Origin of the sequence: Streptomyces tyrfis (assembly GCF_037034285.1) — a bacterium.
Lineage (GTDB): Bacteria > Actinomycetota > Actinomycetes > Streptomycetales > Streptomycetaceae > Streptomyces.
Genome location: NZ_JBAGJZ010000032.1, coordinates 56,571 through 101,514 on the forward strand (window position 1 = coordinate 56,571; position 44,944 = coordinate 101,514).

Genomic DNA, 44,944 nt, shown 5'->3' on the forward strand with positions numbered 1-44,944 from the left:
CCAACGGCAGCCGGTACGACTATGCCTACGACGAGCGCGACCGGTGCGTGGCCGAAGGCGGCGCCGCAGGACACATGGCCCTGCGCCTGGATTACGACGGCACCGATCCCGAGACCGGGATGCGTGTCACCACGGTCACCGGCAGCAGCGGAGCCGTCCACCGCTACATCGTCAATGACAGCCACCAGGTGGTGGCCGAGATCGATCCGCTGGGTGCGACCACCCGTTTCGAACGAGACCGCTACAACCGCCTGCTGTCCCGCACCGACCCGCTCGGCCGCACCATCCGCTTCGTGTACGACGAGTCAGGACGGCTGACCTCTGCAGTCCGCCCGGACGGCCGGGAAATGTCCGCACAGTACAACGATCTGCACCTGCCGGTCCGCGTCACCAACCCAGACCGGACCGTGGTCCGCCAGGAGTACGACGAGCGCGGCAACCGTCTAGCTGTCACCGACCCGTCCGGCGCCGTGACTCGTATCACATACAACGAGGCCGGCCACCCGACCTCGGTGACGGATGCGCTCGGCAACACGACCAGCATCCACAGCAACGCGGCTGGGCTGCCGCTCGAGGTGACCGATCCGCTTGGGGCCAAGTCCCGTCTCATCCGCGACGCGTTCGGCCGCCCGGTCACCCTTACCGACCCGCTCGGTGCGATCACCCACCTCGAATGGACCGTGGAGGGCAGGCTGTCCCGGCGCACCGACGCGGACGGCACGACACAGTCCTGGACCTATGACGGCGAGGGTAACTGCCTCGCCCACACCGATGCTCTGGGCGCCGTCTCCCACTTCGAGTACACGCACTTCGACCTCATGTCGGCCCGCACAGGCCCCGACGGAGAGCGCCACGAATTCGCGTACGACGATGAACTACGTCTCATCCAGGTCCTCAGCCCCCAAGGACTGACCTGGAACTACACCTACGACGCAGCCGGGCACCTCGTGTCCGATACAGACTTCGATAACCGCACGCTCACCTACCAACGCGATGCGGCAGGCCGTCTGACCGCCCGTACCGACGCCCTCGGCCAGACCATCCGCTACGAGTGGGATGAACTGGACCGCATCGTCTCCAAGAACGCGGCAGGAACCGTCACCAGCTTTGCCTACGACTTTTCCGACCAACTCGCCGAGGCCACCAACGCGGACGCCACCATCACGTACCTGCATGACCGCTACGGCCGCCTCCAATCCGAAACCGTCAACGGCCGGAAAATGACGTACCAGTACGACCGGCTCGGACGCCGCACCAGCCGAACCACCCCCAGCGGCGCCGTCAGCACCTGGGCGTACGATTCGGCAGGACGGCGTACTTCACTTGCCGCCTCGGGCCGCGTCCTTACATTCGAGCACGACGCGGCGGGTCGGGAGATTGCCCGGCATGTCGGTGCCCACGTGAGCCTGACCTACCAGTACGACACGATGGGCCGCCTCACCACCCAGCAGGTCACCGGTGCGGGCCGCAGCATCCAACGCCGTGACTACACTTACCGCGCCGACGGCAACTTGGTGGCACTCGCCGACCAGCTCACCGGCTCCCATGCCTTCGACCTCGACGCGGCCGGCCGCGTCACCGGCGTCCACGCGCCCGACTGGACCGAGCGCTACGCCTACGACAAGGCAGGCAACCAGACAGAAGCCTTCTGGCCGACACCACATCCTGGCCAGGAAGCGACTGGTTCTCGTACTTACTCCGGTACCACAATCACCGGCGCGGGCAACGTCCGGTACGAACACGATGCACTCGGTCGCATCACTCTCCGCCAGAAGACCCGCCTCTCCAGGAAACCGGACACTTGGCGCTACGAATGGGACGCCGAGGATCGTATGCGCTCGGTCACCACGCCCGACGGGGTGGTGTGGCGCTACCAGTACGACGCCCTCGGACGACGCACGGCGAAGATCCGCTTCGCGGAGGATGGTGAATCGGTCGTTGAGCGGGTGCACTTCACATGGGACGGTACGACTCTGTGCGAACAGACGACGGGGGGACGTACGCTACCCAACCCAGTGACCCTCACCTGGGACCACGATGGCCTGCGACCCATCTGCCAGACGGAACGCATTGCCGCGGACGAGATTTCGCAGCGCGAGATCAACTCCCGCTTCTTCGCCATCGTTACCGACCTCGTCGGTGCGCCCAGCCAACTCGTCGACGAAAGAGGTGACGTCACGTGGCACAGCCGTAGCACACTATGGGGCACAACGGCATGGACAGCGGCAAGCTCGACGTACACACCCCTGCGCTTTCCCGGTCAGTATTTCGACTCCGAAACAGGACTCCACTACAACTACTTCCGCCACTACGACCCCGAAACCGCCCGTTACCTCACCGCTGACCCCCTGGGACTGACGCCTTCACCGAACCCCTCGGCCTACGTAAGCAACCCCCATGGGTGGAGCGATCCGCTGGGTCTCGCACCACGTTGCCTGAACGAAACCGGCAAGGAGGGCAGGCAGGCAAATGAGAACTTCATAGCTGGTTCAGCCGAAGCAGAACGGCTCGCTGATCGGTTGCGCGGTGAATCAGCGAGGTCCATGTTCAATGAGGACGGATGGCTCACCCCGCAGGCAAGAGCAGAGTCTCGGCGCGTCATCGCAGGAGAGGACATCGGGAATCCTGCCGTGCGTGAGCTCATGACCTCCGACGGCAGCAACCTCAGCGATTGGGGAAAGTACACCACCAAGACCCACCAGTCGCCTTACGGGGACTTCCAGGTCCATTATTACTACAATCCCGAGACCGGTAGGCTTCTCAACTATGACTACAAGGTCATCATGAATAGAAGGTGATATAATTGCGCGCTCGATTCAAATTTCCACAGACCTCGAACCCTCGGATTCTTCAGGGCCTTGACTCCCTCAAGGAGGGCCTGGAATACGTAGTCCTCGAGGTGTTCGCGCCATACGAAAAAGGGGTGCAGTTCCGCGTCGAAGTACCCGGGGAGGACAGCGCACTTTTCGACAGCAGGGCGTTCGAGGTGACATCGAGCTCCCTACCGCCGACCTGGAAATACTTTCAGTTCGAAACAGGATCCTTCGTCTTGCGTCCGGAGCCATGGAACCGACTGGGCTTCTGGGAGTCATATTACGATCGCGAACCACATGCAGTTGAGATTTACGAGACAGAGAAGCGGAAGATTTTGACTGCTTCGTAATACTCTCCCGCTCGTGGCGCCACGGGCCCTGTGTCACGAACTCGTCAGCCCGTCTCCTCTCACGTCCCCGGCTTCAGCTCCTTCAGGAACAGCGCATCGAGCACCACCCGCCCTATCGCCCGGTTCGCCACATCCACCGAACGCCCGCCCAGGACGGGCGAGGTCTCGGGATTTCCTTGGGACAAGAAGCCACAGGCCCTGCGGCGTCGGCGGGGCGCCCGGCGGCGTTCTGCAGGGCGACCAGCAACTCCCGTCGCGCCATCTCCCAGTAGGGGGCAGCCGACCCGGTCCGGTGAGCGAGAAGCACCATGCGTGGGCCGAAAGCCATCGTCGGCTCCGTGACACGGACACGGCCCGCTCCAACGCAAGCCGTGCATGGGGGCGAGGCCCACGCCGATGCTCCCCGAGGAGGCGGACTGCGGCATCCGTCTTCAGCAGCACCTGCGGGCGCCTGGTGCTCCTGAGCCGGCTCCCGCAGCGTCGCGAGGAGGAGCTTGTCCATGGCGAGCGGCGCCACATCGAAGCGGTCCGCCGACTGTTCGGCCACGCTGGGAAGTTCAGGCCCCTTGACCGTAAGAGCGACGAATCCGCCCCGCCGACGAGCCACTTGGAGGCGGGCGGCCCGGACCCGCCGGAGTTCGCGGCCGATCGCCAGTTCGCTCTGCGCGTCCTCGATCAGCGCCCGCTTACTGGCCGGCGCGGATATCGTCTGCTCGGTGTGCCAGGTGACAATTTCCCGGGCGCGTGGCGGGAAACGCTTGCGCTGCTGAGTGCACTGCGCACCCTGCCAGCCGGCCCCACCGCGAAGCCTTCAAAGCTGCCGCTCGGCGAACGCCCCAAGTGTGGACGCCAGTCCTCCGTCACCGTGCGGGCGCACTACATGCCCCGCACTCGGCAGGAACTGCCCTGACAGACACTTCCTGGGCCTTGGCCTACCAGACGTTGCGTGCCCACACCCAAGGTGGCGACAGGCGGCTGACGTATGTCGACCCCGCCCGGCATGCCCGCGAGAGACGTCAGCGCCGTGGCCGCGTCGCCCGAGCTCTCCTGTCCGCCATCACCGTCATGGTCCAAAACATCGAGGAACTCGGGCAATATCTGGCCGTCAGTGAGAAGAGCACGATCAACGGCCTCAAGCCGAACGACGCCCTTCTGCCCTACCGGGCGCTCAGGATCCAACGACGAGATCCCGGTCAGATGGTGACCATCTGACCGGGATCTCGTGAACCATTCCGGGGTGAACCCGCGAACGGTCTGTTGTGTGGACCTGAGGGGATTTGAACCCCTGACCCCCTCGATGCGAACGAGGTGCGCTACCAGACTGCGCCACAGGCCCTTGCAACGAGTGAAACTCTAGCATCCCTACGGCGGTGCTTGGAAATCCGTTCCTCGCTGGTCAGCCGGGGCGGCCTCGCGGCGGGGCCGGAGGGGGTCACTCGTTGGCGGCGCGGGGGCGGTCGGCGTCCTCGTACTGGTCGAAGAGCGGGGTCCGGCCGCGGTCGCGGGTGCGGCGGGGCTGGTGGGTACGCGGGCGGGGCGCCGGGTCGGGCGGGGGCGTCGCGGGGTGCGAGGTTCCGGTCCGGGAGGGCTCGGCGGCGCTGGAGCGGGCCGCGCTCCAGGTCTCCGGGTCGCCCACCTCGACGCCGCCCGTGGCGCGCGGGGCGACCGGGGCGGTGACGTACGTGGGCAGCGGGACCGGGACGGGCTCCCAGCTGTCGCCCTGGGCCGGGCCGCGCTGGCGCTGCTGGTCGACCCATTCCGCGTGGTCCGTCTGCTCGACGAGGGCGCGGCGGCCCGCCTCCTGCGGGGAGACCGCGGGGACGGGCTCGGGGTCGGGGTGGCGTGCCTCGGGCTCCTCGTCGGACCCGGCGGGGGCCGCCTCGGCCGGCTGCTGCCTGCGCGGGCGGTTCTCCCGCAGCTGCCGCGCCGCCGCCTCGGCCCGCTGCCGGTCCATGGTGAAGGCGAACCGGCGCCGCTCCTGGGTGCGCAGATGCACGATGTACGTGCTCAGCAGCACCGCGGGGACCGCGGGCGCCCAGAGGAAGCCGAGGCCGCCGACCGCCGCGACGACCGCGCCCAGGGTGAAGGCGAGGAACAGGACGACGGTGGTACGCCGACGGCGCGCGAGGACCTGGAGGCGCCGGGCACGCCGGGCGCGCTCGGCTTCCGTACGGCCGGAGTCCGGGCGGGCGCGCCGCGCGGGGCCGGGGCGCTGCCGGTCCGCGTGCCCCGGCGCCCGCGCCGGGTCGTGCGCCCCGGCTCCGGTGTGCGCCTCGGGCGCGGCGAAGGCCCGGACGTCCACGGAACTCAATCGGTCCGTGGCGGCGTCCGGGTCGGCGTCGAGGTCGGCCTCCTCCTCGGCGATGCGCCCCCGCAGGTCCTTGGCGTACCGGCGCTCCATGGCCGCCCGTCCGGACAGCAGCCGGATGGCGGTGCTGAAGCGTTCCGTCGGACGAGCCTCGTTGAGTTCGTCCTGCCTGCGGAGCCACATCGGCACCAAGTAGGCGGCCCAGGCCCCGACGATGACTGCGTAGATGAGGCCGCTGCTGCTCACATCTCACACCGTAGAGGGGTTCGCGCGGGCGCATCCGCCAATTGGCTCGGTGTGTCGCACAATCCCGCTGATACCAAGTGCCTTTTTTGTGATTGTTTTGATCGACTGCCGATGCTTGTGTGCTCGTTTGCGGCACGATACTGATCGATATCGAACACTTATTTCATTTCTCGGGCCGCTTGAGGGTCCCTGCCGCCTCTGGCGTCTCAGGGACTCCGGGTATCTCGGGGTCGTCCGTCCCCCCGGGGTCCCCCGGGCCGTCCGACGCGCCCGATGCCCCGGGCGCCCCGGGCGTCCCAGGCGTCCCGGACGCACCAGGCGCTCCGGACGCACCGGGGGCTCCCGGCCGCTTCCGGTGCCAGCGGCTGAGCAGCCCGTCGGGGACCTCCTCGGCGGTCAGCGCGTAGATCAGGTGGTCCCGCCAGGCGCCGTCGATGTGGAGGTAGCGCGGGCGCAGCCCCTCCTCGCGGAATCCCAGCTTCTCGACGACTCTTCTGCTGGGGCGGTTTTCCGGCCGGATGCACACCTCGATGCGGTGCAGCCCGACCCCGCCGAAGCAGTGGTCGACGGCGAGGGCGACCGCGGTCGGCATCACGCCGCGTCCGGCCACGTCCCGGTCGACCCAGTAGCCGATGTGGCCCGAGCACATCGAGCCCCAGGTGATCCCGGCGACGGTGAGCTGACCGACCAGCCGGCCCCGGTACTCGATGACGAAGGGCAGCATCCGGCCGGCGTTGGCCTCGGCGCGCAGGTGACGCACCATCTGACGGTATGTGGGGCGCTGGGCCACCGGTCCGCCCGGGGCGGGCGGGGGCACGGTCGCCTCCCAGGGGCGCAGCCAGTCCCGGTTGCGCAGGTTGACCTCGCGCCACATGCGCTGGTCACGCATCCTCACCGGGCGCAGGGTGATCTCGCCGTCGGTGAGGACCACCGGCCAGGTCGGAACGTTCAGTTCGGGCTCCCGGGTCGGGGGTGATCGCCGCCGCGCAGCTGGTCGACGGCGTGCACCAGAAGGCGTTCGAGCACGGCGAGGCCGTCGCGCACCCCGCCGGTGGAACCGGGCAGGTTCACGATGAGCGTGCCGCCCGCGACACCGGCCAGCCCCCGGGAGAGCGCGGCGGTCGGCACCTTGTCGCGGCCCTCGGCGCGGATGGCCTCGGCGATGCCGGGGATCTCGTGGTCGAGGACGCGGCGGGTGACGTCGGGGGTGCGGTCGGTGGGCGAGATGCCCGTGCCGCCGGTGGTGACGATCACGTCGTACCCGGCGGCCACGCCGTCGCGCAGCGCCCGTTCGACCGGGTCGCCGTCCGGCACGACCCGCGGGCCGTCGGCGGCGAAGCCGAGCCGGGTGAGCGCCTCGACGACGAGCGGGCCGCCCCGGTCGGCGTAGACCCCGGCCGCGGCGCGGTTGGAGGCGGTGACGACGAGGGCGCGGTACGCCGTCGGCGCCCCGGCGCCGCCGGACGCGACTTCGTCCGAGGACCGTTCGCGGCCGGCCGGGGCCCCGTCGCCGTCCGGGGACCGGTCGTCGGGCGGGGACGTGGCTTCGGGGGCCGTCACGCGTCCGCTCCGTCCGCGTCGGCGCGCCGGTAGTCGCCGGACGCGCCGCCCGACTTCTCCTCGACCCGTACGTCCGTGATGACCGCTGACTTGTCGACCGCCTTGATCATGTCGATCAGGGTCAGCGCGGCGACGGAGACGGCGGTCAGGGCCTCCATCTCGACGCCGGTGCGGTCGGTGGTCCGCACGGTGGCGGTGATCTCCACCGCGTCGTCGGCGACCGCCAGGTCCACCCGGACCCCGGAGACGGCCAGCGGATGGCAGAGCGGGATGAGCTCGGGGGTGCGCTTGGCTCCCATGATCCCGGCGATGCGGGCGGTCGCCAGGGCGTCGCCCTTGGGCACGCCCTCGCCGCGGAGCAGTTCGACGACGCGCGGCGAGACGAGGACCCGGCCGCCGGCACGGGCCGACCGCGCGGTGACGTCCTTCCCGGAGACGTCGACCATGCGGGCCGCGCCCGTCTCGTCGATGTGCGTCAGCCTGTTCTGCGTACTCAACTCACTCCGCCTCGCGGTAGGGCGCCGGTTGCCCGCTCGGCCCGCACCGGGGTGCGGGCCCGGGGCCCGGGGGTGTCCCCGGGAAGGCACAGCGGCAGATACCGTACCGCCACCGCGGGGGGATCAGCGGAGCAGGACCGCCTCGACCTCGGCGCCGGGCTCGGCGGAGGTGACGTCCTCGGGCAGCACGATCAGCGCGTCGGCCCGGGCGAGGGCGCCCACCAGATGCGACCCGGCGCCGCCGACCGGGGTGACGGTGCCGGCCTCCGCGTCGTACGCGCCGCGCAGGAACTGGCGGCGGCCGGCCGGCGAGGACAGCGCCTCGTCGGTCTTCAGCGCGGCCCGGACGGTGGGGCGGTGCAGGTCCGTGAGCCCCATCAGGGCACGGATCGCGGGCCGCACGAACAGCTCGAAGGAGACGTACGCCGAGACGGGGTTGCCCGGGAGCGCCAGCAGCGGCGTGCGGTCCGGGCCGATCGAGCCGAAGCCCTGCGGTTTGCCCGGCTGCATGGCGACCGTGCGGAAGTCGACGCCGCGCGGCCCTTCCGCCTCGTCCCCTTCCGGGCCGTCCGCGCCGCCCGCGTCGTCCGGGCCGTCCCCCGAGGGCCCGCCCGCGCCGCTCCCGGCGGGCTCGTCGGCGGCGGCCGGCGACGACAGGGCCTCCTTGACGACGTCGTACGCGCCGACGCTGACCCCGCCGGTGGTGACGACGAGGTCGGCGCGGATCAGCTGGTCCTCGATCGTGGCGCGCAGCGTGTCCGCGTCGTCGGTGACGGCGCCGACCCGGTAGGCGATCGCTCCGGCGTCCCGGGCGGCGGCCGTCAGGGCGAAGCTGTTGGAGTCGTAGATCCGGCCGCCGGTCAGCTCCTCGCCGGGCTGCGCCAGTTCGGCGCCGGTCGAGATGACGACGACGCGCGGCCGGGGCCGCACCTTCACGGTCGAGCGGCCGATCGCGGCGAGCAGACCGATCTGCGCCGGGCCGATCACCGCCCCCGCGGCGAGGGCCAGTTCGCCCGGGGTGACGTCGCTGCCGCGGGCCCGGACGTGGGCGCGGGCCTCGACGGGGCGGTGGATCCGGACCTCGCCGCCCGCGGCCTCGGGCGCCTCGCGGTGGGAGCGCATGGCGGCGGCGGGGCCGCCGCCCGTGCCGCCGTCGGTCCACTCGACCGGGACCACCGCCTCGGCGCCGGCCGGCAGCGGGGCGCCGGTCATGATGCGGGCGGCCTCCCCGGGGCCCAGGCTCCGGCCCCCGGGCAGCCCGTCGCCGCCCGCCGCGACGTCGCCGACGACGGTGAGCACCGCGGGGCTCTTCTCGTCGGCGCCCTCGACATCGGCGACCCGGACCGCGTACCCGTCCATCGAGCTGTTGTCGAACGGCGGCAGGGCGATGTCCACGAAGACGTCCTCGACGAGGACGCAGCCCTGGGCGTCGTGCAGTTGCAGCTCGATGGGTTCGAGCGGCCGGACCGCGTCGAGAATGTCGCCCAGGTGCTCGTCCACCGACCACATCGCGCTGCTCACGTACTACATCTCCTCGGTCACGTAGCTGCGGAGCCAGGTCCGGAAGTCCGGGCCCAGGTCCTCACGTTCGCACGCGAGTCTGACAATGGCACGGAGGTAGTCGCTCCGGTCGCCGGTGTCATAGCGGCGACCCTTGAAGACGACGCCGTGCACCGGGCCGCCGGCCTTCTCGTCCTCGGCGAGGAGCTGGAGGGCGTCGGTGAGCTGGATCTCGCCGCCGCGGCCCGGCTCCGTCCTGCGCAGTATCCCGAAGACGGCGGGGTCGAGGACGTAACGGCCGATGATAGCGAGGTTGCTGGGCGCCTCGCCCGGCTCCGGCTTCTCGACCAGGCCCGTGACGCGCACCACCTCGCCGTCGGGGCCGGGTTCGACGGCCGCGCAGCCGTACATGTGGATCTGCTCCGGCGCGACCTCCATCAGCGCGACGACGCTGCCGCCCTCGCGCTCCTGGACCTCGACCATGCGGGAGAGCAGCGGGTCGCGCGGGTCGATCAGGTCGTCGCCGAGGAGGACCGCGAACGGCTGGTCGCCGACGTGCGGCGCCGCGCACAGCACGGCGTGGCCGAGACCGCGCGGGTCGCCCTGCCGGACGTAGTGCATGGTGGCCAGATCGCTCGACTCCTGGACCTTCCGGAGCCGGTCGGCATCCCCCTTGCGGGTGAGGGCGGACTCCAGTTCGTAATTGCGGTCGAAGTGGTCCTCGAGCGGGCGCTTGTTCCGGCCGGTGATCATCAGCACGTCGGAGAGACCGGCGGCCACCGCCTCCTCGACGACGTACTGGATCGCGGGCTTGTCGACGACAGGCAGCATTTCCTTGGGAGTGGCCTTGGTGGCCGGCAGAAAGCGGGTACCGAGCCCTGCGGCCGGGATGACGGCCTTGCTGATCCTGCGGTGCGACATAGTCATGCGCAGAACGATAACCGGCGCCCGAGGGCGGAAGATGAGGGTCCGGTTAACTTTGTACGCCTATATGTGCATACGAGAGGTTCAGGGTACCCGTTGAACAGCGAGATGTCCGAAAAGGCCCTGCTCAGGCGGGAACTGCTGACTGCTCGACGTCTTCTGACCGGGGAAGACGTGGAAAACGCCGCGTCGGTTCTGTCCCGGCGCGCTCTGGGTCTTCCCGAGCTGTCGAAGGCCCGTACCGTCGCCGCGTACGTCTCGGTCGGGAGCGAGCCGGGCACCCGCGTCCTGCTGGACGCGCTGCGCGCCCGGGGCGTGCGGGTGCTGCTGCCGGTGCTGCTGCCGGACAACGACCTGGACTGGGCGGCGTACGAGGGGGCCGACCGGCTGGCGCGGGCCGGCCGCGGGCTGCTGGAGCCCGCCGGGGAGCGGCTGGGCCGGGAGGCGGTCCTGGCGGCCGACGCGGTCCTGCTGCCGGGGCTGGCGGTGGACGCGCGCGGGATGCGGCTGGGCCGGGGCGGTGGCAGCTACGACCGGGTGCTGGCCCGGCTCACGGCGGCGGGGGCGTGCCCGGCGCTGGTGGTGCTGCTGTACGACGAGGAGGTGGTGGAACGGGTTCCGGTGGAGCCGCACGACCACCCCGTGGACGTGGCGGTGACGCCGACCGCGATCCACCGCACGCGCCGGGCGGAGCCCGGTGCGGCCCGTACGCCCTGAACCGGGGGGCGCGGGAGCCCCGCCCCCCGGAGCCCGAGGGGACGCGGCCCGGCCCGCCGTCGGCGGGGCCGCGTGCGACGCCCGCGCACCGGTGAGGCCCGCGCACGGGTGAGGCCCGCGCACGGGTGAGGCCCGCGCACGGGTGAGGCCCGGCTCCTCGCGGGGAGCCGGGCCTCACCTGGTTCCGGGCCCGCAGGGGGCCGGGCGGAGCCTCTACGGCTTGAGCGTCAGCGTGTCCGCCGTCGTCGCGGCGACGGCGTCGGTCCCGAAGGACCAGTCGAGCAGTTCGCCCTTGACCCACTTGTCGGTCTGGTCGGTGTAGTGCGCCGCGAACGCGTGCCCGGAGGCGCCGGTCAGGTTGATCCATCGCGACTTGTCCCAGTCACCCACGTTGACCACCATCCGCATCGACGGCACCCAGACGACGTCGTAGCCGCCCGCCGCGTTCCAGCCGGTGGCGTTCACCGCGGCCTCGCCGCCGCCGAGGTTCCAGGGGCCGCGGTTGAGGAGCCGCTTGAGCGGGCCGGGGCCCTCGGTGCCGAGGGTCTGGTTCTTCAGGTTCAGCTGGTGCAGCCGGCCCCAGCTCCAGGTGTTGATGTCCTTGCCGAGCTTGGCGGTCAACTCCCAGCGGGCGTCCTTCAGGGCCCGGGCGAAGAGCTCGTCGCGGGTCTCGGTCGCCTCGTCGCGGCCGCTCCTCGGCGACTTCCACCAGTCGCTCTTCTGGTCGTCCATCAGGTTCCTGACCACCTGGTACCAGCGGTCGCCGCCGTCCGGCTGGGCCGACGTCGCGTCACGCCGGCCGCACTCGCGCACCAGCTTGTGCCGCTCGTCGATCGGGCCCGAGCTGTCGGCCCGGCGCACGTTGAGGCACTCGCCCTCGACCCGCAGCTCCTTGGGCAGCTTGTCGCCGAAGGCCAGCTTGAGGATGTTGCGCCAGACCGCGTTGAAGTACGCGGCGGCTGCCGAGTCGGGCTCCTGGGTGTAGTCCCAGCCCTCCAGCAGCTTCTGGGCCTCGCGGACGCTCTTGTCCGAGATGTTGATCTTCATCAGCTCGGGCACCAGCAGCGCGGCGATCTCGCTGGTGTTGTCCATCTGCATCTTCTGCATGTCTTCGGTCGAGATCTTCCCGCCGCCCTTGATCTTCGACTCGATGAGGTCGTTGATCCGCTGGCTGCGGGAGCCGTAGCCCCAGTCCTTGGTGAGCAGGTGGGGGTACTTCTTGTCGTCGACGACGGCCTGATTGGCGGTGACGATGTAGCCGCGCTTCGGGTTGTACTCGTAGGGCAGTTCCTCGAACGGGATCGGGTCCTTCTTCCAGCCGTACTCCGAGGACCAGCCGGGGCTGGGCATCGTGCCGTCGCCGTTCTTGCGGACCGGGATCTTGCCGGGTGCCTGGTAGCCGATGTTGCCCTTGGTGTCGGCGTAGATCAGGTTCTGCGAGGGCACCTCGAAATGCTCGGCCGCCTTGCGGAAGGACGGGAAGTCCTTCGCCCGGTTGAGCTCGAAGACGGCGTCCATGGAACGGCCCGGATCCAGCGCGGTCCACTTCAGGGCGACCGCGTAGCCGTCGGCCCGGTCCGGGACGGCGGTGCCCGTGACGGGGGCCTTCTGGCCGACCTTCTCCATCTCGCTGTTGCGGTCGGAGACCAGCGGTCCGTTGTTGGTCTCGCGGATGGTGATCTTCCGGCTCTTGCCGCCCGCGACCTTGATGGTCTCGTCGCGGACGGTGAAGGGCTTGACCTTGCCGTCGTACAGGTAGCCGTCGTCGGAGACCTTCTCCAGGAAGAGGTCGCTGACGTCCGCGCCGAGGTTGGTGAAGCCCCAGGCGATGTCCTGGTTGTGACCGATGATCACACCGGGCATGCCGGAGAAGGTGTAACCGGCGGTGTCGTACTGGCACGTGGCGCTGATCTCACGGCAGTGCAGCCCCATCTGGTACCAGAGCGAGGGCAGCTGCGGGGCCAAGTGCGGGTCGTTGGCCAGCAGCGGCTTGCCGGTGGTCGTGTAGTCGCCCGAGACCACCCAGGAGTTGGAGCCGATGCCGTTGCCGTTCGGGCCCAGCAGCGCGGGGATCTCGGCGAGGCTGTCGGAGAGCGAGGCGAGCTGGGTCTGCACGCCCTCGGCGGCGCTCTGCGCGGTGACGCCCTGTCCGGTGGTGTCCTGCGTGCCGGTGGCGCCCTGCGTGCCGGTGGCGCCCTGCCCCGTGGCGCCCTGCCCGCCGACGCCCTGTTCGGTGGTGTCCGAGCCGAGGCCGGACGAGGACGGGGTCGCGTCCGGGTCGAACTTCCCGGTGACCGAGGAGATCGCGCCCCCGCGGACGATCGGCTTGTGCTTCTCGTACGGGTAGTCCGGGTACAGCTGCCCGATCTGCTTCTCGTCGAGCCTGCTGTACATCAGCGCGCGGTCGATCTCGTCCTGCATGTTGCCGCGCAGGTCCCAGGCCATGGCCTTGAGCCAGGCCACCGAGTCGACCGGGGTCCACTTCTCCGGCTTGTAGTCGTTGGTGAGGCCGAGCGCCGCGTACTCGACGGAGATGTCCTTGCCGTCGCGCCCCTCGAGATAGGCGTTGACGCCGTCCGCGTACGCCTGGAGGTTCTTCTTGGTCTCCTTGGACAGGACCTCGTCGTACTCCTGCTGGGCGACCTTGCGCCAGCCCAGGGTGCGCAGGAAGGCGTCCGTGTCGACCTGTCCGGAGCCGAACATCTCGGAGAGCCGGCCGGCCGTCATGTGGCGGCGGACGTCCATCTCCCAGAAGCGGTCCTGTGCCTGGACGAAGCCCTGGGCGCGGAAGAGGTCGGCGTCGGAGTCCGCGTACAGCTGCGGAATGCCGTAGCCGTCACGCTTGACCTCGACGTCGCCGTCGAGACCGTCCAGCTTGATCGTCCCGTTGGTCTGCGGGTACGAGGCCCGCACCGTCGAGACGGACCAGAACGCGCCGTACCCGATACCCGCGACGAGCGCCAGCACCAGAAGGAGAACGATCAGGCGGGCGCGTCGCCCCTTCTTCCTGCCGGTCTTCTTCCCGGCGGTGGAACCGGCGGTACCGGGAGGACCGGAAGGGGCGGTTGTGTTGGCGGGCATCGCTGTCCTTCGAGGGGCAGGTGGTCCTGGGAGTGCAGGAGCAACCATAGGCGCAGACGCGGGGCGGCTCCGACGCGGTATCGGGATGGTTCCAGTTCCAGCGTGATCGTACGAATGAACGAACGCGTCAAGAAAGCGTTAAAGATTAGGTAAGGTAACGAAGTACCGACTGCCAACGGCCGATGCCGAGGAGCGATCCGTCGAGGCCCCCGCGGTCCGTCCGGCGGGTCCGTTCGGCAGGCGCACGCAGGGAAGGAACGGCCACTGACTGTCCACACGCTCAACGAACTCCTGCTCGTCTGCTCGCTCGTTCTGCTCGTCGCGGTGGCGGCGGTGCGCGTCTCGTCCCGCAGCGGGCTCCCCAGCCTGCTCCTGTATCTGGGCATCGGGATCGCCATGGGGCAGGACGGCTTCTTCGATGTGAAGTTCAACAACGCGGAACTGACCCAGGTGATCGGGTACGCCGCGCTGGTCGTGATCCTCGCCGAAGGCGGTCTGGGCACGAAGTGGAAGGAGATACGGCCCGCGCTGCCGGCCGCCGCGGTGCTCTCGATAGTGGGCGTCGCGGTGAGCGTCGGCGTCACCGCGGCCGGGGCGCACTATCTGGTGGGGCTGGACTGGCGTCAGGCGCTGATCATCGGCGCGGTCGTCTCGTCCACGGACGCCGCGGCGGTCTTCTCGGTGCTGCGCAAGGTCCCGCTGCCCGCCCGGCTCACGGGCGTGCTGGAGGCCGAGTCCGGATTCAACGACGCGCCCGTGGTGATCCTGGTGGTGGCCTTCTCGGCCAGAGGACCGGTGGACAGCTGGTACGTACTGGTCGGGGAGATAGCCCTGGAGCTGGCGATCGGCGCGGCGATGGGGCTGGCCGTCGGCTGGCTCGGCGCGTTCGGGCTGCGCCGGGTGGCGCTGCCGGCGTCCGGCCTGTATCCGATCGCGGTCATGGCGATCGCGGTGTCCGCGTACGCGGCGGGCGCGCTGGTCCATGGCAGCGGCTTCCTCGCCGTCTACCTGGCCGCGATGATCCTCGGCAACGCCAAGCTGCCGCACTGGCCGGCCACCCGCGGCTTCGCGGACGGGCTCGGCTGGCTGGCCCAGATCGGCATGTTCGTCCTGCTCGGGCTGCTGGTCACCCCGCACGACCTGTACGACGACTTCTGGCCCGCGGTCATCGTGGGACTGGTGCTGACGATGGTGGCGCGCCCGCTGGAGGTCTTCATCTCGCTCGCGCCGTTCCGGCTGCCCTGGCAGGAGAAGGCGTTCATGTCCTGGGCGGGGCTGCGCGGCGCCGTGCCCATCATCCTGGCGACCATTCCGATGGTGTCCGGAGTCGAGGGCTCCACCCGGATCTTCAACATCGTCTTCGTGCTGGTCGTGGTCTACACCCTCATCCAGGGGCCGACGCTGCCCTGGGTGGCGAAAATCCTGAAGATCGCCGAGGACCCGGCCGAGGCCACCGACCTGGGCATCGAGTCGGCGCCGCTGGAGCGGCTGCGCGGCCATCTGCTGTCGGTGGCCATCCCCGGGAAGTCGAAGATGCACGGCGTGGAGGTCGGGGAGCTGCGGATGCCGGCCGGGGCGGCGGTCACCCTGGTCGTGCGGGACGGGAAGAGCTTCGTCCCGGCGCCGTCCACGGTGCTGCGGCGCGGCGACGAGCTGCTCGTGGTGACCACCGATCCGGTGCGCGACGCCGCGGAGCAGCGGCTGCGCGCGGTCGGCGAGGGCGGCAAGCTCGCGGGCTGGCTGGGGACGGGCGGCAGGGAGGGCGGGATCGCGCCCCATGCGGCCCATCTGGCTCAGGACGTGGCCCATGACGTGGCGCACGCGGTGAAGGCCATGAAGCGGACGGGGAGGGCGGACGGGCCACGGCCGCGCCACTGAGGGAGCAGTGGGCGGCGGGCGGCGGGCGGGGCGTCGGACGGCGAGTGGCGGACGGCGGCAGGGGGCCCGGCGGCGAGTGCGCTGGTGAGCTCGTGTGCTCGTTGCGCCCGCGTGCTCGGTGAGCTCGTGCGCTCGGCGCTGTCGGTGCGCTGGGTGCGTCCGCTGCGCTGGGGCTCGTGCGGTGTGCGCGATGCGCCAGGGGCCTTCGGTGCGCGTGATGGACCGGGGGCCTTGGGCGCGCTCGGGGCGAGCGATGGGCCGGGGGCCTTCGGTGCGCTCGGGGCGCGTGAACACCTGCCTGTATCATGCGAGAAGTCCGATCGGTCTCCTCGCAAGGCCGGCCGACCAGACCACTCGAACGACCAACTCTGCCTGATGCAGAGCTGGCGCGACCGTATGGCGGTCGTGGCGTCCTCCGCTTCTGCTGAGCGCCCGGCATCTACCGCAGTTCCGCGCGAAGAGGACAGCTCTCGGCAGCACCCGCCCGGGCCCGCACCCCGTGCCGGTCCGGCAGGCGCTCGGCTACCAGGCGGCAGAAAGGCATGGGCCGTGGCATCCACGGTCACCGGACGCCCGGGTTACGGGCAGTTGCTGCGCACTCCGGGTGCGTGGACGTTTCTCCTTCCGGGCTTCGCCGCCCGGCAGCCCTTCGCGATGCTCACGATCGGCATCGTGCTGCTGGTCCAGCACACCACCGGCTCGTACGGCAGCGCGGGGGCCGTCGCCGCCGTGACCGGCGTGTCCATGGCCCTGTTCGCCCCCCAGAGCGGCAAACTCGCCGACCGTTTCGGCCAGCGCGCCGTTCTGCTGCCCGGTGTCCTGGTGCACACGGCCTCCGTTTCCGCGCTGACGGCGCTGGCACTGGCCGACGCGCCGCTGTGGGCGCTGTTCGCGGCGGCCGTGCCGACCGGCGCCTCCGTTCCGCAGGTCGGGCCGATGGTACGGGCCCGCTGGGCGGCCGTCCTGGGCGCGGCCCCGGGCCGCGAGGCGTCTCCGCTGCTGTCCACGGCGGCCGCCTTCGAATCGGTGACGGACGAGTTCACCTTCGTCATCGGCCCGGTGCTCGCCACCGCGCTCTGCACCGGCGTGCACCCGGCGGCCGGGTTGATCGCGGAGGCCGCGCTGACGCTGGTCGGCGGCCTGCTCTTCGCCGCCCGGCGCCGTACCCAGCCCCCGGTGCGCCCCGCCCAGTCCGACGCCGCCGAGCGGCACGCCTCCGCCCTGTCCGTACCGGGTGTGCGGGTGCTCGCGGTGGCGTTCCTGGGGATCGGCTCGGTCTTCGGCGGCATGCAGGTCTCGCTGACCGCGTTCGCCGAGGAGATCGGCCGCCCCGGAGCCAACGGTCTGCTGTACGGGATCTTCGCGGCCGGCAACATGCTGGCCGGCATCGCGTGCGGCGCCATCGCCTGGCGGAGCGGTCCGAGGCGGCGGCTGGTCGCCGGATACACGGCCCTGGCCCTGACCGTATCCGGGCTCTGGGCGGTGCACTCCGTGTTCCTGCTCGCCGGGCTCGGGCTGCTCGCGGGGCTCTCCATCGCCCCGGCCCTGATCGGCGGGTACACCCTGGTCGAATCGCTGGTGCCGGGTTCCGCCCGGACCGAGGCGTTCACCTGGCTGACGGGCTCGGTCGCGCTCGGCCAGGCGGCCGCGGTGACGGTCGCCGGGCGGCTCGCGGACGCCCACGGCGCGAGCGCCGGCTTCCTGGTGCCGCTGGTGGGGACCGTGCTGGCGCTCGCGACCCTGGTGACGCTGCGTTCCCGGCTGGCACCGTCCGCCGTGGGACGGACCGTGGCACGTGGTATCGGTCACCGGAAGTCCGTCACGGTGGACTGACGCGACGGAATACGTCACTATGGAACGTCGTTAGCACTCATTGAGTGAGAGTGCCAGGAGGAGCAAGTGCCGACCTATCAGTACCAGTGCACCGAATGTGGCGAGGGCCTCGAGGCGGTGCAGAAGTTCACCGATGACGCCCTGACCGTGTGCCCGAGCTGCAACGGACGCCTCAAGAAGGTGTTCTCGGCGGTCGGCATCGTATTCAAGGGCTCCGGTTTCTACCGGAACGACAGCCGTGGCTCCTCGTCGAGCAGCTCCCCGGCGTCGTCCTCGGCCAAGAGTTCCGGTTCCGCTTCGTCGGATTCCTCGTCCTCGTCGACGGGGTCCGACTCGAAGTCGTCCTCGACGGCCGCGTCCGCGTCTTCGTCTTCCGCGTCCTCCGCGTCCTCGACGAGTGGTTCGTCGGCGGCCTGAGCCGGGCCGCGCTTTCTCGGACCGCGCTTCCTCCGCTGCCGGGCCCCTTCCTGGACGGCCCCGGGGCCGGAGGGCACAGACCTCACCAGGACACGCCCCTCTGAGGACGGCGTTCCTCCCGAGTACCCCGCCGACGCGTTCGGCGGGGTACTCGGCGTTCTCCGCGTTTCCCGCGCCGCTACTGTGACCGCATGGTGAACGCAGAGATCGGTGTCATCGGCGGCTCGGGCCTGTACTCCTTCCTGGAGGACGTCACGGAGGTGCGGGTGGACACCCCGTACGGACCGCCGAGCGACTCCCTCTTCCTCGGCGAGATCGGCGGCCGCCGGGTCGCCTTCCTGCCCCGGCACGGCACCGGCCACCACCTGCCGCCGCACCGCATCAACTACCGCGCCAACATATGGGCGCTGCGCTCGGTGGGCGTACGCCAGGTGCTGGGCCCGTGCGCGGTGGGCGGGCTGCGCCCGGAGTACGGGCCGGGGACCCTGCTCGTGCCGGACCAGATGGTGGACCGCACCAAGAACCGGGTGCAGACGTACTACGACGGAGAGACCCGGGCCGACGGCGCGGAACCGAACGTTCTCCATCTGGGCTTCGCCGATCCGTACTGCCCCGAGGGGCGCAGGGCGGCGCTGGCGTCGGCTCGCGCGAAGGACTGGGAGCCGGTGGACGGCGGGACGCTGGTGGTCGTCGAGGGGCCGCGCTTCTCGACCCGCGCGGAATCGCGCTGGCACGCGGCGATGGGCTGGTCGGTGGTCGGGATGACCGGGCATCCGGAGGCGGTCCTCGCCCGCGAACTGGGCCTCTGCTACACGACGATGACGCTGGTGACGGACCTGGACGCGGGGGCCGAGGCCGGGGACGGCGTCTCGCACGGCGAAGTGCTGAAGGTGTTCGCCGCCAATGTGGACCGGCTGCGCGCGGTGCTCTTCGACGTGGTGGCCGCGCTGCCCGAGACGGCGGACCGCGACTGCCCGTGCTCGCACGCGCTGGACGGCCTGGACACGGGGATCGAGCTCCCCTGACGACGACGGGTCCTCCGGAACGCCGGTTTTCCTGAGGCCGCGGTGACGGCTGTGGCATGCGTGGGTGAGCGAGTTGTCCACAACGCCGGAGGTGTCCACAGGCTCCAGCGGGAAGCGCGCGGAGCGTGGATCGTGAGGGGTGTCCGTCCGGAACTCCTCACAGCAGGTGGTGTTGGCCATGTCTCCGTCTCCCCGGGTCCTCCCGTCGCCCGTGTCCTCACCGGCCGTTCCGGGGCCCCCGTCGCCCGTGTCCTCACCGGCCGTTCCGGGGCTCCCGGCGTCCGCTCCCCCGCCCTGCGGGGTGCCCGCGTTCGACCCGTTGCGGGTGGACGCGAGCATCGCGGTTCGGCTGCGGCGGGCGTTGTGGCGGCAGCGGCGCACCATGGCGGCCGGGCTCGCCCTGACGGCCGCCGCGTTGGCGGCGATGGGGCCGGGCGGAGGCGGCGGCACGGCCGGCTTCACCGCACGGGGCGGCGGGACGGGCACGGCCGATGCCGCGCCGGAACGGGTCCACCGGCCGGCTCAGCTGGTGTCCGCGCCGGTCCGGATCGCCGATGTGGGGACGGCACGGCTGTTACGACCGGGGAGCCGCGTCGACGTCGTCGCCGCCGGCGAGGACGGAACCGGGAGCCGCGTCCTGGCCAAGGGCGCGCTGGTGGCGGATGTGCCGCAAGCCCCGGCCGAAGGGCGCTCGGAGGAGGGGGCGTTGATCGTGCTGTCCGTCCCCCGGAGCACGGCCGCGTCGCTGGCCGGCGCCGGAATCTCGGCCAGGCTGGCCGTGGTCCTGTGCTGATCCGCAGCGCCGCCCTGAGCACCGTGAGGCGACACGACAAACGGACTAAAGACTCCAATTGGGTGTTTCTTTCGCGTATTGCCGTAGGTTGCGGAGCAGTCCGCGCCGTCCCCGGCACACGCGAAGGGAGGCTCATCCGTGAGCGAGAAGAAGGTCGGCCTGCTGGAAGGGTTCAAAGCCTTCCTGATGCGCGGCAACGTGATCGACTTGGCGGTCGCCGTCGTCATCGGCGCCGCGTTCACGCAGATCGTGAACGCAGTCGTCAAAGGTGTCATCAATCCACTGGTCGGCGCGTTCGGCACCAAGGACCTGGAGGGCTACAGCTCCTGCCTCAAGGGGCCCTGCGTCACGGACCCGAAGACGGGCGAAGCCATCGAGGGCATCCGGATCCTGTGGGGCTCGGTGCTCAGTGCCGCCCTCAGCTTCTTGATCACCGCGGCTGTCGTCTACTTCCTGATGGTGCTGCCCATGGCCAAGTACCTGGCCAGGCGCGCGGCCATACAGGCGGCGAAGGAGGGGGTGCAGGAAACGCTGGAGGTGAGCGAGCTGGAGGTTCTGAAGGAGATCCGCGACGCCCTCGTCTCACAGCGCGGCGGACCGGCGAGCCGGGCTCCCGGAGAGACTCCGGGCGACTGAGGCCGTCCCGCCGCTCCTGCGCTCCTGCGCTCCTGCGCTCCTGCGCTCCTGCGCTCCTGCGCTCCTGCGCTCCTGCGCTCCTGCGCTCCTGGCGGGCATACGACGGGCGAACGGCCGCAGAACCCGGGCACGAACCGGGGGGCTCTCCACGCTCCCCGACGGCCAGCGGGCTCCCACATCTCCCGGCGCTCCCGACCCCGGCGCTCTCGCAGTCCAGTCCCCGGTCGGCACACGGCGACCGCGCGCAGTGCCACAGAAGAACCGGTGGCGGCGTCGCCGGACCGCGTCGGAGCGAGGGGCTCAGATGTGGTGGGGCGGCTTCTCGTCCAGGAAGCGCGCCAAATCGGCGGCGCTGCCACCGGCCGGGGCCCGCTCGCCCCACCCTCGGTCCGTGTCGTCCGAGGACTGCTGGTCCAACGGATCGTCGAAGATCAGAGCCGGTCTCGGTCTCGGTTTCGACTGGTCCGGCTGCGACGGCTTCGAATCGCGCGGGCCGGGGGCGGGGGCGGTGCTCATGTTTCCAGGGTACGGCGGGGCTCAGCGGTCCTCCGGATCCAGCCGCCGCAGCCGGAGGACCACGCCGGAACGGCCGGCGGAGAAAGCCACGAACGCCGGGCAGCTGAGCACGACCGGCGCCGGGTACGACCAGCACGCGGAGACGAGCAGCGCGTGTGGAGCAGCGCACGCGCACGAGCGCAGGTGAAGGAGCACACATGACAGAGGAGCCCCAGCAAGAACCCCGCGGAAGGTCCCAGGGCCCGAAGTCGGGCTCCCCCGGCCCGAAATCCGGCTCCCCCGGCCCGGAGTCGGGCTCTCCCGGCCCGGAGTTCGGCTTCACCGGCCCGGAGCACGGGTCGCCCGGCCCGCTGGACGCGCTGACCGATGTCGCCGGGCTGCGCGTCGGCCACGCGCGGGTGCCGGGCGAGGGCGCGTTGAGCGGCACCACCGTCGTCCTCGCCCCCGAGGGCGGCGTGGTCGCGGCCGTCGACGTGCGCGGCGGCGGCCCCGGCACCCGGGAGACGGACGCGCTCGATCCGCGCAACCTGGTGCAGCGCATCGATGCCGTGGTCCTGACGGGCGGCAGCGCGTACGGACTGGACGCGGCGTCCGGCGTGATGGCCTGGCTGGAGGAGCGCGGGCGCGGGGTGCGGGTCGGCCCCGATCCGGCGCAGGTGGTGCCGGTGGTGCCGGCCGCGTGCGTCTTCGACCTGGGGCGGGGCGGTGACTGGCGGGCCCGCCCGGACGCCTCGACCGGCCGCGCGGCGGTGGAGGACGCCGCGCGCACGGAGCCGGGGGCGCCGGTCGCCGAGGGAAACGTCGGCGCCGGGACGGGCGCGGTCGCCGGGCGGCTCAAGGGCGGGGTGGGCACGGCGAGCGTGCGGCTGGGCTCCGGGATCACGGTGGGCGCGCTGGTCGTGGTGAACGCCGCGGGCTCGGTGGTCGACCCGCGTACGGGCGCGCTGTACGGGGAGTACGGCGCGGCCGAGCCGTCGGCGCCCCCGGCGCCCGAGGTCCACCGTGCGGCGCTGCGGCGCCTGGCCCAGGCACGGCAGGCCGCCGCGGGTCACCCCCTCAACACCACACTCGCGGTCGTCGCCACGGACGCCGAACTCACCCGGGCCCAGGCGCAGAAGCTCGCCGGAACGGCGCACGACGGGCTGGCGCGCGCGGTGCGCCCCGTGCATCTGCTGACCGACGGGGACACCGTCTTCGCCCTGTCCACCGGCAGCCGTCCACTGCACCCGCGGAACCCGATCGCCCTCAACGAGGTGCTGGCGGCCGGCGCGGAGTGCGTGACGCGCGCCATCGTGAAGGCCGTCCGGTCGGCCCGGGGCACCGAGGGCCGCGACCGGGGCGTCGGGCACCCCTCGTACGGCGACCTCTACGGCTCGCCCCGGTCCCCGGCATGACCCCTGAAGCGCACACCCGTCCGCCCCCGACTCACGTACGGGGGAGGGAAGTTCGGACTAACCGCCAGGAACCATCCTTGTGCGCGAATCGTTTTCTCCAAGCCCGGTCACGATGTCGGTGCCAGGGACTACGTTATGCACGCAGCAAGTAACACGCGGCAACGGCCTGGAGACAGCACCTTGAGCGATCCGTACGAGACAACCGAGCAACACCTCGAGCGACTCCTGCGACGGGCACTCAACTCTTTCGACCTGCCCGACGGTACGGTCGAGAGACTCGGCACCGCGCTCGCCCACAGCAGTTCCCTGCACTCCTCGCACCACAGTTCCGTGCTCCACCGCGAGACCTACCGGCACACGTATCTGCTCTCCGACGGCACCGCCCTCTCCCTGTGGGAGGTGGTGCACAGCGGTCCGCGCGACGCCTCGGATCCCCGGGCCCGGACGGATCCCGAGTTCCGGCACCACGAGTTGTACGACGACGAGGCCGACGCCCGGGTCGCCGCCGCCCGGCTGGCCGGCGGTCTCGGGGATCTCCCGGTGTTCGGGGACGAGGGGCCGCAGGCCGATCTGGACACGCTCACGGTCCTGATGGCGGCTCCCCCGGTCCCGATGCCCCGGATGTACGCACCGGACAACTCCGCCGACCATGCCCGCCGCGTGCTTCGCCGCGCGGAGAACAGCGACGGGCCCGGCGAGGAGACCGCCCGGCTGCTGCGCGCCGCCTTCGCCCACCACATCACCCAGGTCTTCGGCCGCCAGTGCCAGGTGGGCGGGCGGAGCGCCGGGTTCACGTTGTACGAGCACGCCTTCCTGCTCCTGGACGGCAGCGAGACGAGTCTGTGGGAGGTCGAGCACACGGCCACGCCGGACGGCCGCCACATGTGCGAGGTGTACGCCGACGAGGGGTCGGCGCGCGGCGCCATGGAGAGCCGTACCCGCATCTGCTGACCGGGCCCCGGCGGGAAAGGCCGGGGTACGACCACAGCCGCCCCGACCCGGTCGGGCCAGGCCGGGCCGCGGGCGGGGCGGACCGCAGGCGGGGCGGACCAGCCGGGTCGGTCGGCGTGTGACGTGAGCGATGGCATCCGCGTCCTGAACGAGGCCGGACGAGGCGGGAAGGGGCGGGGCGCGGCGCCAGTCGTTCGCCCCGCCCCGGCCGCACGTCCGGTCCTGCCCGCGCCGTCCGGTCCGTACCTCCGGTCCGCCCACCCGGTCCTGCCCGCGCCGTCCGGTCCGTACCTCCGGTCCGCCCACCCGGTCCTGCCCGCGCCGTCCGGTCCGCACGTCCGGTTCCGCTTCCTCCGCCCTGCCGCCCATCCGTCCATTTTCAAGCCCTTGCCGGTTTCGGGCTCGTACCAGTTGGCTCGTACCGGTTTCAGCCCCCGACGGGATTCGGGCCCTACCGGGTCAGCGCGGGCGTCCTGCCCGATGCGGCGTCGGTCTCGTGCCCGGGCCCAGCGGCAGCGTCCGCGTCGGCCAGGGATTCACTCGCCTCACCGGACACACGGACGCCCGTGGGCGCGTCCGCCTCCCCGGGCCCCCTGCCGGACGCACCGCCGTCCATGGCGTCGACGCCTTCCGCATGGCGGGGCGGGCGAGCGGGCAGCGCGAACATCACCAGGAAGATCACCGCGAGCACCGCGACCACCCACCACAGCGAGTGCCGGAACGCCTCCGCGAACGCCGGGCCCGCCTGCCGCGGCGCGAGCCGGTCCCCGATCGAGCCGAAGAAGACGACCGCGACCAGGCCGAGCCCGAGCGCGTTGCCCATCTGCTGCACGGTGTTGATGAGGCCGGAGGCCGAACCGGAGTGCTCCTTCGGCACCTCGGACAGCACCATGTCCGTCAGCGGGGCGACGATCAGTCCCATGCCCAGGCCCATGACCGCCAGCGGCGGCACCATCTGCCAGGACGTGACGCCCATCCCGTACCGCTCGGACACCGCTATGTAGAGCAGCAGGCCGGCGATCATCAGCAGCGCACCCGCCTGAAGGACCTTGCGGCCGAACCGGGGCACCAGTTTCTGTACGGAGATCCCCGCGGCGCATGAGACGGCGACCGAGAACGGGACGCCGGTCAGCCCGGCCCGCAGCGCGGTCCAGCCGAGACCCATCTGCATGTAGAGCGTCCAGACCAGGAAGAAGATGCCGAGTCCGACGCCGAAGGTCAGCTGCACGGCGATGCCGGCCGCGAAGCTCTTGACCCGGAACAGCGACAGCTCGACCAGCGGCGAACCGTCCCTGCGCGCCTTCGCCCGCTCGAACAGCACCAGCGCCAGGAAGACCAGCAGGCTGCCGGCCATCGACAGATGGCCCCACAGCGGCCAGCCCAGCTCCCGGCCCCGGGTCAGCGGGTAGATCAGCATCAGCAGTCCCAGCGTCACCAGGGTGACGCCGACCAGGTCGAGCCGGAGCGCCCGCGGCGCCTTGGACTCGGTGATGAACCGGTTGCCCAGGATCAGGGCCGCGATGCCGACCGGCAGGTTGATCAGGAAGATCGGCCGCCACTGGAGGCCGGCGATGTCCCACTGGGTGAGCAGAGCGCCCAGCAGCGGCCCCATGATCGCGCCGAGACCGACGATCGCGCCGAAGAGGCCGAACACCTTGCCGCGCTCGTGCGCCGGGAAGGTGGCGTGCACGATCGACAGCACCTGCGGAACCATCAGCGCGGCGGTGCCGCCCTGGAGAACGCGGGAGGCGACCAGCATCTCGGGGCTCGCGGCGAAGCCGCAGAGCGCGGAGGCCACCGTGAACCCGCCGATGCCGAGCAGGAACAGCCGCTTGCGTCCGTGGATGTCGCCGAGCCGGCCGCCGGTGATCAGTCCGGCCGCGAAGGCCAGCGAGTAGCCGGCGGTGATCCACTGGATCGAGCTGAACGAGGCGCCGGTGTCCTGCCGGATGCTCGGGATGGCCACGTTGACGATCGTGACGTCCACCAGGTCCATGAAGGCCGCGGTCATCACGATGGCGAGGGCGAACCAGCGTCGCCGGTCGGTCACGGCCGGCGGGGCGGGTGTGGCCGGGGCGGCCGGAGCAGCGGGGGCGGCCGAGGCGGCGGGCACCGCCGATGCCGCCGGTGCGGCCTTGGGACCGGACCCCGGGATCGGGGCCGGAGGAGTTGCTGAAGAAGACATGGGAAGAAGCTAGGCCACCATTAGGTCGGTTTATGACCCAATGAGCGGGCACCCTGTCACGGTGACACCTCACCCCGGTACGACCACTCCGACGACGCGAGAGTGAGCCCATGACCGACACTCCGGCCCGACTGCTGAATCTGCTGTCGCTCCTCCAGACGCCCCGCGAGTGGCCGGGCAGCGAACTCGCCGAGCGGCTGGACGTCAGCCCGCGCACCATCCGCCGCGACATCGACCGGCTGCGCGCGCTCGGATATCCGGTCGAGGCCACGCGCGGTTCGGTCGGCGGATACCGCCTGGTCGCGGGCACCGCCATGCCGCCGCTGCTGCTCGACGACGAGGAGGCCGTGGCCATCGCGGTGGGCCTGCGGGCCGGCGCCGGGCACGCGATCGAGGGCGTCGACGAGGCGTCCGTACGCGCTCTGGCGAAGCTGGAACAGGTGCTGCCGTCGCGGCTGCGGCACCGGGTCTCGACCCTGCAGAACGCCACGGTGCCGCTGACCCGGGGCGACGGCTCGACGATCGATCCGCGCACGCTCACGGTGATGGCGTCCGCGGTCACCGGGCGGGAGCGGCTGCGGTTCGCGTACCGCGCGGGTGACGGCGCCGAGACCAGGCGGGAAGCCGAGCCGTACCGGCTGGTGAGCGCCGGGTGGCGCTGGTACCTCGTCGCGTACGACCTGGGGCGCGAGGACTGGCGCACGTTCCGGGTCGACCGGGTCAGCGAACCCTTCGCGACGGGGGCCCGGTTCACCCCGCGCGAGCTGCCCACGGGGGACGCGGCGCAGTTCCTCAGCGGCTCCATCGCCCGGCGGCAGCCGGAGCTGGCGGTCGACGTGAGCTTCGCGGCCCCGGCGGACTTCGTCTCCGCCCGGCTGCCGGCCCGGTTCCGCCCGCTGGAACCGACCGACGACGGGAACGGGTGCCGGCTGCGGGTGACGCTGCCGGACTCGCTGGAGTGGGTGGGGCTCCGACTGGCCCTGGTCGACTGCGAGTTCAGCGCACATGGGCCCGCGCAGCTGGTGACGTACCTGAGTGAGCTGAGCGCCCGCCTGAACCGCGCCACGGCACGCTGACGCGTTTCCGCAGCTGACATGTCTCCGCTGCAGACATGTCTACGCCGCGGACACGTCTCTGACGTGGACGCGCCTCTGACGTGGAGACATTTCCGCCGCGGACGCGTCTTCGCGGCCGCGGGGAGGCGAGGCGTACGCGCGGGGAGGCGAGGCGTACGCGCGGCGCGCCCTCGCGCACTCACGGCGGAGAAGTGAGCCCCGGCGCCAGGGGGGGTGGGCGCCGGGGCTCGTCCTTGGGGGTCAGCCCGTTTTTATCCGGAGGCTTCTGCTCCGCGGGCTCCCGATCCGGAGGCTACTGGATGGCGGCTCACGCGGCGGCGTCAAAACCCGTGTCGCGAGCCATTCGCTTCAGTTCGAGCAGCGCGTGCTTCTCGATCTGGCGGATCCGCTCCCGGGTCAGGCCGTGCTGCTTGCCGACCTCGGTGAGGGTCCGCTCGCGGCCGTCCTCGATGCCGTACCGCATGCGGATGATGGAGGCGGTGCGGTGGTCGAGCTTGCCGATGAGGTCCTCCAGCTCCTCGCTGCGCAGCAGGGTCATCACCGACTGCTCGGGCGACACCGCGGAGGTGTCCTCCAGAAGGTCGCCGAACTGCGTCTCGCCCTCGTCGTCCACGGACATGTTGAGGCTGACCGGGTCACGGGCCCAGTCGAGGACGTCGCTCACCCGCTCCGGCGTGGAATCCAGCTCGGCGGCTATCTCCGTGTGCTCCGGCTCGCGTCCGTGCTCACGGTTGAACTCGCGCTGCACCCGGCGTATCCGGCCCAGCTCCTCCACGAGGTGGACGGGGAGCCGGATGGTGCGCGACTGGTCGGCTATGGAACGGGTGATGGCCTGGCGGATCCACCAGGTGGCGTACGTGGAGAACTTGAAGCCCTTGGCGTAGTCGAACTTCTCGACCGCGCGCACGAGCCCCGCGTTCCCCTCCTGGATCAGGTCGAGCAGGGGCAGCCCGGCCCGCGGATAGCGACGGGCGACGGCGACCACGAGCCTCAGGTTGGATCGGATGAACGTGTCCTTGGCGCGCTCGCCCTCGGCGACCAGCGCCTCCAGTTCCTCGCGCGTCGCCCCGCCGGCCTCGCTCTCCACCACACCGTCGAGAATCTGCCGGGCGTAGACGCCGGCCTCGACGGCCTGCGACAGCTCGACCTCCCTCGCGGCGTCGAGCAGCGGCGTACGGGCGATCTCGTCCAGGTACATGCCGACCAGGTCGCGATCGGCGATCTCTCCGCCCGCGCGAGCACTGCTTGCCCGGTTGGTCCCGCCGGTGGCGGACGAACGACGGGCGACGGCACGGGTTGCCATGCGAGCTCCCTTGCTGAGTAGGTCGCGACACCCTCTCGGGTGCCCTGCATCCGATGGAAACAACGACTGGAATCAGGACAGAATTCCCATGCCCGGCATTCAATTTCGCGATCATGCAGTACCCTGCTACCCCACCGCAGGCGCGAGCACGCCGGACGAGCGGACGGAAGCGCAGGTCAGACCGGACATCGAAGGCGCTTCACCGGGACTCGCGGACATCAGCGGCCACGAGCGTCTGAGACGGCGGTCACATTCGATACGGGCCCCGACGAGTTCCTCATGAGCCCCTTCCCATGAGCCTCTTCCCACCCGAACAGCGGCCGCCGCCGCTTCCTTCCCGGCTTCCCTCCCCCCGGGAAGACGGCCGGCGCCGCCCGCAGGTTGCTCGCGATGTCCGGATTGTCGGCTCTGCCGCCACCGATGCGGGTCAGCCCCGAAGGGCGGTCCTGAGCCCCCGTCGTAGGGCCCGGGCAGGGGTGTGGACTACGTCCCCGGCCGGTTATGCGGCGCGCGACGCGTGCCTAGCGTGCTGCCGCATGGACGAACCGCTGAGCAGGGACACATACGGAGACGACACCACCGGCACGCTCGACGAGGCGCTGGAGCGGCTTCACGCCACGGGCCCGGAGCGCGACGGCTTGCTGAGCGACCACGCCCCGATGGCCGTCGAGGCGCTCCCCCGCGCGTTGTGGGCGCCGAGCCTGGCGGCCGCGTGGGCGGCGAGCGCCGCGGTCACCGCCGCGTACTCGCCCGCCGAGCCGTCGACCGGGCCCGCCGGGTCCCCTGCGTACTCGCGGCCCGCCGCGGAACGCGCGTCCGCGTCCGCAACCGCGCCTCTGCCCGACCAGGAACCGTCCGACGAGGAGCCGTCCGCGGAAGGGCTGTCCGGCGAGGAACTGTTCGCGCGGGCGGCGGCACACGGCGACGATCACACCATCAAGTTCGCCGGCACCGCGCTGGACGTGGGGGACGCCCCGGCCCTGACCGCCGCGCTGCGCGCGATCGAGCTGAACCCGCCGGTTCTCCGACGCCCCCTGCCTCGTGCGCCGGCCCCCACCCCGGGCGCCGACGGCTCACCCCGGGCGGCCGCCCCCGCACAGCCCTCAGCCGAACTGCACCGAGCGCTTCGCGAGCCCCATCCAGAACCCGTCGATGACGCTGCGCCCCCGGTCCAGCTCGTCCTCCGCGGCGCCGAGCGTCACGAAGAGCGGCGCGAAGTGCTCGGTGCGCGGGTGGGCCAGCCGGCCGGCCGGGGACTTCTGCTCGAAGTCCAGCAGCGCGTCAATGTCCCGCGCGCGGAGCGCCCGGTTCCCCCAGTCGTCGAACTCCGCCGACCAGCCGGGGACGCCGCCCTGGTGGCGCAGGGCGGCGAGGTTGTGGGTGAAGAACCCGCTGCCGACGATCAGGACGCCCTCGTCGCGCAGGGGCGCGAGCCTGCGCCCGATCTCCATGAGCTTCCGCGGGTCCAGCGTGGGCATGGAGATCTGGAGTACGGGGATGTCGGCGTCCGGGAACATCTCCACCAGCGGCACATACGCGCCGTGGTCCAGCCCGCGGTCGGGCATGTCCTGCACCGGCGTGCCGGCGCGCCGCAGCAGCTTGCGCACGTCCTCCGCCAGCTCCGGCGCACCGGGGGCGCCGTAACGCACCCGGTAGTAGTGCTCGGGGAAGCCCCAGAAGTCGTAGACGAGCGGGACCGGCTCCGTCGCGCCGAGCGCGAGCGGGGCCTCCTCCCAGTGCGCGGAGACCATCAGGATCGCCCGCGGGCGGGGCAGCCCGGCGGACCAGGCGGCCAGCTCCCCGGGCCAGACGGGGTCGTCGGCCAGTGGCGGCGCCCCGTGGGAGAGGTAGAGGGCGGGCATGCGCTCCGCGGTGACAGTCATGGCACTCCCCATCCGCTGCTGCTCAAGGTATGTCTTCTACTGGTCTCTATTGAGAAGGAAGAGTTCTTTAATGTTCAAGTTCCCAGCCCTTGAGACCTTAGACCTATCTAGTTAAACTTTCAAGAAAAGGTTAGAGTGGAGCACATGACCACGGCATCCACCGGCGAACCGCGCTGGCTCTCCGACGACGAGCAGAGAACGTGGCGGGCGTACCTCCACGCCACCACGCTCCTGGAGGACCATCTCGACCGCCAGTTGCAGCGTGATGCCGGGATGCCGCACATCTACTACGGGCTGCTGGTCCAGCTCTCCCAGGCGCCGCACCGCCGGAAGCGGATGACCGAACTGGCCAAGGACGCCAAGATCACCCGCTCCCGGCTCTCGCACGCCGTCGCACGACTGGAGAAGAGCGGCTGGGTGCGCCGCGAGGACTGCCCGTCCGACAAGCGCGGCCAGAACGCGGCCCTCACCGACGCGGGCTTCGACATGCTCAGCCGGTCGGCGCCGGGGCACGTCAGCGCCGTACGGCAGGCGATGTTCGACCGGCTCACGCCCGAGCAGATGCGCTCGCTCGGCGAGATCATGCAGGTCATCGCCACCGGACTGCAGCCGGAGGACACGGACGCGGATCTGCCCTGGCTGCGCTGAGCGCCGGGGCGCGCCCCCTCCCCCGGCCGCGCCCCCTCCCGGCCGCACGCCGCCCCACCCCCGGATACGCCTCGGCTCCGGCCCCGCAGGACGGGACCGGAGCCGAGGCGGTGGACGAGCCAAGCAAGTGGACGAGGCAAGGCCATACGTGAAGCCCGTGTCAGTGGGCGACGCGCGAGGCCCGCGCCAGTGGGCGAGGCGTGCGGCCCGTCGTCAGTGGGCGACGACCGGGACCCGGGTCTCGTCCGCCGCCTCGCCGGAACCGCCCGAGACGGGCGCCCCGCCCCTCGCGCTCCCGGTGGGACGACCGGCGTTGACGAGGACCAGCGCGATCGCGAAGGCGGTCAGCAGGGCGCCGACGGCCCACCAGATGGCGCCGGCGAAACCGTGCACCATCGACTGGAGCTTCAGCAGCTCCGGATCGGTGGCCCCGAGCGCGGCGTGCGAGCCGGCGTACGCGGTCGCGGCCGACGCGGCGACGGTGTTCAGCAGCGCCGTGCCGATCGCGCCGCCCACCTGCTGCGAGGTGTTGACCATGGCGGAGGCGACTCCCGCGTCCTTCGGCCCGACCCCGTGCGTGGCCAGCGACATGGCCGGCATGAACGCCGTGCCCATGCCGAGACCGAGCAGCAGCTGGGCGGGCAGGATGAGCCCGGCGTAGGACGAGTCGATCTCCAGCCGGGTCAGCAGCAGCATGCCGGTCGCGGCGGTCAGGAAGCCGGGGCCCATCAGCGCCCGCGCCGGCACCCGGGTCATCAGCCGGGCGCCGATCTGCGTGGAGCCGGTGATCATGCCCGCGACCATCGGCAGGAAGGCGAAGCCGGTCCTGATCGGCGAGTAGCCCTTCACGACCTGGAGGTAGTACGTCAGGAAGAGGAACAGTCCGAACATCGCGATGACGGCCAGCCCCAGCGACAGGTAGACACCGCCGCGGTTGCGGTCCAGCACGACGCGCAGCGGCAGCAGCGGCGACCCGACCCGGGACTCGGTCACCACGAACGCCAGCAGCAGCACGCCCGCCGCGATGAAGCCGCCGATGGTCACCGGGTCCGACCAGCCGGCGGTCTCGGCCCGGGTGAACCCGTACACCAGCGCCACCAGGCCGGTCGCGGACAGGACGACACCCGGGATGTCGAGCGGCGAACGGTTGCGGCCGACGGCCGGCTCGCGGATCACGAAGTACGCGCCCGCCGCGGCGAGCACCGCGAACGGAATGTTGACGAAGAACGTCCAGCGCCAGTTGAACACCTGGGTCAGGAAGCCGCCGAGGATCAGGCCGACCGCGCCGCCGCCACCGGCGATCGCGCCGTAGATGCCGAACGCCTTGGCACGTTCCCTGGCGTCGGTGAACATCACGGCGAGCAGCGAGAGGGCCGCCGGGGCCAGCAGGGCCCCGAAGACGCCCTGGAGCGCGCGGGAGCCGAAGAGCATGGCCTGGTTCTGCGCCGCGCCGCCGAGCGCGGAGGCCAGGGCGAAGCCGACCAGGCCGACGACGAAGGTCCGCTTGCGGCCCCAGAGGTCCGCGATCCGGCCTCCGAAGAGCAGCAGCCCGCCGAACGCGAGGGCGTAGGCCGTGATGACCCACTGCTTGTTCGCCTCGGAGATGTCCAGGGCCGTCTGGGCGTGGGGCAGCGCGATGTTCACGATCGTGGCGTCGAGCACGACCATCAGCTGCGCCAGGGCTATGAACCCCAGCGCCTTCCATCGGCTGGGATCCGGAAGCCGGCCGTCGGCCGCCTTCGATGTGCCGGCCGAGACCGGCCGGTTCGACAGGTTGGACGGCTTCGACGAGTGGGACGGATTGGACGCGTTCGACGGGTTGGACGCGTTCGACGGGTCCGGCGGCTCGGGAGTCCCCGACTTCTTCGCCGTCCTCGTCCTCGGTGTTGCGGATGTCTTCGGTGTTTCGGGCATGGGGGTATCCACTGTTCTCGGGCATGGGGTTGTCCGCCGGGGAACGCGTGCGGGCGTACGCGCAGGGCGCACGAGGACGCGTATCAGGAGATCGGCGGACAAACCGCGCGTATGAGCGAATGAACGTGTGAGGACGGGCGGTCGTACGAAGGACGCGCGTCCCGGTGCGGCGGCCGGCTCAGCGGGCCGGCGCGGGTGTCAGGGTCGGCGTCGCAGGTCCTCCAGGGTGGCCGCCGTTCCGGGCAGCCGGGAACGGGCCGGGGCCTCCAGGCCGTCCAGAAAAAGTTGCAGATGGCGGTGGGCGAAGCGGTCGACGGCCGGACAACCGGTGCCGGGCAGCGGCCGGGTGAGCTGGGAGAGGGCGACCATGACGTCACCGACGGCGATGTCGGTGCGCAGGCGCCCGGCGGACATGGCACGCGTCACGAGCCCCTCGACGGCCTCTTCGAGGCGTCGGCGCTCGGCGAGCAGTTCCGGGTGGTCCTTGTCGAAACCGCCCGACAGCATCGGGCACAACGCCCCGATGCGTTCATCGGCCGCCGCGTGCACGAAGCGGCTGAGCGCGGCGAAGGGGTCGGCCTCCTCGGCCGCCGCCTCCTCCGCGCGGTCGGTGGTGCGCGAGGTGACCGCGAGCACGACCTCGTGGATCAGCGCGGCCCGGTCGGGAAAGTTCCGGTAGAGCGTGGCGTTGCCGACCCCGGCGCGCCGGGCGACCTCGTCGAGCGGCACGTCCGGCCCGAACTCGACGAACATCTCGCGCGCCGCCGTCACGATCCGCTCCCGGTTGCGCAGCGCGTCGGCGCGCGGGCGGGCCGTCCGGGGCCGCGCCCCACCAGTCACGGCCCGCGCCCCACCAGTCACGGCCCGCGCCCCACCAGTCACGGCCCGCGCCCCACCGGTCGCTGGCCCTGCCGCCCCGGTCGCCGGGCACTCCGCGTCGGTCGCGGGCCGAGCCGCTCCGGCGGCGGTACGTGCGACGGTCTCCACGACGGCTTCCTTTCGCTGGTTCCGGGCCCGGGGGCTCCGGGTCCCCGGGTCCCGCAGGGCTTCTCATATCCGGGGAACTTCTCCCCGGATCGCGGGAACACAGGGTGAAACGGGGAGAAGGTCCCCGGTTATTTCCTCAGCGCGATGTGAGCCGAAGCACACCTCAAGACGGGAAAACCAACCGATCGGCGCACCCAGCGAGCGTCGTCGTACCGCCCGCCACAGGCTGAGCGGGAGAGCGCAGCCGGATCCGGCCGGCTGCCGCGGACCCCCGAGGCGCCTCTATGCAGAAGTCCCGCCACCGGATACGCAGGCACCGCAGCCCGATCGCGCTCGCCTCGGCGACGGCCCTGGTCATTGCCGCGGTGGCGTCGGCCAGCAGCAGTCTTCCGCTGTCCAGCCGGGCCTCGGCGGGACCGGTGGCCGAAATCCGGGCGGCGGGCATCGCCCGGTGCCGGATACCGGCGACCATGGGGGTGCAGATGTCGGAGGGCATGCCGACCCCGAAGGGGTACGCCCATTCGACGGGCCGGATCCGCGCCCTCAACCTGATGATCGACTTCCCGGACGCCAAGGGCGCCGAACCGGCGATGGACCGGTTCGCGGAGTTCTTCCCGCAGACCGTCGAGTGGTTCCGGACCGCCTCGTACGGGCGGCTCACCTATGTGCCCGACGCCCCCATCAGGACCTGGCTGCGGATGCCGCTGCCGTTCGCGGAGTACGGGATAGACCGGGGAGCGCCGTACGAACCGGGCTACCGCCACCTCGTCCAGGACATCGTCGCCGCCGCCGACGCGAAGGTGGACTTCAGCGCGTACGACCTGGTCAACGTCCTGGTCACCCCGAACGCCGGGCCGCCCGCCCTCGACACCGTGCTGTCCGTGACCTTCGCCGGCAACGCCAACGCCCCGCACGCGGACGGGGTCCCGCTCTCCAACACGTCGTTCATCTACAGCAGGCAGGACGACGGCTCGGGGTCGTTCAAGCGGACCGGGTTCCGTGTCCTGCCGCACGAGAACGGCCATGTGTTCGGCCTCCCTGACCTCTACACCCTGGAGGGCGGCGGGGCGGTCGGGCACTGGGACATCATGTCCGAGGACTGGGGGGCCGACAACGACCTGCTGGGCTGGCACAAGTGGAAGCTCGGCTGGCTCGACAACAGCCAGATCGTCTGCGCCGCCGGGCCCGGCACCAGCGAGCACACCCTCGCCCCGCTGGCCGGACGGGGCGGCACAAAGCTGGCGTTCGTACCGCTGAGCACCGAATCCGGCTACGCGGTGGAGGTGCGGACCCGGGCGGGCAACGACCAGGAGGTCTGCCGGCCCGGCGTGCTGATCTACAAGGTGAGCTCGGACGTCGACACCGGGCAGGGGCCGGTGTCGGTCGTGGACAGCACCAAGAACAGCGGCGGCTGCACCCGGCAGCCCAATGTGCACGCCGAACTCTCCGACGCCGCCTTCCGCCCCGGCCAGACCTTCACCGACAAGACCTCCGGGATACGGATATCCGTGGTCGACAAGGACGACAAGGGGAACTACCGGGTCCGGATATCCCGCCCCTGAACGGAACGCCGGTGAACGGAACGCCAGTGAACGGAACGCCGGCGGATCCCGGTCGAGTCCAGGGAGGCGGATCCGGGAGCGAACTCAGGAATCCGGGGGAATCCGGGGGAATCCGGGGCGGGTCAGTCCGCGCCCGGAAGCGCGGGTCCGGTGTATCCGGGTCCCTGGTATCCGGGGTCCCGATGGCCGGGATCTTCCTCGCCCTCCAGGCCCTCGGGCCCCGTACGGCCGCGTCCCGTACGACCGGGTCCCGTACGGCCGGATCCCATGCGGCCGGGGCTCCCGAAGTCGGGGCTCGCGAAGTCGGGACCGGCGAAATCAGGGCTGGAGAAATCCGGGCCCGTGAAATCCGGGCTGGAGAAGTCCGGCGCGCTGAAGCCCGGCCCCCTCCTCGGCCCCGGAACACCGGTCCCACGACCGACCGCACCCGCGACACCGCGCGTACCCTCCGCGCTCTCCGCGCTCTCCGTTCCCTTCGCATCGGCGCCCTCCGCACCGACGCTCCCCGCGTCGGCCGCACGCTCCGGCCCCTCCGCCCCCTCCACGCTCCCCGTACCCTCCGCGTCGATCACCCCCGCCGCGCCGCGCGCGATCGAGTCGACCAGGAAGGGGAGCATGCCGTGTTCGAGCAGCGCCGCCTCCCACGCCCCGCGCGCCCGGTCCGCCTCGGTGTCGCCCCCGTCCTGCGCCGAGCGGTTGCGCGCCGCCACCACGAGCAGCCCGACGAGTCCGGCCAGCAGCGTCACCACCGCGACCCCGGCCGCGACCAGCCCGGCGACGAGCATCACCTCCGCGAGATGCGAGTGGCTGTCGACGGCTCCTAGAACGAGGCCGATCAGGCCGAACACGACGGCGGCCGTGGCCGACAGGCCCGGCACCAGCACCGCGACCGCGTGCAGCGCGCTGCCCCGGGTGGTCGCGCCGACGCCGGGCTCGCGCCGTACGGCGCTCCGCGCGGGCCCCGGACGGCCCGGGGCGTCGAGCAGCCGGCGGTAGGCCCGGTACTCGGAGGCGGCCGAGCCGGCGATGGCGGCGCGCGCGGCGAGCGCGCGGGTGCGCAACTGCTCGTTGTTGAGCGCCCCCGGCGTACGACGGCGCCCCTCCTGGACCACGGGCGAGCCCAGTGCGCGGTCCAGGACACGCTCGTAGGCGGGCAGGTCCTCCGCGCGCAGAAAATCCTGTTGGTCCACGAGCTCTTCCTCGATAGGTGAAGTCCGCACCGTCCCCCCACATCCCCGACCGCATATTACTTGCTAGATTACGCAACTGAGCAACCATTGGCGACGGGTCCGTCGCAACCGCGACCCCGCCGCGCAAGGAGGAACTCTGATGTCTGTCGCCCGCCGGACACCGCCCCGGCCCGGCCCCGCCCCGACGGCCACCGGGGCCGCGCACGCCGCCCACGCCGCCCCGGCCGTACGAGCCGGCCTGACGGCCCTGACCCTGGCTCTGGCCCTGGCGTTCTGCGCCCTGTTCGCCGTCTTCTCCGCGCACGCGCCCGCGCACGCCGCCGGCACCGGGCTCGACAGCGTGGCCGAGGCCCTGCGGAAGAGTCCCGTGTACGTCGACCCGCGCGCCCGGGACACGCTCTCCGAGGCCGACGCCGAAGCGCTCGCCAAGAAGATCGAGGCCGCGGACCGGCCCGTGTTCGTCGCGGTGCTGCCGAAGGCGGCCGAGTTCCCGCCGCAGACGCTGATGCGGGATCTGCGCACCCTGGTCGGCGTCACCGGCGTGTACGCGGTGCGCCTGGGCGACGGGTTCGACGCGAAGGCGGACTCCTCGGTGATGTCGCGCGACGCGATCGGCAACCTCACCGGCGCCGTCAAGCGTTCCCACCCCGGCGACCCCTCCGAGATGCTGACCGCGTTCGTCGACCGGGCCACCGCGCAGGCCAAGGGCCACGCCCCGGACGGCTGGGGCGAGTCCGGGGGCGGCGAGGGCGGCGGAGCGGGTGCGCTGCTCGCCGTCGGCGCGGTCGCGGCGGCCGGCGCGGGCGGCTACGCCTGGTACCGCCGGAACCGGAAGAAGCGCGAGCGCGCCGAACTGGACGCCCTGCGCGTCGTCGTCGACGAGGACATCACCGCGTTCGGCGAGGAACTGGACCGGCTCGGCTTCCACCCCTCCGAGCCGGGCGCCGACGACGCGATGCGACAGGACTACTCCCACGCCCTGGACGCGTACGACCGGGCCAAGGAGCTGATGGCCGCCGCCTCGGCGCCGCGGGACGTCCGGCCGGTGACCGAGGTCCTGGCGGACGGCCGGTTCGCGCTCGCCACCCTGGCCGCCCGCCGCAACGGCACCCCGCTGCCCGAGCGGCGCTCCCCCTGCTTCTTCGACCCACGCCACGGCCCCTCGACCGGCGATGTCGCGTGGGCCCCGCCCGGCGGCGCGCTCCGCGACGTGCCCGCGTGCCGGGTCGACGCCGAACTCCTGGCGTCCGGCCAGGAACCGATGACCCGCCAGGTGTCGACCGACCACGGCCCGCAGCCCTACTGGAACGCCGGACCCGCCTACGGCCCCTGGGCGGGCGGCTACTTCGGCACGGCCGTCGGCGCCGTGGGCGGCCTGCTGGTGGGCACCATGCTGGGCTCGGCGCTCAGCGCGCCCGCCGCCTTCGCGGACTCTCCCGCCGCCGACGGCGCGTCCGGGGGCGGCGACTTCAGCGGCGCCGACTTCAACTCGGCCGACTTCGGCGGAGGTTTCGACGGGGGCGGCTTCGACGGCGGGGGCGGCGGCGACTTCGGGGGCGGTGACTGGTGATCCGCCGGCCCCGGCGACGGGCCGCGAGGTGACCGGTGTTCGCTGATGTGGGCACGATGGAGGTGGTCACCATCGCGCTGCTCGGCCTCATCCTCTTCGGCCCCGACAAGTTGCCGGAGTTCATCCGGAACACGATGGAGCTCGTGGCCAGGTTCCGGCAGTTCTCCGAGAACGCGAAGCAGGAGATCCGCTCCGAACTCGGCCCCGAGTTCAAGGACTTCGAGTTCGAGGACCTCCGGCCCGAGCGGCTGGTGCGCACCCATCTGCTGGACGGGCAGGATCTCGGGATCGGCGAGATCCGCGACGCCCTGGACCCCCGGAGCGTCCTGGACCCCGGGAGCGACGAGGCCCCCGAGGGGCTCGACGCCGGCCGCCGCCGGGACCACGACGAGCTCGACGCCGGGGCGGGGCGCGGTCCCGCCCCGCCCGAACCGCCCCACAAAAGTTAAAAGATTGCGCAATAATTAAACTATGACTGCGGATGCGAACGACATGCCGTGCTGGGAGGACGCGATCCTCGACGGCGGCCCCGCCGACGGGCTGCGGATGCGGGTCACCGACCGCCCCGGGGTGCTCCAGGTGACCTACCCGTGCCGCCCGGTCCCCTCCCCCGAAGGCGCGGACGACACCGGGGGATCGGGGGGATCGGGGGGATCGGGGGGATCAGGGGGCGTGCAGGTGGAGGCGCTCTACGTCTACCGCCGTGACCTCCGCGTGCGGAACGAACCGCTGAGGTACGGCTACGACGGCGCCAGCCCCTGACCGGAGACCGCCTTTCCCGCCTTGTCCCAGTTGGCGTGCAGCCGGTCCAGGTAGGACTGGGCCTGGCTGCCCGGGCGCGCTCCCCGGGCGAACGCCAGCATGTTGCCCGACCCGGTGTTGTAGCCGAGCGCCAGCAGTTCGTCCTTCGTGTACGACGCCGGCCAGTGCGCGGGCAGCAGCGCCGCCAGGTCGTGCAGATGCCAGGCGGCGGCCTTGAGCGCCAGGTCGCGGTCGTCGGGCAGTTCCTCCCATCGGCGGTCCGCGAAGCCGTGCCGCCGTTTCGTCTCGTCGAAGGCGGCACGGTGCATGTTCGCGATGCCGAACGCGGCGCCCGGCTTATACCGCTGCCAGGCCCGTTCCAGTTCCGGGTCGTGCGGTTTGTACGACTCGTTGTAGAGGATCGCCATCAGCAGCCGCGGCGCGATGCCCGCCCGGCCCGCGTGGGCGCGTACCTGCGCGGAGCAGTCCGCGGGGTCGTAGGTCCCGCTCGGCGGCGGGGTCGGCCCGCTCGCCCCGGGCGCCGGGGCGGTCGTGGCCGGACCGCCGGGCGTGGACGCGGCCGACGGGGCGCCGGACGGCGAGGGCCGGGACGCGTCCGCCGGATCGGAGCCGTGGCCTCCGCGTACCAGCAGCCAGGCCGCCAGTACCAGCACCGGCACCGCGACCCACCGCCCACGCGCTCCGGAGTCCGCCATCGTCCGTCCCTCCTCCGGTGCGCCCGCCAAGTCCCCACCAGACTACGGAGTCCGGCCCGCCGGACCGCGGAGCCGGCCCGCCGTCGCGCGCTGAGCTCCGCACGGCAGTGGTGGACCGGGGCCCTCGCCTACGCCCGGGCCGCGCGGTTCTCGTAGCGGCGGGCGGCGAGGGCCAGCGCGGCGACGTACAGCCCGAGGACGACCACCAGCAGCAGGTAGTACAGGCCCGGCAGGGCCATCATGCCCAGCGGCGGGCCGAGCGGGGAGAGCGGCAGCAGCAGACCGGTCACGGCGAGCACGGCGGCGGCCCGGCCGACCGGGCTGACGCCGCGGGACTCGGCGGTGCGGCGGCCGGTCCGCAGCAGCACCATCACCAGGGCCTGGGTGAGCAGGTTCTCGGTGAACCAGCCGGAGTGGAACACCGCCTCGTCGTCGCCGCCGGGGCCGCGCAGGGCGACCGCGAGCACCGCGAAGGTGGCCAGGTCGGCCACCGCGTTGAGCGCCCCGAAGCCGGCGATGAAGCGGAGGAAGTCGCGCGGCCGCAGCATGGTCGGCCGCCTGAGCGCGGCCGGGGCGGGCCGGTCGTAGGAGAAGGTGAGCTGGGCCGCGTCGAAGCACAGGTTCTGGACGAGGGCCTGGGCCGGGAGCATCGGCAGGAACGGCAGCAGCAGACCGGCGGCGAGCATGGCGATGACGTTGCCGAGGTTCGAGGACAGCGTGATGCGCAGATACGTCGCGATGGTCACGCTGCTGCGCCGGCCCGCCATGACCGCGTGGTCGATCGCGGTCAGGTCCTTGCCGTGGTCCGCGAGCACCACCCCGGCGCTCTCCCGGACCACGTCGACGGCGTCGCGCGGGCAGATCCCGACGTCGGCGGCGTGCAGCGCGGGCAGGTCGTTGACGCCGTCCCCGAGGAAGCCCGTGGTGTGGCCCGCGGCCCGCAGCGTGGTGACGATCCGCGCCTTGTGCTCGGGGGTGCAGCGGGCGAACACGGTGGTCCGGTCCGCGAGCGCGGCCAGTTCCGGGTCGTCGAGCCCGTCGATGCGGTCCGCCGTGCACACCTCCCCGGGGTCCAGGCCCAGGTCGCGGCAGGCACGGGCGACGGTGCCGGGGTGGTCGCCGGTGAGCACCTTGACCCGGACGCCGCGGTCGTCGAGGACGCGCAGGGCGCCGGCGGCGGAGGGCACGAGCTCCTCGCGCAGCGCGACGAAACCGGCGAAGGTCAGGCCGCGTTCGTCGGCGGGGGTGTACGCGCGCTGCCGCGCGACGCGTTCGGCGGTGGCGACGGCGAGCAGGCGCAGCCCGTCGTCGGCCCGGCTCGCCGCGAGTGCGAGCAGCCGCCGCCGCTCGGCGTCGTCGAGCGCGCACCGCTCCAGCACGTTCTCGACCGCGCCCTTGACGACGAGGGTGTGGACGCCGAGGCGGCCCGGGACGCGCACCACGGCGGTGGAGAGGCGGCGCGCCGGGTCGAAGGGCACGGCCGCGATCCCGTCGTGACCGAGCGCGTCGTCCACGTCGGCCGCGTCGAGGATCGCCTCGTCCAGGCTGTCGGGGACGGGCAGGTCGGCGAGCTGGAGCGTCCACCACGCGTTGACGGCCGCCCAGCGCAGCACCTCGGGGTCGTCCCGCCCCTCGGCGTCCAGCGCGCGGACCACGACCGGCCGGTCCTGGGTGAGGGTGCCCGTCTTGTCCAGGCAGAGCACGTCGACCGCGCCGAGGTCGTGCAGCGCGGGCAGTCTGCGGACGATCACACCGTGGGCGCGGGCCAGCAGCGAGGCGCCGCGGGCCAGACAGGTGGTGACGATGACCGGCAGCATCTCGGGGGTCAGTCCCACCGCGACCGCCACCGCGAACGGCAGCGTCTCCAGGCCCCGGCCGCGCAGCGCCGCGTTCGCCATCAGCACCAGCGGCGGCGTCACCAGCATGAAGCGGATCAGTATCCAGGAGATCCCGTGCACCGAGCGGTCGAAGGCGCTCGGGCCGCGCGGGTGCACGGAGTCGTGTGCGGCGGCGAACCGGGTCCGCGCCCCGGTCGCGACGACCACCGCGGTGCCGCTGCCCGCCATGACGCTGCTGCCCTGGAAGCACAGCTGCGGCGCCCCGAAGGGGCCGTTCTCGTACGCCGTCGGCCCCGACGGGCCCCGCTTCGGCGGGTCCTGCCCCGCCGGACCCCGGCTCCGGCCCCGCGGCGCCCGGCCCGCCGGGCCCGGGAGCGTCGGCCCCGCCGGCCCGTGCCCGGTCCCGGGCGGCGCGTCGGGGTCCGGCGGGCCGGCCGCCGGCCGGCCGGGGTCGTCGACCGGGTGCTTGACGACCGGGGCCGACTCCCCGGTGAGGGCGGCCTGGTTCACGCTCAGGCTGTTCGCGCGCAGCAGCCGTACATCGGCCGGGACCAGGTCCCCCGGGCCCAGCCGGACCACGTCCCCGGGGACCAGCTCGTCGACCGGGATCTCGCGGGCCTCCGGCGCCGCCCCGTCGTCCGCGCGGCGCAACACCGTGGCGGTCGTCGCCACCAGGTCCCGCAGCCCGGCCATCGACCGGTCGGCGCGGTGCTCCCCGGCCGACCGCAGCACACAGCTCACCGCCACCAGCACGGTGATCACACAGGCGGTGCCCCAGGCCGCGACGGCCGCCGACACCAGGCCGAGGCAGAGCAGCACCGCCGTGAACGGATCGCGGAGGCTCCGCAGGAGCCGGCCGGGCCACGACATGGTCCGCCGGGCGGGCAGGGTGTTCTCGCCGAACCGGGCCAGGCGCGCCCCGGCATCCGCCTCCGTCAGTCCCCGGGGGCCGCTGTCCAGCGCGCGGAGCACCTGGAGCGAGGTGAGCCCGCCCAGGTCCCGGCCCAGGACGACGGCTCCGCCCGGCGGTGGCGGCAGGGGCGGCGGAGGGGCCGTCGGTCCTGGTGCCGCAAGACCTGACTCCTCGGCCTCGGAGGTCTCAGGCACCGGTCCCGCGGAGCGCGCGCACCGGCGCGGACGCGACATCGGCGCGCGCCGACAGCTGGCCGACCATCAGCCGCACGACGGTCACCACGTCGGGGTCGTCCACGAAATACACCATGCGCCGGCCCTCACGGCGGGAGCGCACCAGCCCCGCGAGCTTGAGCTTCGTCAGGTGCTGGCTGACGGCGGGCAGCGCACCGCCCACCCGCTCCGCGAGCCCGGTGACGTCGCTCTCCCCCTGCGCCAGCGCCCATACGATGTGCAGCCGCGCCGAGGACGCCAGCAGCCCGAAGGCCGCGGCGGCCTCCGCGAGCACCTCGGCGGGCGGGTCCTCGAAGCCGTCGACGCCTGTCGCCACCGTCGTCCCTCCCTCTCCGCGGGCTCGTTCACGAACCCGCCCAGTCTAAGGGCTGGCCCATAACCCACGGTCGGCACGCAATCCCCGGCCGGCGCGCATTCCCCGGCCGACGCGCATTCCCCGGCCGGCGCGTAATCCCCGGCCGGCGAACGGCGACGGCGTCCGGCCGGGGGCCGGGCCGCGCGGCGGTCTCGCAACCAGGACCGTCCCGGCGGCGTCATCACCATCGTCTGTACAGTTGCGCAACCACGCAACGCACTACCGCCGACCGGGACTTGCCTCCGTCCCGGTACGGCCCGACGAGGGGAACGAGAACGTGGGCATCATCAGCTGGATCATCCTCGGGCTGGTCGCCGGAGTCATCGCCAAGGTCCTGCTGCCCGGTCGTGATCCGGGCGGCCTGATCGGCACCACTCTCATCGGCATCGCGGGCGCCTTCGTCGGCGGCTGGCTCTCGGCGCACTTCCTCGACCGGCCCGTGCAGAGGGACTTCTTCGACCTGACCACCTGGGGAGCGGCGATCGTCGGCTCCCTCGTGCTGCTCATCGGCTACCGCATCCTGTTCGGGAACTCGCGGGACTGACCGGCGAGCACCCGCCCCCGCCCTGCCCCGACCCGCGCCGTCCCGCTCCGGACCGTGCGGCTCCGGGCCCGGCCCACTCCGTCCCGCTCCGGGCCGTCGCACGCCTACAACGGCGTCGCCGCCCGCAGGATCACGATCATCGAGACCGCGGAGTTCGCGGACGACATGGCCGACAGCGCGGTGCCGGCCACGGCGGACCACGCCGCCGCGCCCGCCGCGGTGAACGTGGGCGGCCAGGTGCGGGTCTCCGGAGCCGGCCCCAGCAGCGCCGCCACCCGCCGCGGCACCGGGCCCGGGGCGGCGAACGCCGCCAGCGTCGAGACGGGCGGCCCGGACGAGATCAGCGCGGCCTTGCCCACCGCGCGGGCCGTCACCCGGCGGTCGCCGACCGCTCGCGCCGCCTCCTCGTCCGCCCAGCGCTCCACGGTGTACGCCACCGAGGTACGGAGCGGCCGCAGAAACGGGTTGGCCCGCGCCGCCAGCCCCGCCACCAGCAGAAAGCGGTGGTGACGGCCGTCGAGGTGGGCGCGCTCATGGGCGAACAGGGCCCGGCGCTCCCGGGAGCCCAGGCCCGCCAGCATCGCCGTGGAGACCAGGATCCGCCCCGCTCCCCCGCTGCCGGGCAGCGTATGGGCGTACGGGGTCTCGTCCCGCAGCACGGCGACCCGGGTGGCGGGCAGTCCCCGCAGCGCCCGCTCGGCCCGCCGCCGCGCCCTGCGGTGCCGGAGCGGCAGCGCCGCGCAGGCCACGGCCACCATCGCGAGGGCGCCGATGGCCGCCTTCCCGACGAGCTCGTGGTGCGGCACGGCCGCCCGCACCTCGGCGTCGGACCAGCCGTCGGGCAGCGGGTTCCCCGGGAGCTGCGCGGTGCCGACGATCGCCAGCAGGGCCAGGCAGAGCGTGCTGCACAGCCCGAGCACGGCGCTCGCCGCGGACAGCAGCCGGGTGGCGGCCCGGGGGTGGAGGTGGTGCTCCGCCAGGCGGGCGACCGGCCAGGCGGTCAGGGGCAGGACCAGCGGCAGGAAGACGAAGACGCCCATGGTTCAGTTCCCCCGGCCGTCCCGGGCATCGTCACGCACGTCGTCACGCGCATCGCCGCGCACGCCGTCACGCGTGTCGTCAAGGGCATCGTCACAGCCACCGGAGCGCGCATCGCCATGGGCGTCGTCACGCGTATCGCCATGGGCGTCGTCACAGCCACCGCCACGCGCATCGCCACGGGCGTCGTCACAGCCACCGCCACGCGCATCGCCACGGGCGTCGTCACAGCCACCGTCATGGGCGTCGTTGAGCAGGGCGCGGAGCAGTTCCTCGTCCCGCGCGGACAGCCCCGACACGAAGCTCATCAGGACGGCCTCGCGGTCGGCCTCGTTGTCCAGCACCCGTCGCATCCGGTGCGCGGCGAGCCCCGCCTCGTCCGCGGCCGCCGTCCACAGGAAGGAGCGGCCCGCCCGCTCCCGGGTGACCACCCGTTTCGCGTGCAGCCGGGTCAGGATCGTCATCACCGTCGTATAGGCGAGCGTGCCGCCCAGGTGCTCCCGCACCCAGGCCGCCGTCTCCGGTCCGGGCGCGGCCCGCAGCGCGGACAGCACCTGCGCCTCCAGCTCGCCCTGGCCGCGCCGGCGACCGCGCGCGCCCCACTCCCCGCCGTCCTCGTCCCGGTCCTGGTCCCGGCCCGGGTCCCGATCCGCCATGCCGTCTCCCTGCCCCTGTGCCCTCCCCGTCGGGTGGGCACCCCATCGTAGTGAGACGGGCCGGGCCCCACCGGCTCCCCGAAGGCGGAGACGGAGGGGCAGGGGCGGAGGCGGCGGGGCCGAAGACGGAGCCGAAGGCGAAGACGGGGCCGG

At 72.3% G+C, this 44,944-nt stretch carries 36 protein-coding genes, 1 tRNA gene and 4 pseudogenes (1 of these 41 running past the window's edge); 20 read left to right on the top strand and 21 right to left on the bottom strand.

The features are described from left to right. A protein-coding gene (locus WA762_RS23480) for a putative T7SS-secreted protein (RefSeq protein WP_335938103.1) crosses the window boundary here: on the top strand, positions 1 to 2,798 show its 3' portion. It extends 1,879 nt beyond the left edge of the window; the window shows 2,798 of its 4,677 coding nt (coding positions 1,880-4,677); its start codon lies off the left edge, out of view; the stop codon is at positions 2,796 to 2,798. Positions 2,799 to 3,222: 424 nt separating this feature from the next. Here WA762_RS23480 and WA762_RS23485 read toward each other — a convergent pair whose 3' ends face one another. Beyond that, positions 3,223 to 3,348 carry a hypothetical protein gene (locus WA762_RS23485; protein WP_335938104.1) on the bottom strand — a complete coding sequence of 42 codons (126 nt, stop codon included), beginning with the start codon at positions 3,346 to 3,348 and terminating at the stop codon, positions 3,223 to 3,225. A gap of 742 nt (positions 3,349 to 4,090) precedes the next feature. On the opposite strand from WA762_RS23485, the gene WA762_RS23490 reads away from it, so the two are divergent. Then, entirely contained in the window at positions 4,091 to 4,375 is a 285-nt protein-coding gene (locus WA762_RS23490; RefSeq protein WP_335938106.1) for a hypothetical protein, read from the top strand. A gap of 50 nt (positions 4,376 to 4,425) precedes the next feature. Here WA762_RS23490 and WA762_RS23495 read toward each other — a convergent pair. From WA762_RS23495 to galU, 7 genes and pseudogenes are all read right to left on the bottom strand, one after another. Continuing rightward, positions 4,426 to 4,499 (bottom strand) — tRNA-Ala (locus WA762_RS23495). 96 nt (positions 4,500 to 4,595) lie between these two features. Beyond that, a complete protein-coding gene (gene sepX / locus WA762_RS23500) occupies positions 4,596 to 5,717 on the bottom strand; it encodes a divisome protein SepX/GlpR (protein WP_335938108.1) in 1,122 nt (373 codons plus the stop codon). A gap of 322 nt (positions 5,718 to 6,039) precedes the next feature. Further along, positions 6,040 to 6,648: pseudogene (locus WA762_RS23505) on the bottom strand (GNAT family N-acetyltransferase); the annotation flags it as partial. Positions 6,649 to 6,665: 17 nt separating this feature from the next. Beyond that, a complete protein-coding gene (locus WA762_RS23510; protein WP_335938109.1) occupies positions 6,666 to 7,277 on the bottom strand; it encodes a MogA/MoaB family molybdenum cofactor biosynthesis protein in 612 nt (203 codons plus the stop codon). Continuing rightward, entirely contained in the window at positions 7,274 to 7,774 is a 501-nt protein-coding gene (gene moaC / locus WA762_RS23515; RefSeq protein ID WP_335938110.1) for a cyclic pyranopterin monophosphate synthase MoaC, read from the bottom strand. Before moaC ends, WA762_RS23510 begins: the two co-directional genes overlap by 4 nt. A 123-nt stretch (positions 7,775 to 7,897) precedes the next feature. After that, entirely contained in the window at positions 7,898 to 9,295 is a 1,398-nt protein-coding gene (locus WA762_RS23520) for a molybdopterin molybdotransferase MoeA (RefSeq protein ID WP_335938111.1), read from the bottom strand. A gap of 3 nt (positions 9,296 to 9,298) precedes the next feature. After that, positions 9,299 to 10,201 (bottom strand): UTP--glucose-1-phosphate uridylyltransferase GalU, encoded by a 903-nt coding sequence (gene galU / locus WA762_RS23525; RefSeq protein ID WP_335938112.1) that lies wholly within the window; start codon positions 10,199 to 10,201, stop codon positions 9,299 to 9,301. Between the two features lie 105 nt (positions 10,202 to 10,306). On the opposite strand from galU, the gene WA762_RS23530 reads away from it, so the two are divergent. Beyond that, on the top strand, positions 10,307 to 10,915 hold the full coding sequence (locus tag WA762_RS23530) for a 5-formyltetrahydrofolate cyclo-ligase (protein WP_335938113.1): 609 nt from the start codon (positions 10,307 to 10,309) through the stop codon (positions 10,913 to 10,915). 213 nt (positions 10,916 to 11,128) lie between these two features. On the opposite strand, the gene WA762_RS23535 is transcribed toward WA762_RS23530, so the two are convergent. After that, on the bottom strand, positions 11,129 to 13,996 hold the full coding sequence (locus WA762_RS23535; protein WP_335938114.1) for a penicillin acylase family protein: 2,868 nt from the start codon (positions 13,994 to 13,996) through the stop codon (positions 11,129 to 11,131). A 324-nt stretch (positions 13,997 to 14,320) separates the two neighbouring features. Between WA762_RS23535 and WA762_RS23540 the strand changes: the two genes are divergently transcribed. The 6 genes from WA762_RS23540 (at position 14,321) to WA762_RS23565 (ending at position 20,578) form a co-directional block, all read left to right on the top strand. Continuing rightward, positions 14,321 to 15,874, top strand: a complete 1,554-nt coding sequence (locus WA762_RS23540) for a potassium/proton antiporter (RefSeq protein ID WP_335938115.1) — start codon at positions 14,321 to 14,323, stop codon at positions 15,872 to 15,874. Positions 15,875 to 16,423: 549 nt separating this feature from the next. Continuing rightward, positions 16,424 to 17,707, top strand: a complete 1,284-nt coding sequence (locus WA762_RS23545; protein ID WP_335938116.1) for an MFS transporter — start codon at positions 16,424 to 16,426, stop codon at positions 17,705 to 17,707. 66 nt (positions 17,708 to 17,773) lie between these two features. Then, complete coding sequence (locus tag WA762_RS23550) at positions 17,774 to 18,124, top strand: FmdB family zinc ribbon protein (protein ID WP_335938118.1); 351 nt, start codon at positions 17,774 to 17,776, stop codon at positions 18,122 to 18,124. A gap of 191 nt (positions 18,125 to 18,315) precedes the next feature. Further along, complete coding sequence (locus WA762_RS23555) at positions 18,316 to 19,149, top strand: S-methyl-5'-thioadenosine phosphorylase (protein WP_335938120.1); 834 nt, start codon at positions 18,316 to 18,318, stop codon at positions 19,147 to 19,149. Between the two features lie 301 nt (positions 19,150 to 19,450). Beyond that, positions 19,451 to 19,942 carry a hypothetical protein gene (locus WA762_RS23560; protein WP_335938122.1) on the top strand — a complete coding sequence of 164 codons (492 nt, stop codon included), beginning with the start codon at positions 19,451 to 19,453 and terminating at the stop codon, positions 19,940 to 19,942. 138 nt (positions 19,943 to 20,080) lie between these two features. Then, positions 20,081 to 20,578: a large conductance mechanosensitive channel protein MscL gene (locus tag WA762_RS23565; protein WP_335938124.1), complete on the top strand. Its 498-nt coding sequence runs from the start codon at positions 20,081 to 20,083 to the stop codon at positions 20,576 to 20,578. A 300-nt stretch (positions 20,579 to 20,878) separates the two neighbouring features. On the opposite strand, the gene WA762_RS23570 is transcribed toward WA762_RS23565, so the two are convergent. Continuing rightward, entirely contained in the window at positions 20,879 to 21,094 is a 216-nt protein-coding gene (locus WA762_RS23570) for a hypothetical protein (RefSeq protein WP_335938125.1), read from the bottom strand. Between the two features lie 197 nt (positions 21,095 to 21,291). Here WA762_RS23570 and WA762_RS23575 point away from each other — a divergent pair, with 197 nt between their 5' ends. Next, positions 21,292 to 22,488 carry a P1 family peptidase gene (locus WA762_RS23575; protein WP_335938126.1) on the top strand — a complete coding sequence of 399 codons (1,197 nt, stop codon included), beginning with the start codon at positions 21,292 to 21,294 and terminating at the stop codon, positions 22,486 to 22,488. A 180-nt stretch (positions 22,489 to 22,668) separates the two neighbouring features. Continuing rightward, on the top strand, positions 22,669 to 23,439 hold the full coding sequence (locus WA762_RS23580) for a DUF6227 family protein (RefSeq protein WP_335938128.1): 771 nt from the start codon (positions 22,669 to 22,671) through the stop codon (positions 23,437 to 23,439). Positions 23,440 to 23,890: 451 nt separating this feature from the next. Here WA762_RS23580 and WA762_RS23585 read toward each other — a convergent pair whose 3' ends face one another. Next, complete coding sequence (locus WA762_RS23585; RefSeq protein WP_443080656.1) at positions 23,891 to 25,624, bottom strand: MFS transporter; 1,734 nt, start codon at positions 25,622 to 25,624, stop codon at positions 23,891 to 23,893. 110 nt (positions 25,625 to 25,734) lie between these two features. Here WA762_RS23585 and WA762_RS23590 point away from each other — a divergent pair, with 110 nt between their 5' ends. Then, a complete protein-coding gene (locus WA762_RS23590; protein ID WP_335938129.1) occupies positions 25,735 to 26,700 on the top strand; it encodes a helix-turn-helix transcriptional regulator in 966 nt (321 codons plus the stop codon). Between the two features lie 307 nt (positions 26,701 to 27,007). Here the strand turns inward: WA762_RS23590 and WA762_RS23595 are convergent, their stop codons facing one another. Then, on the bottom strand, positions 27,008 to 28,003 hold the full coding sequence (locus tag WA762_RS23595) for a sigma-70 family RNA polymerase sigma factor (protein WP_335938131.1): 996 nt from the start codon (positions 28,001 to 28,003) through the stop codon (positions 27,008 to 27,010). 536 nt (positions 28,004 to 28,539) lie between these two features. On the opposite strand from WA762_RS23595, the pseudogene WA762_RS35740 reads away from it, so the two are divergent. Both WA762_RS35740 and WA762_RS23600 read left to right on the top strand, forming a co-directional pair. Continuing rightward, positions 28,540 to 28,680, top strand: a pseudogene (locus WA762_RS35740) (questin oxidase family protein); the annotation flags it as partial. After that, positions 28,657 to 29,028 (top strand): annotated as a pseudogene (locus WA762_RS23600) (questin oxidase family protein); the annotation flags it as partial. The pseudogenes WA762_RS35740 and WA762_RS23600, both read left to right, overlap by 24 nt. 78 nt (positions 29,029 to 29,106) lie before the next feature. Here the strand turns inward: WA762_RS23600 and WA762_RS23605 are convergent. Continuing rightward, positions 29,107 to 29,886, bottom strand: coding sequence for a dioxygenase family protein (locus WA762_RS23605; RefSeq protein ID WP_335938132.1), 780 nt, complete (start codon positions 29,884 to 29,886; stop codon positions 29,107 to 29,109). Between the two features lie 135 nt (positions 29,887 to 30,021). Here WA762_RS23605 and WA762_RS23610 point away from each other — a divergent pair, with 135 nt between their 5' ends. Then, positions 30,022 to 30,534 carry a MarR family winged helix-turn-helix transcriptional regulator gene (locus WA762_RS23610; RefSeq protein WP_335938134.1) on the top strand — a complete coding sequence of 171 codons (513 nt, stop codon included), beginning with the start codon at positions 30,022 to 30,024 and terminating at the stop codon, positions 30,532 to 30,534. Positions 30,535 to 30,747: 213 nt separating this feature from the next. On the opposite strand, the gene WA762_RS23615 is transcribed toward WA762_RS23610, so the two are convergent. Together WA762_RS23615 and WA762_RS23620 are read right to left on the bottom strand one after the other, a co-directional pair. After that, on the bottom strand, positions 30,748 to 32,202 hold the full coding sequence (locus WA762_RS23615; protein WP_443080658.1) for an MFS transporter: 1,455 nt from the start codon (positions 32,200 to 32,202) through the stop codon (positions 30,748 to 30,750). Between the two features lie 444 nt (positions 32,203 to 32,646). Continuing rightward, positions 32,647 to 33,288, bottom strand: a complete 642-nt coding sequence (locus WA762_RS23620) for a TetR/AcrR family transcriptional regulator (protein ID WP_335938137.1) — start codon at positions 33,286 to 33,288, stop codon at positions 32,647 to 32,649. A 431-nt stretch (positions 33,289 to 33,719) separates the two neighbouring features. On the opposite strand from WA762_RS23620, the gene WA762_RS23625 reads away from it, so the two are divergent. Continuing rightward, on the top strand, positions 33,720 to 34,997 hold the full coding sequence (locus WA762_RS23625) for a M6 family metalloprotease domain-containing protein (RefSeq protein ID WP_335938138.1): 1,278 nt from the start codon (positions 33,720 to 33,722) through the stop codon (positions 34,995 to 34,997). A 122-nt stretch (positions 34,998 to 35,119) separates the two neighbouring features. Here the strand turns inward: WA762_RS23625 and WA762_RS23630 are convergent, their stop codons facing one another. Then, positions 35,120 to 36,187: a hypothetical protein gene (locus tag WA762_RS23630; protein ID WP_335938139.1), complete on the bottom strand. Its 1,068-nt coding sequence runs from the start codon at positions 36,185 to 36,187 to the stop codon at positions 35,120 to 35,122. A gap of 139 nt (positions 36,188 to 36,326) precedes the next feature. Here WA762_RS23630 and WA762_RS23635 point away from each other — a divergent pair, with 139 nt between their 5' ends. Genes WA762_RS23635 through WA762_RS23645 form a run of 3 tightly spaced genes read left to right on the top strand, consistent with a single transcriptional unit; the run spans position 36,327 to position 38,519 of the window. Next, positions 36,327 to 37,757 carry a hypothetical protein gene (locus tag WA762_RS23635; protein WP_335938140.1) on the top strand — a complete coding sequence of 477 codons (1,431 nt, stop codon included), beginning with the start codon at positions 36,327 to 36,329 and terminating at the stop codon, positions 37,755 to 37,757. A gap of 35 nt (positions 37,758 to 37,792) precedes the next feature. After that, a complete protein-coding gene (locus tag WA762_RS23640; protein WP_335938142.1) occupies positions 37,793 to 38,206 on the top strand; it encodes a Sec-independent protein translocase subunit TatB in 414 nt (137 codons plus the stop codon). 22 nt (positions 38,207 to 38,228) lie between these two features. Further along, entirely contained in the window at positions 38,229 to 38,519 is a 291-nt protein-coding gene (locus WA762_RS23645; protein ID WP_335938143.1) for a hypothetical protein, read from the top strand. Here WA762_RS23645 and WA762_RS23650 read toward each other — a convergent pair. The 3 genes from WA762_RS23650 to WA762_RS23660 form a co-directional block, all read right to left on the bottom strand. After that, on the bottom strand, positions 38,498 to 39,214 hold the full coding sequence (locus WA762_RS23650; protein ID WP_335938144.1) for a lysozyme family protein: 717 nt from the start codon (positions 39,212 to 39,214) through the stop codon (positions 38,498 to 38,500). The genes WA762_RS23645 and WA762_RS23650 overlap by 22 nt on opposite strands. Positions 39,215 to 39,342: 128 nt before the next feature. Further along, on the bottom strand, positions 39,343 to 42,198 hold the full coding sequence (gene mgtA / locus WA762_RS23655) for a magnesium-translocating P-type ATPase (RefSeq protein WP_443080657.1): 2,856 nt from the start codon (positions 42,196 to 42,198) through the stop codon (positions 39,343 to 39,345). Beyond that, positions 42,152 to 42,514 (bottom strand): ArsR/SmtB family transcription factor, encoded by a 363-nt coding sequence (locus tag WA762_RS23660; protein ID WP_335938146.1) that lies wholly within the window; start codon positions 42,512 to 42,514, stop codon positions 42,152 to 42,154. Before WA762_RS23660 ends, mgtA begins: the two co-directional genes overlap by 47 nt. A 316-nt stretch (positions 42,515 to 42,830) precedes the next feature. On the opposite strand from WA762_RS23660, the gene WA762_RS23665 reads away from it, so the two are divergent. After that, positions 42,831 to 43,097, top strand: a complete 267-nt coding sequence (locus WA762_RS23665; protein WP_335938158.1) for a GlsB/YeaQ/YmgE family stress response membrane protein — start codon at positions 42,831 to 42,833, stop codon at positions 43,095 to 43,097. Positions 43,098 to 43,201: 104 nt separating this feature from the next. Here the strand turns inward: WA762_RS23665 and WA762_RS23670 are convergent, their stop codons facing one another. After that, a complete protein-coding gene (locus WA762_RS23670; RefSeq protein WP_335938147.1) occupies positions 43,202 to 44,137 on the bottom strand; it encodes a M56 family metallopeptidase in 936 nt (311 codons plus the stop codon). Between the two features lie 195 nt (positions 44,138 to 44,332). After that, a pseudogene (locus WA762_RS23675) lies at positions 44,333 to 44,791 on the bottom strand (BlaI/MecI/CopY family transcriptional regulator); the annotation flags it as partial. Between the last annotated feature and the right edge of the window lie 153 nt (positions 44,792 to 44,944).

Bases quoted from the DNA above. Each gene is read 5' to 3' on its own strand.
- galU (WP_335938112.1), bottom strand. From the start codon at position 10,201: ATGACTATGTCGCACCGCAGGATCAGCAAGGCCGTCATCCCGGCCGCA.
- WA762_RS23530 (WP_335938113.1), top strand. From the start codon at position 10,307: ATGTCCGAAAAGGCCCTGCTCAGGCGGGAACTGCTGACTGCTCGACGT.
- WA762_RS23535 (WP_335938114.1), bottom strand. From the start codon at position 13,996: ATGCCCGCCAACACAACCGCCCCTTCCGGTCCTCCCGGTACCGCCGGT.
- WA762_RS23555 (WP_335938120.1), top strand. From the start codon at position 18,316: ATGGTGAACGCAGAGATCGGTGTCATCGGCGGCTCGGGCCTGTACTCC.
- WA762_RS23570 (WP_335938125.1), bottom strand. From the start codon at position 21,094: ATGAGCACCGCCCCCGCCCCCGGCCCGCGCGATTCGAAGCCGTCGCAG.
- WA762_RS23575 (WP_335938126.1), top strand. From the start codon at position 21,292: ATGACAGAGGAGCCCCAGCAAGAACCCCGCGGAAGGTCCCAGGGCCCG.
- WA762_RS23585 (WP_443080656.1), bottom strand. From the start codon at position 25,624: ATGTCTTCTTCAGCAACTCCTCCGGCCCCGATCCCGGGGTCCGGTCCC.
- WA762_RS23590 (WP_335938129.1), top strand. From the start codon at position 25,735: ATGACCGACACTCCGGCCCGACTGCTGAATCTGCTGTCGCTCCTCCAG.
- WA762_RS23595 (WP_335938131.1), bottom strand. From the start codon at position 28,003: ATGGCAACCCGTGCCGTCGCCCGTCGTTCGTCCGCCACCGGCGGGACC.
- WA762_RS23605 (WP_335938132.1), bottom strand. From the start codon at position 29,886: ATGACTGTCACCGCGGAGCGCATGCCCGCCCTCTACCTCTCCCACGGG.
- WA762_RS23615 (WP_443080658.1), bottom strand. From the start codon at position 32,202: ATGGTCGTGCTCGACGCCACGATCGTGAACATCGCGCTGCCCCACGCC.
- WA762_RS23625 (WP_335938138.1), top strand. From the start codon at position 33,720: ATGCAGAAGTCCCGCCACCGGATACGCAGGCACCGCAGCCCGATCGCG.
- WA762_RS23635 (WP_335938140.1), top strand. From the start codon at position 36,327: ATGTCTGTCGCCCGCCGGACACCGCCCCGGCCCGGCCCCGCCCCGACG.
- WA762_RS23645 (WP_335938143.1), top strand. From the start codon at position 38,229: ATGACTGCGGATGCGAACGACATGCCGTGCTGGGAGGACGCGATCCTC.
- WA762_RS23650 (WP_335938144.1), bottom strand. From the start codon at position 39,214: ATGGCGGACTCCGGAGCGCGTGGGCGGTGGGTCGCGGTGCCGGTGCTG.
- mgtA (WP_443080657.1), bottom strand. From the start codon at position 42,198: ATGTCGCGTCCGCGCCGGTGCGCGCGCTCCGCGGGACCGGTGCCTGAG.
- WA762_RS23670 (WP_335938147.1), bottom strand. From the start codon at position 44,137: ATGGGCGTCTTCGTCTTCCTGCCGCTGGTCCTGCCCCTGACCGCCTGG.